Genomic DNA, 56691 nt, shown 5'->3' with positions numbered 1-56691 from the left:
TTGAAGGGCCGCTTCGCAACCCTGCCCAGATGCTTGCAGAGCAGTCCTATGATGGGCACAGCTCCATCCACGACGATGCTGAAGCCGAGAAACTCGGCATCAGAGCCGGGCCTATTGAGGGACCAACGCATTTCAGCCAGTTCTCGCCATTTTTGGTCGACCTGTTTGGCAAAGACTGGTTTGAACGCGGCTGCTTCTCAACCCACTTCCAGAATATAGTTGTTGAGGGAGAGGAAGTTCGCGTTTTCATAGAGCCTAAGACGGACACCTATGCCTATTGCCGCGCGGAAAAGGCTGACGGTACGCCAGTACTTGAAGCGAGTGCCACCCTCGGTCCGGACAATGACGAAACGCTTCTGGCAGCACGGATGGCGAAGCTACGCCCGGCCGGTAACCTTGTTATTCTGGCAGACATGAAAACGGGTATGACAGGCCCGGAGGACGAACTGGTCCGCATGGATCCGGACCAGCATATGGGCGATCTCTATCCATTCTCGTTGAATGAAAAGCTGCAGAAGATAACGGAGCCCATGGACTGGTATCACTATGCGAATGCTTCGCCTTGGGGCAGGGCAATCGTGCCGACCGAGATGGTATCCGTGCTGGGCAATTACACGGGCGGCATGGTGAGTTGGCCGGTAAAGCGGCCCTCCATCGGCCTGTTCGCAGACCTTGAGATAAAGATGATTGAAGGGCCGCTCTTCGTCGGAGAAACCTACCGACTCAAGCGCGAAGTGGTTGCCCTCTCGCAAAGTCGGCGCGTCGAGAACTACTGGGTGCTCACAAGCTTTTACGATGAGGACGGATCAGTCCTGAAAGCGCAGATGCTGCTCAATCATGGTATCATGAAAGCAAGCTACCCTGACTACCCAAAGGATCTATTGGCCTGAACAGAACCTACTCACAAGCTGTATAGTCTGGAACGAAGAAATCGGTCTCTGGGCCGAACATTGTGCTGTGCTTGTATACATTCTTCGCCGGTTCAGCCCATGATTTGATAAACTGCTTTATGTGCGAGTAGCGGATAGTTTCGCGTCCGGAGAAAGAGCCAACTCCCTCCATTTCGACGGAAGCATCGACCAGCATGTCGATCACCGCATCATTTTCGCGAAATGTTGGAGCTTTCACTTTACTTTGTGCGTTGGACAGCAAGCTCGTAGACACTGCACCGCGCAAACCACGAGATTGCACCGATTAAAAAGCCATGGCGGTCAGCATCTTCCTACATGCGATGTGCCCTCGGCCGGGAGAGTTGAACAGATGCGAAGACCGAGAACACGAGCGAGCATGGCTTTCGTTGGTTTGGGGACGGGCTTGGCCGCTTGTGACGCTGCCAGTGTGGGCGAGGCGGGCACGCAGATTGCCGCGCCGAGCGTTTGCGTGGAACTGGCGGAAGGGTCTTACCAATTTGCCGACGGGCTTTTCATTCCGGCGTCAGGTATTCCAATCGAAGCGAGTACGAAGCAAGGATCTGAAGCCTCGCCGTTACAGTGGGCAGGCCGACTGCAGGATCAATTGCGACAGGAAGGGTATGATTGGCTTTCGATCCGCGAGCGTAGCGGTATTGCGCTTATTGAAGGCACCATAACAGATGAGGAGGAGAAGCTTTCTGCGCTGGAAGCTGCGTCAACAGCGATCAGGAACGACGCCATCGCAAACGACGGTGCACGCATCATCGTCGATATGGTCGAGATCGAAGGTGGACCCGACCCCGTGGGCATGCCAGTCGCAAGCCTGCCGACGTCGCCTTCAGTTTCAGCCTGCACCGCGGCGTTTGCGGGTGTGCTTGATGGCCACACGGTGGAGTTCTCGGCCAGCAATACCTCGATTTCCGACGAAACGATGCCGGTCGCAGCCGCACTTGGTGCGACAGCTATTCTCTGCGATCGCTATCAGATTGAAATCGGCGCCCATACTGACGCGCGCGGCGCGGAGTCATTCAATCAACGCCTGTCACAGACGCGCGCAAATACCATCCGCGACTACCTGATTAAGGCTGGCGTCGCGTCGGCTTCGCTCACCGCTGTTGGTTATGGCGAGAGCCAACCCATAGACACCTCGCAGACCACCGCTGCATACGCGCGTAACCGTCGCATTGAGTTCAGCGTCAGTGACGCCGAACCCGTTGCAAGCGAACCAGTAGACTAGAACTTGTAGCGCACGGGAATGGACTTCGGCCCGCCGACGAAGTTCGCGCGAATAAAGCTCGGCTCACCTGCGAGTTCTATCGATTTTACGCGGGAAAAGAGCTCTTCATAGATGGCCTGCATCTCAAGGCGGGCGAGGTGCATGCCTAGGCACATATGCCCGCCATGACCGAATGAGATGATCTTGTTCGGACTGCGATCGACGCGGAATTCGAACGGATCGTCGAATACCTCTTCGTCGCGGTTGCCGGACGGATAGCAGAGCAGAAGGCTCTCGCCTTTGAGGATATTGCGACCGCGAAGTTCGTAGTCGTCCTGCGCGGTGCGCATGAAGTGTTTCACCGGTGTCGTCCAGCGAATGGCTTCATCGACGGCCGTCCGGGACATGCCCTTGGGATCGTCCATCATCTTCTTTAGTTGGGCGGGATTGTTCAGCATGCCGAGCACGCCGCCGCCGGTCGAGGCGCTGGTCGTGTCATGACCTGCCGCAGCAACAATGATGTAATAGCTCATCGCTTCGAGCTGACCGATCGGTTCGCCATCGACGGCGCCGTTGGCGATGACCGTAGAGACATCGTCCTTGGGATTGGCGCGGCGGTCCTGTGTGATGTTCGTGAAGTACATGAAGAACTGGGCGAGGGTTTCCTGAATCGAGGAAAGTCCCTTATCTGCGTCGCCGCCTTCGGAAAGACTTTTGTCGCGCATGAGGTCGGGGTCCTGCGCGCCAAAGATTTCCTGGGTGAGCTTCAGCATCATGGGCTCGTCTTCGACCGGCACGCCGAGGATCTGCATGATCACGCGTAGCGGATAATGAAGGGCGATTTCTTGCTGGAAGTCGCATTCGCCGCCCATATCTTCCATACGGTCGACGAATTCCTTCGCGATCGTGCGTATCGCTTCTTCGCGCGTCTTCACCTTGTGCGGCATGAACCAGTCTTGCGTCAGGTGACGCAGCTTGTAATGCATCGGGTCGTCAAGCTGGACGAGTGTCTTCAGAAGGTGTGGCCCGCCTGTCTGGGCATAGACGCGCTCTTCAGCGCTTTCATAGCTTAGCATTTCGCGCTCGCCATTGGTGAATAGCTTGTTCTGGCGGCTGATCTCCATGATGTCGGCATGCTTGGTCACAGCCCAGAATGGCCGGAAGGCTTCCGGTTCGCACCATGCTACCGGGTCCTCGGCGCGAAGCTTCAAGAACGCAGCATCGAGCTGGTCCATATGGGCATAGACATCAGGGCTCACGATGAGGTCGCTCGTGGCGCGAGCCGCATCGCTCATCCGGCGAGACGGATCTTTCTTGGTCTTCGGCGGCTGGGCAACGGCTGTGTCTGACATGAGGGCCTCCCGATGGTCTTGTATCAACCATCCCAGCAATATCTGACTAGCGGCGCCTGTTAAGGCCTTTCTTAGCGTCAGCCTTCTGCTTCTTTTGGTCAGGCTTGCGACGAGCAGGCTGTTCCGGAAGCATCGGGCCAAGAGCCTCCGTCAGCATCTGGTAAGGTACTTCTTCGACGGCGCCAGGTGCAAGATCACCCAGATCGAACGGTCCATACTCTGTTCGGATAAGCCGGTTCACTTCCAGGCCGACCGACTCAAGCGCACGGCGAACCTCCCGCTTCTTACCCTCGGTCAGCTCTACCTTGATCCAGTTGTTCGTCCCGGTTTCACGTTCCAGCTCTGCAACAATAGGCGCGTAGGTCACTCCGTCGACAGTGACGCCGTCCTTCAGCGCTTCGATCTTGTCGGGAGTAACGCGCCCATGCGCCCTTGCGCGATAGCGTCTGCGGAACGCATTGCGTGGCAGTTCGAGCGTGCGGGCAAGTTCGCCGTCATTCGTAAGAAGGAGCAGCCCCTCCGTCGTGAGGTCGAGCCGGCCGACGGTCACGGTGCGCGGAAGATGCTTGGGCAGTTCTTCAAAAATCGTACGCCGACCGGCAGGATCATGCGTGGTCGTTATTAGGCCTGAGGGTTTGTGATAACGCCAAAGCCGCGTGCTCTCGGGTGCCTTAACCGGTTTGCCATTGACCTTGATAGATTCCTTGCCTGTGACCTTGAAGGCGGGGGAGGTCAGCTTGCGGCCATTGACCGTTACCTTGCCTTCTTCGATCAGCGTCTCGCTCTCGCGCCGCGAAGCCACGCCTGCGCGCGCGAGCCATTTTGCGATACGCTCGCCGCCTGACCAGCCGGGGTCGACATGCGATGAAGTCTGGTTGGGTTTGGTCCGTCTGCCGGGCCGGGGCGTCTCTCGACGATCCGTCATGTGCTGTTCCTCTAGAAAGGCATCAGCCTAGGTGAAGAACCGGAGAAGCAATTGCAAGAGCCAGTGCGAACTCCACAGCAATCCATACAGGGATCAAGCCAGGTGCCCGGTTCTCCTTTGAATCTGCAAGATGGGATATCAGTCGGCCGAGACCGGCGCCGAACCAGCCCGCCGCAACGGGCATGATCGCGAGCAAGGCGAGCGGGTTATTCAAACGCAGAAGTATGACCAGCGCTGTAATATGAAGCATGAAGAGCAAGCCGCCATAGGTTGCGCGGAACTCTGAGAATCCCCCCGGGCGCGCCGGGTCGGGGTCTGGAACCAGCCTTACAACGCCCTGTGCCCATTTCGGAGCGAACAGCGCGCCAAGTCCGATAAGGGCGCAGAAAACAAGTGCGGCTGATGACAGCAGAACGAATGGTGACATGTGATTTCCTTGGCGCCCTGAAAGCGAAGTGAAAGATTTAAAGGCGTGAACTAGCTAGACGCCGGCATTTTTCCAGGCCGACTTTGGCCAGCGCCTGTGCTGCCAGAACCATTGTTCAGGATGAGCGCGTACCTGCGCCTCGATGAAGCTGGTAATCTGTTCAACGCAGTCACGTACAGCGTCGTCACCTTTCAAACCAATGCGGGGCCGAATTGGCTCATGGATTGTGATCTGAAAACGTGCAGGCCCGGTGCGCACCGTTGATACAGGGATGATCGGTACGTCATATTTCAGCGCAAGTCGCGAAGGGCCCGGCGCGGTCATCGCTTCATGGCCGAAGAAGGGCACGCCAAGTCCCTTGTTGAATTTCTGGTCGTTCATCAAAGCAACTGAGCGCCCCGCTGACAACGCCCGCATCAGCTCGCGCGTGCCTAGCCCCTTTGGTGTAAGGACACCAATACCGTAGTCATGGCGAACCTTGTTGATGCGCCGGTCAATATGAGGGTTATTGAGGGCCCTGTAGGTCACGAGACAATCGACTGGGCGGCGGCAGATGACAGCAGCCATGACTTCCCAGTTTGCGAAATGGCCAGATACAAAGACCGCACCTGTTTCGCTGTTCTCAACGGCATCAAGCCGCTCGGGATGAACAACTTCGACCCTGTCCCCCTCATACGGATGTATTTTCGGTAGGTGTGGCAGTTCACCTGCCGTCCGGCCGACGCTCTCCCAGCTTGCCTTCGCAACCTTTTCGACTTTCGCCTCACTCCAGTCTGGAAAGGCCATGCGGAGATTACGCTTGACCGTTTTGTCCTGGCTAAGCAGCGGGGCAATCCGCTTTACCAACCAGCCCGCAAAATCAGAAGCAAGGTCAGGACCAAGCGCCTTCATGGGCCACCAGTACACGACATCCCACGCAATCGCCTCCAGCCGCCAGGCTAGCCGCTGGCGCCAGGTCGACCGGCTATCAATGTCTTTCGGCCGGACGTATTGGGTCTTGCTGTCACTCATCACTAAGCCTGTCTGTAACAGGCTTGAGAAGTTCTACCAGATCGGACGACTGTTGGAGCTGGGCAGCAACGGGGAGTGTGACGATATCCTTGCGCTGTGCGGGGGACAGCCGAACAAAGTCCTTCTCGGTTGTGATCAGCTGTGCGTTGTAGTCGGCCGCGAGCGTTCGAAGATATCTGAGGTCACGGTCACTATAAGTGTGATGGTCGCCGAAAGGTACCGCGTCCAGCGGCGGCGTTCCGCAGGCCTTCAACGTGTCAAAAAATTTCTCTGGCCTCCCGATGCCCGCGAAAGCCACATAGGCGCCGGGGGTGGGAGGCGAAACAGGCTCAATACTGGCGCGCAAAACCGGGCCATTGAAGTCGCACAACTCGTCGGGCGGTTCACCTGCTCCCATCAGAATTACGGCATCGGCCCGGGCGAGCCCCGCCTTTACGGGTTCGCGTAGCGGGCCTTTCGGTATGACATGGCCGTTTCCGAAGCCTGCGGCGGCATCAACGACGATAATGGAAAGCGTTTTCGCAAGGCCGGGGTTCTGGAACCCATCATCCATGATGATGACATCCACCCCATCAGATTCCATCGCCTGACCGGCGGCAGCGCGGTTAGCGCCGATCCACGCTTCGCCGGACTGGCTTAGCATGAGCGCTTCGTCGCCAACTTGCGAGGTGTTGTGTGTTTCAGGATCAACCTGCAGCGGACCTTGCAACTTGCCGCCATATCCGCGCGACAGGCTGGCAGCACGAATGCTTCCACGCAGCCCTGTGAGATGTTGCCTGATCGCAGCAACGACTGGACTTTTCCCACTGCCGCCCGCCGTCAGATTGCCGACACAGATCACCGGAATGGCGATCTCAAGAGGGTCGGCGTGGCGGATGCGCCGCGCAGTGACCTCGGCATAGACCGCAGCAAGCGGTGTCATCAGGAGCCGGGTCAGCGGTGCCCCCTCGCGTGACTTCGGGTCGACGTCACGGTCCCAGAAGCGCGGCGCGCGCATCATGTAGTGGTTTGTCCCAACAATCTGTCCAGCGCTTCGAGCGTCACGCGCATGGGCGTCTCGGCCTGCGCCTCCAGAGACGCTTTAAGCGCATGTGAAGGCGGGGGTAGGGGGAAAGCTTGTCGTAGTGCTTCCTGATCGCGAACGATCTGGAAACTGGTATCGCCTTCCAGCCTGGTAGCAAGGTCGGCAAAATTGTGTATGCGAGGCCCGGTGAAGACCGGCTTGCCGATGCGCAGGATCTCGACCGGGTTGTGCCCACCAACGCCGTGTGCATGGCCACCGCCAAGATAGACGCTGTCGGCAACGCTGGCCAAGAGGGCCACTTCTCCTAGTGTGTCACACAAGAGCACGTCGTCTGCTGTCGTCGGAGTTTCGCCGCGAGACCGTACAGAGAAGGTCAGTCCGCGGTCCTTGAGTAGGCTCTCAATTGCATCGCGGCGTTCTGGATGGCGCGGAATAATGATCAGGGCAGGTCGCGGCTCAATCCCAGCGACGGCATCGAGTATCCATCCCTCCTCACCTTCATGGGTAGAGACCGCGACGAGGCAGCGACGCCCGCCAACGAAGGCGTTGCGAATGGCCTGCGCCTCGGTTTCGTTGATTTCACGAACTGAGATCGAAAGTTTGAGACTGCCGGGGCAGGGCACGTGTGCACAAGCCAATTTTCCAAGTCCTTCGGCTGTCTGCTGGTCCGCAGCGACGATCGTATCGAAGCTCGAAAAAACTTCGCGGGCAAACCCCCTCCACGAAGTCCAGCCCTTCATGGATTTGGCGGTCATGCGCGCATTGATGAGCGCGAGAGGAATTTTCCGACTACTGGCCTCCAGTATGAGGTTCGGCCATATCTCACCTTCGGCAAAGATACAGAGGATGGGCTGCCAGTTATCAAGGAAACGGGCGGCGATGTCCGGCGTATCCAGCGGCGCAACCTGATAGCGGCTTCGCTCACGTAGAGTTTCTGAGCTGGTTATGTGGCGATTGATGAGCTCGGCAGCCGTCTGGGTTTGGCTTGTGAACAGGAAGTGAAGGTTTACGTCTTTCGCGCCAAGCCGTTCAGCGACTTCGAGCAACAGTCTCGTTTCACCAATGCTCGCACCATGCATCCAGACAAGATGGGCAGGCGTAAGGTCCATATCCGGGTGGGCGAACCGCTCTGCTATCCGTTCAGCATTTTCCTTGCCGCGCTTCGCCCTGCGGCGCAGCAGTGACCCGAGAAAAGGCCGCGCTGCGCGCATCGTGGTTTTATAAAGGAAACGGCCCATGCTCATCTGGTGAAGATAATCTGCTCTACAGGCTTCGCCAGACGCTAAACTGCTAGCGCTTTGCAACGATGGCTGCGGCTCGCTCGTGAGCTGCGTTCATCGCCTCTTCTATCTGGCGCAGTCTTTCTTCCTTGCCGACGCTCCTGTTCACGCTGAGGGGCGATCCAAGGATCATGGCCCCTTTTGTGAAGGGGAGAGGAATCATGAATCTGTCCCAGGTGTCCAGCCTAAAGACGGGTCGGCAGTCAAGTGCATAAGGAATGATGAGGGCATCGGTGCGCTGCGCCATGATAAGTGTGCCAGGCTGCACAGCTTCGGCCGGGCCGCGGGGACCATCAGGCGTGAGACAGACGACGCTTCCGGACCGTAGGCGTCTGCTCGTTTCTGCAACAGCTGCTGCGCCGCCCTTATCCTTTTTCTTTCTCTTGTGAGAGGACGAGCCGCGAACGGCCTCCAGCCCAAGATGTTCGATTGCCTTGGCGACTGCTTCGCCGTCCTTGGACAGCGAGATGAGCATGGAAGTCGGATATTCCTTGGCGGGCAGCTTTCGCGCGATCTTGCTCCAGATGACGGGCAATAGCAGCACCCTCGAATGCCATCCTGCTACCAACAGTCCATTCTCCGCCGCCCAAGCCTTTTTGAAGGCATCATCTCCTTCGATCGTCCAACGGATAGTTCGGGCGCACAGGACCATGTAGGCCCAAATGAGATACCCAAGAGTGGCGGATACGAACGGCGAACGCAGGAAAGACTTCATCTGAGAGGTTGTCTCCCGTTCCTGCCGCCTGGAATTGGAATGGTGGGCGATACTGGGTTCGAACCAGTGACCCCTGCCGTGTGAAGGCAGTGCTCTACCACTGAGCTAATCGCCCGAAAACAGGAAGCGCGGTCTTATATCGAGGGGTGTTGTGGGTCAACGCGATAAGACATCAACGCCCAAAGAAGCACGTTTCTCAGAATAATTTCGCAAATCAGGCATGCAGAACTGCAATCAGCTAGCCGCTTCGCGCCGAGGTGCGACACATTGTGATATGATCAGATTCGCGATTGACGAAGGTCAAATATGCCCGCCCGCGCTCTAATATCGCCGACTGGAAGCAATTTAGTTGCATTTGAAAAGGTTCAAGGGGCGCAAAATTGCGAGCTCGCATCGAAGATGAACAGCTGTTCAGTATGAATGGCCGTTCATTTTCGAACCTAAACCTAATTTCATAGTCGGAAAGGGTTGTGAATCGCGGGCGAAGTTGTCATTTAACCGACACGAACGGGGTCTGACATAACGATGTCCCTCGTTGGATAAAACGAGCAACAAAGAAGGACAGACGGGCTGGAGCTAAGCCTCCGAGCCTCAATAATTAGTCTGGAGAGATTGAAATGAAAGATTGGTGCAACAACGAAGGTGCAAAACGTCTTCGTGAGAAAATTCGCGAGTATTGGGCTGAGCGTGGCTATGAGGTTGACGTGGACCTCGTCGATGCTGGCTTTGTTCCTGCTATGCGCAGCGCACGTACTGACCTGCGCAGCAATATGGTGAACGGCATGCCACGCCGTCGCATTGCGAAAACACAGGAAGAAGTTCGCACGAGCTATCGTCCGAACGACGTTGTCGTCGAAGCAGCCTAAGGGCTCGCGACCGACTGGATAGCGTCCATTACTTCAACGTAGGAAGACGCACGACATCGTGTGTCATCCCATTGTTCCGGTGCCGGACCATATCCAAAAGTAACGTACACGAAGGGCAGTCCGGCATTCCGGGCTGCCCTTTCGTCTGTCTGGCTGTCGCCAATCATAATTGCCTTGGCGGGCGAGCCATTAGCGCGATCGACAGTATACAGAATATGTTCCCCTGAAGGTTTTTTCTGAGGAACGCTATCAGCGCCACAAATGCTCGCGAAATGACTCGTCAGGCCAAGCTTCCCAATCAGCGTTTCCGCCAGATGCTGTGTCTTGTTTGTGCAGATCGCCAGCGTCGCGCCCATCTCTGTCAGCGCTTCAAGTGACCTTGTTGCGTCCTTGAAGGGTCTGCTTTTGGAGCAGATGTTTGCTTCATAATAGTCGAGAAATGATTGCCAAAGCGGCTCGACCTCGGTCGTAGCCTGGCTGACACCCTGAAAGGCCAAGCCTTTCTCGATCATCGCTTTCGCCCCTTGGCCGATCATGTGGCGAATGCTCTCAAAGGGCACCGACTCAAATCCAGCTTCGGACAGGCAGTGGTTCAGCGCGATATGAAGATCCGGCGCGGTATCGACCAGCGTGCCATCAAGATCAAAGACGATTGTCCAGCCTGAAAGTGTGTCGGAAGTCATGCTTGCTTGTTCTATCCTCTCGCATCGAGTCGTTTGATGGTTTAGGCGACAAGGCAAAGCAGAACGAGACTTTTAATCATGCAAGACCGGGCGGCGCTCATCCTGGCGGCAGGCCAGGGCACACGAATGAAGTCGGAAATTCCGAAAGTGCTCCATAAGGTTGGCGGCCGCGCAATGCTGGATTGGTCGATAGACCTAGCGCGCAAGTCTGGCTGTCGCCGGATCATCGTTGTCGTGAGTGCCGGCTCCCAGGCGCTTCAGGATCACGTGACTAGGGAACTGGGTGAAGGATCCTTCGTCATTCAGGACCCGCCAATGGGAACGGGGCACGCGGTTCAGGCAGCAGAACAGGGTCTTCAGGACTTCGACGGCGATCTGATCGTACTCTATGGCGATTGCCCACTCATTCCAGAAACCGCAGTGAACGATCTTTTCGGCGAGCTCGCAAACGGCGCCGATCTCGGCGTTCTTGGTTTCGAAGCGGAAGATCCAGGTGCTTACGGGCGTCTGATCCAGACTGCTGATGGCCGGCTGGAGGGCATTGTCGAAGCCAAGGAAGCAAACGCTGAACAGCTTGCGATCAGGCTTTGCAATTCGGGTGTCATGGCCGGGGCGAGAGAATTGATGTTCGACCTTCTGTCGAAGGTCACGAACGACAATGCAAAAGGGGAATACTACCTCACTGATGTCGTCGGGCTTGCGAATGAGGCGGGACGTTTTTGCCGTGCCGTCACCTGCGCTGAACAAGACGTCCTGGGCGTGAACTCACGTGTGGAGCTGGCGCAGGCAGAAGCGGTTTTCCAGGCAAAGCGCCGCGACACCTTTCTGCGTGACGGCGTCACGATGACTGCGCCGGAAACGGTCTTCTTATCTCATGACACGATGATCGGAAACGATGTCGAAATCGAGCCAAACGTCGTTTTTGGAACGGGTGTCAAAGTTGAGTCTGGTGCCCGTATCCGCGCTTTCTCGCACCTGGAGGGAGCTGTCGTGCACACAGGCGCGGAAGTCGGGCCTTATGCCCGTCTCAGGCCGGGTGCTGAGATTGGTGAGAAGGCCAGAATCGGTAACTTTGTCGAGGTTAAGAACACGACCGTCGGCAAAGGCGCCAAAGCCAATCACCTAGCTTACCTTGGCGACGGCTCGGTCGGAGCGGGGGCAAATATCGGTGCCGGAACAATTTTCTGTAACTATGACGGCTTCCTGAAATATCGAACTGAGATTGGTGCAGAGGCTTTCATCGGTTCAAACAGCGCGCTTGTGGCGCCCGTATCGATCGGCGAACGGGCCATAGTCGGCTCAGGCTCTGTAATTACCCAGAATGTGTCGGATGACGCGCTTGCTCTCGGCCGCGGAAAACAGGTCGAAAAGCCGGGCTGGAGCAAAGGCTTCAGAGAGCAGAAGCAGCGCGAGAAATCCTCAAAGCGTTAGGAGACAAGAATTGGCGTTTGAACGCGAAAAGGAAAACGCGGCGACGGCCGCTATCGAGTTTGTCGAAGACGGGATGACACTTGGTCTTGGCACCGGCTCCACCGCGAAATTCTTCGTCGAGGCGCTGGCAGACGAAATTGCGGATGGTCTTGTTGTGCGCGGCGTGCCGACCAGCGAGGAAACGCGCCGTCTGGCTGAATCGCTCGGGGTGCCGTTAGTACCTGTTGAACAAGTTGATCGCATTCATCTCACCGTGGACGGTGCCGATGAGGTTGATGATCAGGCTCAACTCATAAAAGGCGGCGGCGCGGCACTTCTACGAGAAAAAATCATCGCGAATGCCAGCGACCTCATGATCGTGATCGCGGACCCCTCAAAGCAGGTGGAAGTGCTCGGCTCTTTCCCACTTCCCGTGGAGGTCACGCCCTTCGGTTTCACCATCACTGCCAAGAAGGTCTACGACGCGCTCAAGACGTCAGGCGTGTCACGGCCACGTATCGACGTGCGCCGGGGAAGTGGTGACAAACCGCTGGTAACCGATGGCGGCAATTATATTCTCGATTGCGCCTGTTCAGTTATTCCAGATCCGGCCTATGCGGCCGAACTCCTGTCAGTCATCCCCGGCGTGGTGGAGCACGGTCTGTTCATCGGTCTTGCCCGCACAGTAATTATTGGCAGCGATGATGGGGCTTCAATATTTGAATATTGAAGCCAGTGCCGCCACCTAAGCTGGCAGGTTAAAAGTACCGGAAGGAATTTCTCGATGGCTGAAGCTCAATACGACTTCGATCTGTTCGTCATCGGCGCGGGCTCCGGCGGCGTACGTGCCGCGCGGATCGCCGCTCAAAATGGCGCGCGTGTGGCCATTGCGGAAGAGTACCGTATTGGCGGCACCTGCGTTATCCGCGGCTGCGTCCCCAAGAAGTTCATGGTTTATGCGAGCGACTATGGCCGCAAGATCAAGGAAGCCCGTCAGTATGGCTGGCAGGTAGAAGAGAAGGGGTTTGATTTCCCCGCTTTCATGTCGGCCATGCACGCGGAGGTCGATCGGCTATCCGGCATTTATCTGCGCAATCTGGCCAACGCCGGCGTCGACGTGTTCGAAGAACGTGCAGAGTTGAAGGACGCTCACACCGTCGTCCTCAAGGAGAGCGGCAAGACATTTACGGTCGACCGGGTGCTGATCGCGACAGGCGGCACACCATGGCGGCCGTCGGCGGAAGAACTGCCTGGTGTTGAGTACACGATGACCTCAAACGAGGTTTTTCTCCTCGACGAACTCCCGAAACGGGTCGTCATTGCCGGCGGTGGATACATCGCCTGTGAGTTTGCCCATATCTTCGCTGGCCTCGGCGTTGATACATGCCTCGTCTACCGCGGCGACACCGTTCTGAAAGGTTTTGACTGGGACGTCCGCACGGCCGTTCACGAAGGACTAAAGGAAGCTGGCGTCCGGGTCGTCACCTCTGCCGTCTTCGAGGAAATCCGCGAAGTCGAAGGAGAAGAATGTCCTTACTGCATAAAGCTGAGCAACGGCATGGAGATAAACGCCGATAGAATAGTGATGGCAGTCGGCCGCCGGGCGGCGACGGATGGACTCGGCTGCGACGCGGCAGGCGTCAAACTTTCTGACACGGGCGCCGTCATCGTTGACGATAGCTCACGCACCAGCGTCCCGAATATATTTGCCGTAGGCGACGTGACGGATCGCATCCAGCTAACGCCGGTCGCCATTCGTGAGGGTCATGCCTTTGCTGATACGATCTTCGGCGACAAGGAATGGCACTTCGAGCATGACAATGTCGCCTCGGCTGTCTTTACCCAGCCAGAAGTGGGCACGGTCGGCATGACTGAGGCCGAAGCCCGCAAGACGCTCGACAAGGTCGACATCTACAAGACGAAGTTTCGGCCAATGAAGACAATGCTTCTGGATGACCCCGAGCGTGTCATGATCAAACTCGTGGTGAATGGCGAGACCGATCAGGTGGTCGGCGTACACATCGTCAGCCCCGACGCTGGCGAGATGATCCAGATGATCGGCGTTGCAGTAAAGATGGGCGCCACGAAATCTCAGTTCGATGCGACCTGTGCTGTCCACCCGACCATTGCGGAAGAGATCGTCACCTTGCGCCAGAAATGGGTGCCGGAAACCGAGCCAGCTTAATACAACGCGGTTAAATCTTGCGGATGTGGTGCCCGGACCGCTCGCAAACTGCATTGGTCGCGATACAACAGCCTCATTTGTGGTAAAACTTGCCCATTCGAACGGAGGCCGCTAATACGCCCCGCTCTGGAGATATGAATATGACCTGGACGCCAAACAGCTGGAGGGCACGGCCCGCCAATCACATCCCGGATGACTATCCGGACGTAGATGCTCTTGCGAATGTAGAAGGGCGCCTGAAGGCGTTTCCACCGCTCGTCTTTGCCGGCGAAGTCCGCAGGCTGAAGCAACAGCTTGCGACGGTGTCCAGGGGCGAGGCCTTCCTGCTTCAGGGTGGCGATTGCGCTGAAAGCTTCAAGGAATTCAGCGCCGACAATATCCGCGATACGCTGCGCGTGATGCTGCAGATGGCAGTTGTTCTGACGTTCGCTGCGTCCAAACCGGTCGTGAAAGTCGGCCGCCTTGCGGGCCAGTTCGGCAAGCCACGCTCAGCGCCGATCGAAACAATTGATGGCGTTACGCTGCCATCCTATCGAGGCGACAATATCAACGGCATGGACTTCACGCCGGAGTCGCGGATGCCGGATCCGGAACGCCTTATTCAGAGCTATTCGCAATCGGCCTCGACGCTGAACCTCGTTCGCGCCTTCTCGCAGGGCGGTTATGCAGATCTCGCAAACGTTCACCGCTGGATGCTCGGCTTCGTAGACCGCTCGCCTCAGGCTGAGCGCTACAAGGCACTCGCAGAGCGTATCACTGACGCGCTTTCCTTCATGGAAGCGTGTGGCGTCAGCTCCAAGACCGTGCCGCAAATGGCCCAGGTTGACGTCTACACCTCTCACGAAGCGCTTCTGCTCGGCTTTGAAGAGGCAATGACCCGCGTCGATTCAACGTCCGGCGACTGGTACGACACATCTGCGCACATGCTGTGGATCGGTCACCGCACGCGTCAGGTCGATCACGCGCATGTGGAGTTCTGCAAAGGCATCCATAATCCGCTTGGCATCAAGTGTGGCCCGGGCATGGAAACCGATGAGCTACTTCGCCTGATCGAAACGCTGAACCCGAAGGACGAGGCAGGCCGCATCACGCTTATCTCACGCTTCGGCTCGGAGGGCGTGAAGGAAGGTCTTCCACCGCTTGTTCGCGCCATCAAGAAGAGCGGGCGCAACGTCGTCTGGTCCTGTGACCCAATGCATGGGAACACGCTGAAGACCGATAGCGGCTTTAAAACGCGCCCGGTTGACCGCATCCTGTCGGAAGTCAGCCAGTTCATCGACATCGTCTCCAGCGAAGGCTGTTACCCGGGCGGTGTGCACTTTGAGATGACCGGTCAAGACGTCACCGAGTGCATTGGTGGTGCACAGGCGATCTCCGAAGCAGACCTGTCATCGCGATACCACACTCATTGTGATCCTCGCCTGAATGGCGAACAGGCGCTTGAACTTGCCTTCCTGATCGCAGAGAAGCTCCAGCTGATGAAAGAGGCGGTGAACGCCGAAGCTCGCCAGGCGAGCTGACTGGGGAGACAGCGCCATGCGCCGTAGGCGGGTTTGGCCCGCTTGGGCGCGGCCATCTGACATTGCAGACCTTTTGCGGCTTTCAGGGCCGATTGCCGTCTCGCGCGCTGCGATGATGCTGATGGGCCTGACCGACGTCATCGTTCTCGGTCAGAATGCGCCGGAAGAAGTTCCCTTTGTACTCAATTCCTGGCTGCCAATCGGTGTGTCGCTTGGTCTGACCATGGGCCTATTGATGGGCGTTTCCGTCCTAACGGCCGAGCTGGCTGGCATAGGGCAGGGTAAGGATACCGGACGTATCTTCAGGCGGGGCATTCGGTTCTCGCTCTGGTTCGGCGTTATTCTGACCGTCGTAATTTTCCTGACGGCGGGGCCGATGTTTCGGCTCTTCGGGTTTGATGAAAGCGTCGCCTCCGGCACCGCGTCGGTCACGCGTATCCTTGCTCTCGGCCTCATCGGCCATATGCTGACCCATGTCGCAGGGTCCTATCTTGAGGCGCTCAGGCGGCCTCTGATCGTAACGGCGATCATGTATGCTGGCGTACTGGTCAATCTGGTTATTGATCTTGCCGTCGTTGCCGGGTGGTGGGGAATGCCCAAGCTCGGTGCGGACGGTGTTGCAATAGCGACAACGGGCACGCGCTGGTTTCTGGTTGTGCTGTTTCTCGTCGCCGTCTGGAAGATGACACCTGCCTTCAACCCCTCCGGTGAAGCGCCAGCAGATGAAGGGCGCCGCATGTTCTCTGTCGGGTATGGGACAGCCGTTTCGAATGTCGCCGAATGGGGTGGGTTCAATTCGACCTTCATCATTGCGACGCTGATCAGCACCGCCGTGAATACGATCTACGGCATGGCGATCCACGTCATCGGCTTCTGCTTTATGGCGTTCCTGGGCCTGGGAACCGCGACAAGCGTCCGTGTCGCCGAAGCCTATGGGCGCAAGAATGCCGACCAGGTACGTGAAGCGTCCCGGCTTGGGATTATCGCGACCCTGCTCATCGGCGTACTACTTGGCTTGCTTGTTTGGGTATTCAGCAAGCAACTAGCTTCGATCCTGATCCGATCAGATGCTGAGGTCGCGGGCGTTGCGATCCATGCTGCCCTCGTGCCGATTATCGGCTTCACATCGCTAGTGATCGTCTTCGACGGACTTCAGAACGTCGCCTCGATGGCGATGCGCGCGCAAAATGTCATCTGGCCACCGACTTTCATTCATCTCGGTTCCTACTTCCTGCTCATGCTGCCATTGACCTGGTATTTTGGTATGGAGCGCGGTGGCGGTGCCATGGGCATGATGCAGGCGGTTCTCATAGCTTCGCTTGTCGCAGGCATTGCACAGACAGCTCTGCTGGAATCAAAAGCGGCGCGCCAGCTAAAGCCGGCGCGCCGCCCTGAAAAGGTTCCTGATCGGACCTAGATGTCTTTCAGAGCCGAAGCTGGCTTGAAAGCACCGGAGGTCTTCTCAGCGATCTGGATCGTTTCGCCGGTTGCCGGGTTACGGCCTTCGCGTGCGCCACGGGTCTTTGCGTGGAAAGTACCAAAGCCGGCAATAGCGACCTGCTTACGGTCTTTCACTGCGCCTGAAATGGTATCGAAGACTGCGTCCACCGCTTTGCCGGCGTCTGCTTGTGACATGCCAGCAGATTCTGCGACGGCTTTTGTAAGTTCACCCTTATTCATTGGGCACTCCTCTTTGTTAACGGCGATTCTGTGCCGTATGAGTTTTCTACACGATTCGAGTTGGGTAGATATGCTGAAAACCCAATAACCACGGGCTATTTCAGCAGAATCCACCCTTCTTCACCCTCAATCTGTGTAATTTCTTCGCTTGTGAGGGCTTCAGGTGGGCCGAAAAGGGCACCGAGGCGCCCCGCCTCGTCGAGCCTGTAATAGTGACGGGCAAGTGCTTCCACCTGCGCTTGGTCCATCACCTCACCAGGGCGTGGCTTTGCGTCAACGATGGAGGGATACACTTCTGCGAAGACCACATCGGTTCCTTCGAGCGTTTCGGCATCCATGGGTGCCAGACCCGTTTCGAAAGGCCAGATCTTGCCGTTCGGCAGGGAATGGCGAAGCGCCTGAACGGTGGGGATACCCAGGACCGATTGGCTGCCAACCGAGCCTGCGCCATAAAGCTGCCAGCTTGATTTCGGCTTTGCCTTGTAATGCTCACGTACCCAGCGTTCCACGCGGCGGTATTCTTCGAGGCGGATATCGTCGAAATTGCCTTTGGTTGACGCAAGGGTCGTCAACCGGTCGCGCGCTGGCGCGCCCCAGAAAGGGAGCGGGCCCTTGCTCATGGCATAGTTGAGGCTCGCAGCGACCGCGAAACGCGTATTGCTGTTGTCGTCCGTCTCCTTGATCTTCGAGGCGAGATATTCGTGCATGGCTTGCCAAGCAGGCTTGTCTTTCGACACTCCCGCGAGTGCGGCCGTTCCGCTCGGATAACCCAAACTGAAATCAAAGCCGACGAGAACCTTGTCGCCGCGCTTCACAAACCGTTCGACGAGCCCCTGGATAAGCTCCCGAGCCTTTTTGCGGGTCGACGGATTAGCGGCCTGAAACTGAAATTTCAGACGTGCGTCGCGGGCGAGGGCGCCAACCCAGACCGAGTTGGCGCCGAGCGCGGGTTTGCTTGCCGCGCTCCAGTCCACGATGATGTAAGCGTCGAAGAGACGCGCCATGACTTACCTCCATGCGGGGTATGCTCAGGCGAGTTTGACGAGCATCTTCCCTTTGTTGCGACCCTGGAACAGGCCGAGGAACGCTTCTGGCGCCATCTCGATACCTTCCATTACAGTCTCCTCGAATTTCATGTCGCCATTCTGGATCCAGGTGGCCATGTCCTTGAGGAATTGCGGCTGCATATCTGCGTAAGTCGATACGATAAAGCCCTTGAGTGTCAGCTGTTTGCCGACGACCTGAATAATGTTGTTCGGGCCCGGCTGAACGTCGGTTGCATTGTACTGGCTGATCATGCCGCAGATCGCAAAACGTCCCATCGGACGCGCGCATTCGATAGCGGCTTGCAGATGGTCGCCGCCAACATTGTCAAAATAGACGTCGATCCCTTTCGGAGCGGCCTTCTTCAGGGCGCCCAGCAGGGCTTCGTAGCTATCGTGCGCCTTGTAATCGATCACATGATCCGCCCCGAGTTCCTTGACGAGATTGCACTTTTCGCTGCCGCCAGCAGAGCCAATAACCGTGCAGTTCTTGATCTTCGCGATCTGCACAACAGTAGAGCCAACTGCGCCTGCTGCACCGGATACGAATACGGTGTCACCTTCCTTGAGATCTGCGACCCGCAGAATACCCGCATAAGCGGTCAGTCCCGGCATACCTGCGATACCGAGCAAAGCCGATTCAGGCAGGCCAGTCTGTGGGACCTTGTTGACCATGTTTTCCTGCGGTTTGCCGGTCCACACGTCACGCCAGCCTGCCATCGACACGATGAGGTCGCCTTCTGAATAATCGGGGTGAGCCGATGCCTGTACGTGTCCGACGGCGCCGCCCGTGAGCAACTCGCCGATCTGGAAAGGAGGTACATAGCTTTCGCGGTCATACATGCGGCCGCGCATGTATGGGTCGACAGACATCCAGCTATTGCGAACCTGAATTTCACCCTCTTTCGGGGCAGGGGCGGACACATTGACTGTCTTGAAGTCGTCCATCTCGGGCATCCCCACCGGACGTTTCGCCAGGGCCCAGCCCGTTCCATTCATGTCTGACATATCGCGCTTCCTCACATATTTGATAGGTTTCGAGCGGCAACATGGGTCAACATGGCGCCTCTGTGAAGCCAGTGACGAAAGAATTCGCAAGAGTCTTTGACCTTGTGTTCTGTGCCGCCTGCTTGCGTGTCAGCGCGGTGGAGTGCGATGGGGCAGCTAATCTGGAGTAAGTTACATGTCTCTCAAAACAGGCTTGATCGGTGCAGGCGTCTTCGGCGGCTATCATGCGGGCAAGATTGCAGAATCCCAGACAGCGGAATTTATCGGCGTTTTTGATCCGGACGCTGCACGTTCAAGCGAACTGGCAAACAAGCATGGTGTGAAGTCGTTCGCTTCGCAGGCTGATCTCTTCGATTCAGCGGACGCTGTGATCATCGTGTGCCCAGCAACCTATCACGCTGACACTGTCGAGGCGGCGCTCGGTGCCAATTGTCATGTGCTGGTAGAAAAGCCGCTCGCCCTTTCGGGTGAAGCGGCGAAAACGCTGGCGGCGCAGGCAGATGCGGCGGAGCTTGTTTTACAGGTCGGGCATCAGGAACGCCTGGTGCTCAAGGCGATGGGGCTGTTCGACCTACCAGAGACACCAGTTAAAATCGAAGCCTGGCGTGAAAGCCCTCCTGCGCCAACTGGCCGAGCCGGTGATGTGTCAGTGATATTCGATCTCATGATCCATGATCTGGATATGGTCGCGTGCCTGATGGGCCGCGCCAGCAGCGTAGAAGGGCAGGGGGCGGTCATTCACTCCGGCCATATTGATACGGCGACTGCAACCCTTGGGTTCGGCGAAGGTTCACGGGCCATAGTAACGTCCAGCCGTGCTGCTGAAAACCGCCGCCGCGGGATGCGTCTTGCCTTCAAGAGTGGTGAGATTGAGATCGATTTTCTGACTCGTGACGTTCGCAACACGACGCCGTTCGAGGTGCGCGCCGACGTCTCGCGATCCCTGCCAGACCCGCTCGGCGCCGCCGACCACGCCTTCTTTGCGGCCTGCCTTGGCAAGGGCCCTGTCCTTGTGCCCGGGCGCGAAGCAGTTGAAGCTGTGCGCGTGGCTGAAGTTCTCGAAACAACGATAAAAACAAACACTGGAGCCTGACCCATGGCCGCAGCCGAAAAACTCACCCCATCTGGCGACGCGCCGATCCAGTTCTTCGACCTCAAGGCCCAGCAGGCCTCGATCCGTAGTGCACTGGAAGATCGATGGACCACCATTCTAGACCACGGTCGCTATATTGGCGGTCCGGAAGTTGATGAGTGTGAGCACAAACTCTGCGAGTTCACCGGCGCTGCTGATGCCGTCGTGGTCGGGTCGGGGACACAGGCGCTGGTCATGCCGCTCATCGCGCTCGGCTATGGACATGGCGACGCCGTCTTCATTCCGGGTTTTACCTACAACGCGACGGCGAACGCGGTCCTCCTTGCCGGCGCGACACCCGTCCTCGTCGATATTGATCCGGCAACGTTTAATATGGATGCCGCCGACCTTGAGCGGAAAATTGAGCGGGTGAAGGCCAACCGGAATCTTCGTGCCCGCGCCATCATGCCTGTCGACCTGTATGGCCTGCCAGCTGACTACGCAGCCATTCAGGCTGTCGCGGACACGCATAATCTTCGCATCGTGGCCGACGGCGCGCAGGCTTTCGGCGGTCGTCAGGCAGGCAAATGGATCGGCACGCTGGCCGAAATTACGGCCACCAGCTTCTATCCAACCAAGACACTCGGCGGCTACGGCGATGGCGGCGCTATTCTCGTGCGTGACAAGGAAGTCGGCGACCTCCTTCGCTCCATTCGCTGGCATGGCACCGGCGATAACCGCAAGGAGTCAATTCGTGTCGGCATCAATGGCCGTTGCGACTCGATCCAATGTGCCGTTGTCTCGGAAAAGCTCGGGATCTTCGAGGCCGAGCGCCAGCGCCGCATCGCATCCGCGAGAATCTACGATGAGCGCCTTACAGGCAAGGTTGGGGGACAGACGGGCGGCGCAGGCGATGAGTCCGCCTACGGTCTCTACACCGTACGCGTGCCAGATCGTGACGCCATCCGGGCTGCCCTGCAGGAAAAGGGCGTGCCGACCGCGATCTATTACGATACGCCGATCCACCAGATGCCTGCTTTCGAGCAGCTCACACCTCCGGGCGGTCTGCCTGAATGTGAACGTGCCTCGAAAGAGGTGCTGAGCCTGCCAATGCACCCGTATCTGTCTGAAGATCAGGTGCATCGGGTTTGTGACGCACTTCTTGGTGCTTTGCAGGGCTGACAGTTTCTCTTAAGTGGGCGCCATGACAGACGTGCTCAAAATACTGGCGGTCCAGTTCAATCCGGTTGTTGGTGACATCAACGGCAATGCAAAGCTCGCGCGTGAGGCTCTCGAGGCTGGCGCAAGCGAGGGGGCTGATCTCGTTGTCTTCAGTGAGATGTTCATTCTCGGCTACCCGCCGGAAGATCTCGTCCTGAAGCCGAGTGCGGTCGAACTGAGTATGAAAGCGGTCGGCGACCTTTCAAAAGAGTCTGCTGGCCTGCCGCCTTTCATCATCGGTTCGCCCTGGGCCGAAGAGGGCGAGCTCTATAATTCAGAATTGTTCTGCCGCGATGGCGCTATTGAGGCGCGCTATGACAAGCAGGAGCTGCCCAATTACGGTGTTTTCGACGAGCAGCGCCTCTTCACAAGGGGCAAGTCGCCTGCCTGCATCATTGAGGTGAAGGGCGTCAAAATTGGGCTCGCTATCTGCGAAGATGTCTGGTTCGACCGCGTCCCGAATGCTGCGAAGGCGGCCGGGGCTGAACTGCTCGTCATTCCTAACGGGTCACCTTGGCGCCGCAGCATTCATCGCGAACGCGCTGAAGCGTTTGATCACTGGAGCCGACTTGGCCTGCCATACATGTTCGTCAATCAGGTTGGCGGGCAGGACGAACTTGTGTTTGACGGCGCGTCTTATGCGACAAACTCAACGCATTCAGAGCGCTGCGGTCTGGTCGGCCAGTTCGACACTGGAATGGAGATGGTCGAGTTCGACCTTGAAACGCGCAAGCTGATACTTCCCGATGCAGGATGCGAGCTCGACCCAGACGGCTGGCATATGGAGTACCGCGCAGCCACGCTTGCGCTTGGCGACTACGTCAACAAGAATCGCTTTCCCGGCGTGGTTCTCGGGATGTCTGGCGGTATCGACAGCGCGCTGACGGCCGCCATCGCGGTTGATGCGCTCGGGCCCGACCGCGTCTGGTGCGTGATGATGCCGTCGAAATACACCTCGTCAGAGAGCCTCGAAGACGCGAAGAAATGTGCCGAGCTACTTGGCGTTCGCTATGATATTATCAATATCGCACCCGGCGTTGGCGCAATGGATGAGATGCTGGGGGATATCTTCGCGGGGCGGGAAAGCGACACGACCGAAGAAAATATTCAGTCCAGGCTTCGGGGTGTCACTTTGATGGCGCTTTCCAACAAGTTCGGTCACATGGTGGTAACGACTGGAAACAAGTCCGAAATGGCCGTTGGTTACGCCACACTTTATGGCGACATGTGCGGTGGCTACAATGCGCTCAAGGACTTCTACAAGACCGAGGTGTTTGAGCTTTCGCGCTGGCGCAATGCCAACCACCCCAGGGGTGCGCTCGGCCCCTCAGGCCAGGTGATTCCCGAACGAATCATCACCAAGCCGCCATCGGCAGAGCTGCGCGAGGACCAGAAGGATGAGGATTCGCTTCCATCCTATGATGACCTCGACGACATCCTGCGCGGCCTCGTAGACGAAGAGGCGGATATCGATGACATCCTCGCCCGAGGGCATGATGAGGCAACTGTAAGACGTATCGAGCATCTCTTGTACATTGCCGAGTACAAGCGTAGGCAAGCGCCGCCCGGCGTAAAAGTTGGCGGCAAAAATTTCGGCCGCGACCGTCGCTATCCGATTACCAACCGTTTCAGGGATGATTGATGACCTCACCTGTCGTCCGTTTCGCGCCTTCCCCAACTGGCAAGCTTCATGTCGGCAATGTCCGTACAGCCCTCATTAACTGGCTGTATGCGAAAGGGCAGGGCGGTAAATTTCTCCTGCGGATTGATGATACCGATACCGAGCGCTCTACGCAGGCTTATGAAGACGGCCTGAAGGCTGACCTGACCTGGCTTGGCCTTGTCTGGGACGATACTTTCAATCAGTCGAAGCGGTTCGACCAGTATGACGCTGCAGCTGACAAGCTGCGCGGTATGGGTCTGCTCTATGCCTGTTACGAGACCGCTGATGAGCTCGACCGCAAGCGCAAGATCGCGCTCTCGCGCGGCCGCCCGCCCGTGTATGACAGATCAGCGCTGAACCTCACTGATGAGGACAAGGCAAAGCTTGAAGCCGAAGGCCGCAAGCCGCACTGGCGCTTCAAACTTTCTGGTAACCGCGTTGAATGGAATGACCTTGTTCGCGGGCCACAAAGCATCGACACCTCAAGTGTGTCGGACCCGGTCCTGATCCGCGAAGACGGTTCGTATCTTTATACTCTACCGTCTGTGGTCGACGACATCGAAGCAAATATCACCCACGTGGTGCGCGGTGAGGATCACGTCACAAACTCCGGCGCGCAGATCGAAATCTTCAAGGCTCTGGGTGGCCAGGCGCCGGACATGGCGCACACGCCGCTTTTGGTGGATGCTGAAGGCGGTGCCTTCTCCAAACGTCTCGGCTCCCTCAGCATGGATACACTGGAACGGCGCGGCATCCTTCCAATGGCGATCCTGTCATTACTCGCCAAGCTCGGTACCAGCGACAATATCGAAGTGCGCGGCGATCTGGCGACGCTCTCTGATGAGTTTGAGTTCTCGAAAATTGGCCGTGCTCCGGCAAAGTTCGATGACAAGGACCTTCTCAGCCTCAATGCTGTCCTCGTTCACGACCTGCCATTCGAAGTTGTGCGCGAAGACCTTGAGCACATCGCGCCAGATGCGGCGAATGAGGCCTTCTGGCTGGCCGTCCGGGAAAATTGTGAGACCGTCCACGACGCGAAACCGTTTGCGGACATCGCCTATGGCACCATTTCATCCGTCATCGACGACGATGACGCTGACTTCATTGCTGAGGCGCGCAAGCGTCTTCCGGAAGGCGAACTGACCAGCGAAAGCTGGAAGGCCTGGACGACTGAACTGAAAGAAGCCACGGGCCGCAAGGGGAAGGGGCTCTTTATGCCGCTTCGCAAGGCCCTGACAGGTCAGGAGCACGGCCCCGATATGTCCGTGATCTTCCCTCTGATCGGGCGCGAAGCTGCCGAACGCCGGCTGTCTCGCGCCTGAGGCAAGCCCTGATCAGGAAATTGCAACAACCCGGTCGCGCAGTGCGGATATCGCAAGCTCCGGCGTGCTCGCATGCACCAGCGCACTGCGAAAGCTTTCGGGTGTGAACTTGCCATCGATGATGTGGTTCATCAGCTCGAAGAAAGGAGCCCAGAAGCCGTCTTCATCCAGAAATGCCATCGGCTTGGCATGCAGTCCAAGGCGTGCCCAGCTCAGCATTTCGACTGCTTCTTCAAGCGTTCCTATACCGCCTGGCAGGACAATAAAGGCGTCCGACTCGTCGAACATCATCTGCTTGCGGGTGTGCATGTCATCGACAATGCGGTGCTCCACCTCTTCGAAAACGCGCTCTTTCTGGAGCAGGAATTTCGGCATGACGCCTAATACTTCGCCGCCCGCTTCGTGCGCAGCGCGTGCGCACGCGCCCATCAGGCCAACGCCACCACCACCATAGATCAGTTTCAGATCCTGATCGGCGAGGGCGCGACCCAGATTGCGCGCAAGGGTCAGGTAGCCTGGACGTACATCATCAGATGACCCGCAATAGACACAAATTGATTTCAGCTTTGGCATTTCCGTCTCATTCGTTTTCAAAGCGCGTTTAGGCTACTGCGTGGATTCGTTCCAGCCTCGCCCTGTTCGCCGCACACATTTCGTCCCATATAGCGGCGATGACCGCACCTACTTCTTCGCAGCCGGACCGCGACCAGATCGAGAGCGCCGATGGCGGCCTTGGCAGCGCGATCGTGAAAATTCTCAAACTTCTTGCCCGGCCCGAGATGAAGAAATGGCGCCCCATTATGGCGGTTGCCATCATACTTACGCTTGGCGCAGCGGTGCTGGAAGTCATTTCACCCATCATTCTTGGCGATGCAATCAACCGGGTGGCAGGTGAAGACGGCGTTCAGGCCGCGCCGCTTGCAATTGCCGTCGGCTGGATCGCGCTCGCAATCGGGCTACGCTTTCTGGCCGCCGCATTGCCGCAAGTGCGTGATGCGCTCTTCAGCCCTGTCAGCCAGGATGCACAGCGTATCGCCTGTGTCGACGCGTTTGGTCATGCACAATCACTGTCTCTCGGTTTTCATCAAACGCGGCGCTCTGGGGCTCTCAATCGCGTAATCGAGCGCGGTGCGAGTGCCATTGATTATCTGATCCGTTTTCTGGCCTTCAATATTGGCCCGACCTTTGTGCGCCTCGCTCTCGCTTCCATCGCGCTTGGTGCCGCGTATGATTATCGACTGGCCCTGATCGCTGTCGCGACCATCATCCTTTACGTGATCGCCACGGTCATCATTACTGAATGGCGCGTGCGCCAGCGTCGGCGCATGAACAAGGCCGATACAGAGCTTCGCGCTGTCTCGATCGATACACTTACCAATTTCGAGACTGTGAAAGCGTTCGCCGCCGAGAAGCGAGAGACCGGCCGCTATGACACGGCCATGCGTCGCTACAATAAGCGCTATGTCGAGGCGGTGCGCAGCATGTACCTGCTGAACGGAGTGCAAGCCTTAATCATGAATGGCGGGCTTCTCGCGGTTCTGGCGCTGTCTGCGTACAATTACACTCAGGGAACAATGCAGATCGGTGATCTCACCGCCGTCATGCTCGTTCTGCTTAGTCTGTATGCGCCGCTGAATATCCTTGGTTGGGCCTGGCGCGAAATCAAACAGGGCGCTGTCGATCTGGAAAAACTCCACGGCCTGCTTGCCATGGCGCCTGAGGTTCAGGACAAGCCCGGCGCAGTCGAGCTCGACGAGCCGGACGGCGCGGTGTCGTTCGACGGCGTAAGCTTCACGCATGATGCCCGAACGGTCGGTGTGGCTGATATCAGCTTCGATGTCGCGCCCGGCCGAAAGATCGCGTTCGTCGGCACCTCTGGTGCTGGTAAATCGACCCTGCTGAAACTCCTCTTTCGATTCTACGATGTTCAGTCCGGCAGCGTCCACATCGACGGGAGAGACGTGCGCGACATGACTCAGACCTCGCTTCGGCAGGCATTGGGGCTCGTTCCGCAGGACGTCGTCCTGTTCAACGATACGATCGCGGCAAATATCGCTTATGCACATCCTGACGCCTCGATTGAGGCGCTTGAAGATGCCGCCAGACGTGCACAGCTGCTGCCATTCATCGAAGCGTTGCCAGACGGCTGGAACACCGAAGTTGGCGAAAGAGGACTCAAACTCTCAGGTGGCGAGAAGCAACGTGTGGGCATCGCCCGCGTGATCCTGGCTGACCCGGCTGTACTGGTGCTTGATGAAGCGACGTCCGCGCTCGACAGTGCGACCGAGGCTGCCGTTCAAGATGCACTTGATGAGGCCTCGCGCGGGCGGACCACGCTCATGGTCGCGCACCGTCTATCAACCGTGCAGAAAGCAGATGAAATCGTCGTTCTGGAGCAAGGACGAATCGTGGAGCGAGGAACGCACAGCGAACTTTTGCGCTCTGATGGCAAGTATGCACAAATGTGGGCGCATCAGGTTGCACGAGACCGTCTCGCAACCGCGGCCGAATAAGAGGAATTAACATGGCAGACCGTGACGCGTCACTTTCTCACAAGACCTTCCCCTGGTTCAGGAGCGGTTTTGATCTTGAGGGCGTCGTGGGATTTCTCGCCGCCTGGTTGCTGGGCATACTGCTCGCAATGCTTTGGGAGCCGCTTTTCTGGCTTGGCTTCATTCCCGGCGTGATCATTCTGTTTGCGACGCGTACCGCAGAGCGGGTAACGCCCCAGGCAGCTGACCACCTGACGTCACCCTGTGACGGCGTTGTAGTTTCGGTGGAGGAGACTGAAGCGCCTGAAGGCTTGCGGATGGCGGGCCCGGCCGTGCGTATCCGCGTCGCGTCTTCGCCCGTCTCCAACAACAATGTGCACGCGCCCATTTCTGGATCTATCGACCGTATCGAATGCCTCGAGGGTGAGCCCAAAGCGGTTATCGCGATGAAAGCCGAAGCCGAAGGCCTCGCTCGTCTCTCTGCTGTATTCAGTAATGACGCTATCCGGACAGGCTTTGTTTTCGCCTCGGGCGGACTTGGCCCCCGGCTTGTCACGAAATCCGATGCGGGCGACAGGGTCGCAAAGGGCAAGACCGTTGCGACCCGCCGTCTTGGGGGTTGGTGCGATGTGTACATTCCTGCACGCTCGCCGGGCCGCTGTATCGTTCAACCCGGCAGAACGCTCACCGGCGGCGAAACCATTCTCTGGGATCTCTCGCTTTCGAGCGCCGCAACTGATGAGCCATCCGCTTATACGCCTGAGACATCAGTTCGCGATTATTCCGACACTGACGTTTCTGGCCTCGCCAGCATAGCTGCGACGGGGGCCGCCGCGCCTGAAGTCATGCCTGAACAGATTGTTGAATCAGACGAGCCACTGGACGAAGCAACACCCGAAGAAGGCGAAGCCTACGCCGCCCGCACGCAAGCGACCCCGGAGGTCATTCCGGCCCCCGTAGAAGCTGAAGTCGAAGCGGAGGTGGCCGAGCGCCAGCCTGACTGGACCGACGAAACAACGCCTGAAACCCTGCCGCCAGAAGTCGCAGATGAAGTTTCAGAGGCGCCAGACTTCGGGCCTGTTAGCGATGATGATCAGGCCAAAGCGGAGCTACCGCCAGAAGGCAGTGCTGAAACGGAAGATCCGTCTACCATGTTCGAGCGCCTTCGCCAGCAAGCTCGCAGGCTTGCCGGTGAGGATGACGATCAGAAGGATTAGTCCTGGCTTGGCTCTGCGTTGTTCATCCAGCGCAGGACCGGGCGCACAGGCAGGATCCACGCGACGCCTGCGATTACGTAGAATGGCAGCTGCGCCCAGAACGGCCATTCGGTAAGGTGGCTGCCAACCGTACCGACCAGCACGATCCAGATGGCAATGATGGCAAGGATTGCGATGGCGGCGAGCCCTTTGCGCATGACGTGTCCCGATGCTGCTTTGAATTACCTGCGACCGCGTGACGGCTTGCGAAATTGCGGTTTACGCTCAGATAGGTCGTCATGACACAGATGGCAAAGTCCCCGCTAGCAGACAAATGGATCCGGCGCTGGCTCGTTCTGATCGCTTTGCTCGTATACGCGATGATCCTGATCGGCGGTATGACCCGCCTCACTGACTCTGGCCTTTCCATTACCGAATGGGACGTCATCAGCGGAACCCTTCCGCCCTTGAATGCGCAGCACTGGGCCGAGGAGTTTGCGAAATACAAGCAGACGGCGGAATTCCAGCAGCAGAATTACAATATGACGTTTGCCGAGTTCCAGTACATCTACTGGTGGGAATGGGGCCATCGCCTGTTTGGCCGTTTGATCGGATTGATCGCCGTGGGCGGGCTGGTCTTTTTTCTGGCGCGTAACTGGATTGGACGAGCGCTCACGACACGGCTCGTTATTCTCATCGCGCTTGGCGGTCTACAGGGTGCGATTGGCTGGTGGATGGTTTCCAGTGGTATAGGTGATACTGACAGGCTAGACGTCGCTCCTTACCGGCTGATGACGCACTTCATGCTCGCGCTCATCATTATCGGCTATACAGTCTGGCTTTGGCTGGACCTTGGCGGCGCACGCCGGCTGGAAACCTCCCGGCTTCTTTCCGTCCTGTCGATTGCGCTGCTGGCCCTAGTATCGGTCCAGATGGCCTCCGGCGCCCTCGTGGCAGGCCTCGATGCTGGTAGGACCTACACTGACTGGCCCTTGATGGACGGGGCCTTCCTGCCTGCTTCCTACATACAGGGTGACCTCGGCGCGCGCAGCCTCTTTGAAGGGCTAGCTGCGACCCAGTTCAATCACCGTGTCCTTGCCTACGTTCTCTGGGCCGCAGCGCTCGGCGGGGCAGTGCTCGCCTGGGGCAAGCCTGCCGCCAAACCGTTTGCTTTGCTGGCGACCCTGGTCACAGCGCAGGCCGCATGGGGGATCTACACTCTTGTAAGCGGCGCACCGTTGGAGCTTGCGATCGTCCATCAGGCGCTCGGCGTGATTGTCTTTATCGCCGCCGTGCGCCTTGTCTGGATCACTCGGTCGCCGTCGGGACTTCAATCGGCGACATCGTAATACGGCTTGGATCGATCATGACGACCCGATGATCGTCACCGCTTACCGTGCCACCGACGATAATGACTCCCCCGGGATAACCGCCGCCGCGCGCATCGCCTGTTGCGGCCAAAGACGTGAACATGCTCGGCACTTCGACGGTTATGCCCTCGCGAATGTCAAAGCTGGCCGGTTCACTTTCGCCTACGGCCAGTTTGAGGCGACCATTTCCTTCAGACAGGATCAACGTTTCGCGTCCAAGGCGGCGGAGGCTTGCTGCGGCATCGACCGGGTCAGTGAATGCGGTGGCCGCATCACCACTTATAATACAGGCCGTGATCGGTCCGTCCGCCGACTGCTCATCCTCAACCTCGAAGACGAGCTCACCGCCTGCTTCACGGACCGCGCCATTATAGAGTGTAGCTGGCTCGGTTTCAGTCCAGTATGCGATCCGATGGATCGAATCGGCGTCGTCAGCGGGCGGCGCAGCACAGAGACCTGCTGCGGGGCCGGTCTGGTCTCCCTGGAGATCATACTGGATCGGCGCGGCGACGCCTCCGCCATAGATCCAGACTTTCAGGCTGCCTTCGGCATCGATACCTGGGAAGATCGTGACCGGCGTGCCGGCAAGCATCGCATAGCGTCCTTCCGCGAGCGCGCGCGTGCCTTCACCCGTCGTTTCCGTAATGCGCTCGCCATCGAAGTCGAAGATCTGCACGCTTCCATCGTCATAGGCGACCGCGAAAGTCGATCCGGCACCACCTGCAACGCCAATACTGGCGACCGGCGAATCGAGCTGTCGGGTCGACCAGACGGCAGGCAACATATTTACGTTAGCGGCATCTGCGCTTTCAGGGACTGCGTCTTGCTCCTGGACAGCTGCTTCTCCTTGTTCCGCTGGCTCTTGCGGCCCAGAACACGATGCAGCATAGAATAGCAGGAAACCGGCGATCCCTGCGTTGACAGGGAAGGACTGCGCGCTTAAACGCGGGCGCTTGAACATATTCCAACACTCCGAATGAGAGGCTCCCGAGGAGCAATGAAGACTTATAACGCACCAGCTGACGTGGAGAACAAGTGGATCGTTATCGACGCAACTGATGTTGTGGTCGGTCGCCTTGCTTCATATGTCGCCAAACGCCTGCGCGGCAAGCACCGCGCTGACTACACACCACACATCGATACGGGCGACCATATTGTTGTGATCAATGCGGAAAAGGCTCGGTTCACCGGCAATAAGCTGCGTGACAAGACCTATTACCGTCACACAGGATACCCGGGCGGCATCAAGCAAACCACCGCAGAAAAGATCCTTGGTGGACGCTTTCCAGAGCGCGCCATTGAGCTTGCTGTTAAGCGCATGATGCCGGGCGAAAGCTCGCTCGCCCGCCAGCAATTCTCCAAGCTTCGTGTCTATGCCGGGTCTGAGCACCCGCATGAGGCCCAGAAGCCGGAAACCGTCGATTTCGCATCGATGAACGTCAAGAATCAGAGAGACGACTGATCATATGTCCGATACCGCCAATTCTCTTGAAGACCTGAAAACCGTAACGAGCGGCGAAGCCGCGACAGAGACGGTTGTCACTGCAGAGCCGAAGATCGACGAGTTCGGCCGTTCCTACGGCACTGGCCGCCGCAAATCGGCGACGGCTCGCGTATGGATCAAGCCGGGCACGGGCAAGATCACTGTCAACGGCAAGGACCAGGAGCAGTACTTCGCTCGCCCGGTTCTGCGCATGGTGATCGAACAGCCGCTGATCGAAACCGATCGCCGCACTGAATTCGACGTGATCTGCACAGTAAAAGGCTCTGGCCTGTCCGGTCAGGCTGGCGCTGTCCGTCACGGCATCGCCCGCGCGCTCGTCAACTATGAGCCAGGTCTTCGTCCGGTTCTGAAGCCATTCGGCTTCCTGACCCGCGACCCGCGTACGGTTGAGCGTAAGAAGTATGGCCGTGCAAAAGCGCGCCGCAGCTTCCAGTTCTCGAAGCGCTAGGTTCGCATTCAGAATCTTTTCTCGAAAGGGCGCTTCGAAACCGGAGCGCCCTTTTTCTTTGCCTGCTGACATGACAAAGAGGCCGCATGACCGATCAACCGTTGAAAGCCGCCATTCTGGGTGCGTCGGGCTACACCGGCGCCGAGACAGTCCGCATTCTCCGCAACCATCCGAATGTCACGCCAGTAGCCGCGACGGGTAATGCTCTCGCTGGAAAGAAGTTGTCAGGCATCTTCCCGCACCTGCGCGGCAAGCACGATCTTGATGTCATCAAAGCAGAGGATGTCGACTGGAACGGCGTCGATGTTGTGTTTGGCTGTCTGCCGCATGGCACAAGCCAGGATCTCATTGAGACGCTTCCAGCACATGTGAAAGTCGTCGACCTCTCTTCGGATTATCGTTTCCGCGATGCCGACCTTTATTCACAGGCTTACGGCCGCGAGCATATTGCGCCAGAGCGGACTGCCAAGGCGATATACGGCCTTAGCGAACATAACGGCGAACAAATGATGGGCTCAAATCTTGTCGCCTGTCCGGGCTGCTATCCGACGGCGATTCTCATGGTTCTTCTGCCGCTGATGAAACCCATGATTATTGACCGCGATGCGATCATCATCGACGCGAAATCTGGTGCGACCGGGGCAGGCCGGGGTCTCAAGGAAGGCAATCTCTTCAGCGAGGTCACCGAAGGCCTGCACGCTTATGGTGTAGGGACCCATCGGCATACGCCTGAAATCGAGCAGGAGCTTAATCTGCGCGCAGGGCTCAATGATATCGAGGTGACGTTCACACCTCATTTAATCCCGATGGCACGGGGCGAGCACGTTACCTGCCATCTGCGTGGAGACGTCGATTCGATTCATGCGGCTCTTTCGGCCGCCTATGCAGATCAGCCCTTCGTCAGCGTATTGCCGCTCGGCTCGCCGCCGCCGGATACTCGACACGTGCGCGGGACGAATGATTGCCGGATTGCCGTTTTCAAAGACCGCGCAAAAGGTCGTGTGATTGTGATCGCTGTTATCGACAACCTCGTCAAAGGTTCGAGCGGTCAGGCTATTCAGAACCTCAACCTGATGATGGGTTGGGATCAGGCCTTGGGGCTCGACGCACTTTTGCCGCTCTTCCCCTGAGCCGCATTTTTCTTCGCCGGCTTTTTTGCGGGCGACTTCGACTTTGATGAAGACGCAGCGCCGCCCTTTGCCTTGATCGCGGTGGACTTGGGCTTTGCCGACGACGCCTTCTTGGCCGCCGGTTTCGGCTTGGGTGTCGAGCGGGCAGGTTTGGAAGGCGTCGAATACGCTGTCGAAGGCATCTTACCCTGCGCAATGTCCGAGAGGCGCATCTTCACATAAGTACCAGGCGCGTCGCCTAGCTCTTTGTCCTCAAGCGGTTCGGTAGGTTTCAGGTCACCGGATTTCGGCGCTAACCAGTCCCACCAGGTCGGCCACCAGGAGCCCTTGGTTTCTTCTGCGCCGGACAACCAGGCTTCCGGCGTTTTCTCTAGACCGGAATTCGTCCAGTGCTGGTATTTCTCGGCGCTCGGGTGATTGATTACGCCTGCGATGTGGCCAGACCCCGCCAGGATAAAATTGACGTCGCCGCCATAATTCTGGGCACCGCGATAGATGGAGTGCCACGGGCAGATATGGTCCTCCCGACTCGCCTGGATTGTCACGGGAATACTTATGTCGCCCATGGAAACCGGTTCACCAAAGACTTTGAAACGTCCTTCAGCTAGCTCGTTCCTTCCATACAGGTTTTTTAGATAGGTACGATGCGTCTCGCCCGGAATGTTCGTTTGATCCGCATTCCAGAAGAGAAGGTCAAAGGGGCGTGGCTTCTTGCCCATCATGTAATTGTCGACCACGTAGCGCCAGACCAGGTCCACGGGGCGCAGCCAGTTGAACGTCTGGCCCATCATCTCGCCCGGCATGATGCCATCATTCTCATCAATGACGCTATCAATGCTGTCGAGAGAGTCCGGGTCGGTGAAGACCATGAGATCGCCTGCATCGGAAAAATCCGATTGCGATGCAAAGAAAGTCGCTGAGGAAACGCGATTATCACCGGTCTTTGCCATATGAGCCAGTGCACCGGTCAGGAGTGATCCGCCGATGCAGTAGCCGATGGCGTTCAGCTTTTCGGCGCCAGTCTGGGCAAGGGCCTCATTCATGGCTGCGAATGCGCCATGCTCGATATAGTCGTCCCAGGTGAAATCGCGTGTTACCGCGTCGGCCGACCGCCACGATACCACGAATACCGTCAGACCCTTGTCGACGAGCCAGCGGATCAGCGAGTTCTCCTCGCGAAGGTCCATAATGTAGTACTTGTTGATCCAGGGCGGAAAGATCAGCAGCGGACGCTCGTACACTTGTTCAGTAGAAGGGGCGAACTGCAGGAGCTCAATCAGCTTGTTGCGGAAAACGACCTTGCCGGGGGCTGTGGCGACATTCTCGCCAATCTCGAACGGCGTTTCATCCGATTGGCTGATCGAGAGGCGGCCGCCTCCTTTAGCTATATCCGCGCGCGCGTTGCGTAGCCCGTCGACAAGGCTCTGACCGCCCGTTTTCAACATGGCGCGCAAGGCAGCCGGGTTCGTCGCGAAGAAATTGGTGGGCGACAGAGCGTCAATGGTCTGGCGCGTATAGAATTGCGCCTTTCGCTTCTCACTCGGCGACAGGTCCGGCGCCGCGTCGAGAAGAGACATCATCCAGGACGAATTCAGCTCATATGCCTTGCGCATGAACTCGAATGCCGGGTTGGAAGACCATTCCGGGTCGGAAAACCGTTTGTCCTGCACGCCGCTGATCTGGCCGAGCGTGAAGTCCTTCCAGAGACTGATCCAGCCAGTCCATAGCTCGAGATTGGCGTTGAGCAGGGCGTGCGGATTGCTCGCGAGCGACTGGCCGAGCCGGCCATAGGTGCCGCCAACGCCAAACGGGTCCGGATTGGACGACAGTCCACCCCCCGGATTTGCCGTTGCCAGAACTTCGTTGAGAAGCGCTTGCGATTCAATTGCGGCTTCAGCGAGCGCTTTTCCGATCGCCTGCAATTGCTCAGGTGATTGATCTGCAAGAATGGCATTCAGTGTGCGGTTTTCGGGTTCGCTCATATCGCTCGTGCTTTTCATCACCCTCTATCGCTATTCTACACAAACAGGGGTAGGGGATAAATGTTTCAGGATGAATGAAGAGTGCCGAAGTTTATGACGAAAGTCTGGTTGATCCCCGTTTTCATGCTCGCTCTGGTCGGCTGCGCGTCGACCGCAACCTCAGGCAGTGCTGTACAGCCGCCCGAATGGTACGAAAAGCGGCAGGCGGAGCTGACGGAGCGTGGGTTTCCGCGGATCGCTGATATGCCGACTTTGCCAGAGCGGCAAACTGCTCAGGACGAAAATGTAGATCCGGACTCGAAGCGCGCCAAGGATCTTGCCGCCCGGCGGCGTACAGCATTGTGGCAGGCCATGATAAAAGATCCGCGCTCCGCTCCGACCTATCTCACGCCGCAGGAAATTGCGGCCTGGGGTGATGAACAGCTGAGCAGGCTTGAAGGCCAGCCAGGTCCAGCCGACTTCCTGACCGATCAGGAAGTCGCTTCCCTGCGGGCAAGGTTTGACAGACGCCGCGCCCGGCGCTGACACTTCCCTTCCATTACTAAAGCCTATTTGCCCTGCGGAGTTCGGTCATGGCCGGAGAATTTTATAAGATCAGGCGTCTGCCGCCCTATGTGTTCGAACAGGTGAACCGTCGGAAGGCGGCACTTCGAGCGAATGGCGCAGACATTATTGATCTTGGCATGGGTAATCCGGACCTGCCGACGCCCAAACATATCGTCGACAAGCTTTGCGAGACAGCGCAGAAGCCGGACGTAAACGGTTACTCGGCCTCTCGCGGGATCAATGGCCTACGCCGCTCGCTCGTCAATTATTACAAGCGCCGCTTCGACGTGACGCTGGACAAGGACCGCGAAGTCATTGTCACGCTGGGCTCCAAGGAAGGCTTCGCGAACCTCGCGCAGGCGATTTCGGCCCCGGGCGACGTTATCCTTGCGCCGGACCCTTCCTACCCGCTGCATTCCTTCGGCTTTATTATCGCGGGCGCTTCGATCCGCGGCGTGCCTGCGCAGACGCCTGAGCAGTATCTCTCTAATCTCGACCATGCGATCCGCTATAGCGTGCCGCCACCAACTGCGATGGTTCTCTGCTATCCGTCCAATCCGACCGGCGCTGTGGCCGACCTCGATTTCTACCGCGAAGCGGTGAAGATCGCCCGCCAGCATGATCTCTGGATCCTCTCCGACCTCGCCTACAATGAGATCTATTTCGACGACCCGCCGCCATCGATTCTTCAGATAGACGGTGCGCGCGAAATTGCTGTGGAAACAACGACATTGTCGAAAACCTATTCCATGGCCGGCTGGCGCATTGGCTTTGCCGCAGGGAATGAGCGCCTGATCGGTGCGCTGGGCCGGGTGAAGTCCTATCTTGACTATGGCGCCTACACGCCGATCCAGGTTGCCGCCTGCGCAGCGCTCGATGGTCCTCAGGATTGCGTGACCGAGGCCCGCGAAATCTATCGCGCCCGCCGCGATACGCTCGTCGATAGCTTCCGCCGTGCCGGTTGGAACGTGCCGAAACCATCTGCTTCCATGTTCTGCTGGGCTCCGGTGCCTGAACAGTGCAAATCGATGAGCAGCCTCGAATTCTCGCTCGCGCTCATAAATGAGGCAGGCGTGGCTGTGGCGCCCGGTTCCGGGTTCGGAGAGCGCGGCGAAGGCTATGTTCGCATTGCGCTGGTTGAAAACGAGCAGCGCATCCGGCAGGCCGCACGTAACATCAAGAAATTCCTTCAAGCCCGCAGCCAGACAGCTGCGATCGATGAAGGCCCAGTATTAGAAGGAAAGGAGCTGTCGTGAAGACATTGAAGCTCGGTATCGCAGGGCTTGGCCATGTTGGCTGTGGTCTCGTTGACCTCGTGCAGCGCCAGGAAAACCTGCGCCTCCCAGGTCAGGTCGAGATCACGGGCGTCACGGCGCGCAACCGCAGCCGGAACCGACCTGTCGAGACAGACTCCTATCGCTGGTTCGATGATGCAGCGAAACTGGCCGCTGACGAGTCGGTCGATGTCTTTGTGGAACTGATTGGCGGTTCGGATGGACCCGCCAAGGTTGCCGTCGAAACCGCAATCAAGTCGGGCAAGTCCGTTGTCACGGCTAACAAGGCACTGATCGCTATGCATGGCCAGGCGCTAGCCGAACTGGCGCGCGAAAATGGCGTTGACCTTCTGTTTGAGGCGGCGGTCGCCGGCGGTGTTCCGATCGTACGCGTGCTTCGCGATTCGCTCGCTGGCGTCGAAATCAACCGTGTCACCGGCATCCTGAACGGCACCTGCAACTTCCTGCTGAGTGAGATGCTCGACACTGGTAAGTCATATGACACGGTTCTGGCCGAAGCTCAGCGGCTTGGCTTCGCCGAAGCCGACCCGACGCTGGATGTCTCCGGCATGGATGCTGCGCACAAGGCGGCCATTCTTGCCGCGATTGCGTTCTCGGCTGATCTCGACTTTTCCAAAGTCTCAGTCTCCGGCGTTGATGGTGTGGAACTACTAGACCTCGACCTTGCCGACCGACTTGGTCTGCGAATTAAACTGATTGCGGAGGGCAAGATTGCTGGCGACGGCGTGGTCTGCCGGGTCGAGCCGTTTGCCCTTCCAAAGAATCACCCGCTCGCGCGGATCAATGGCAGCCTGAACACGGTGCGAGTGGAAGGCGATCCGCTTGGTGCCGTTACGCTGACTGGGCCTGGCGCAGGCCCAGGGCCGACAGCAAGCGCGGTGATGGGCGACGTCGCTAAGCTGTTTAATCCGATTGCGCGGCCCGCCTTCGGTCATGCCGAACATCATGCGAGGCGAAAGTTCGTTGTCGCGGAAGCCGATGAAACGTCTGCCTATTTCGTCCGCGTAAAACTGATGGACAAGGCAGGTTCGCTGGCAGAACTTACTGAGGCGCTCGCTGAAGCGGGCGTGTCGATCGACAAACTGCTGCAGGATTCGTCTGATGAAGATGGTGCCGCACCAATTGCGATTGTGACGCATCTTTGTTCGCGGACAGCTATATCCAGTGCGCGCGAGCGCTTGCAGTCACTGGCCTCGAATGTAGGAACGCCGCAAATAATGGCGATAGAGGCGTCATCAGAGTAGGGGGGAGCGGCCGGTTAGGCTGCGAGGATTGATATGACGAAGAGCATTCTCGTCCCGCATCTTGCTGATGCGATGGTGCGCGTGACAGAAGTCGCGGCGATTGCGGCGCAAAAACTGGCTGGCCTTGGCGACGAAAAAGCCGCCGACCAGGCCGCTGTTGATGCGATGCGCACAGCCTTCAACTCGGTTGAGTTCAAGGGCCGTATCGTCATCGGTGAAGGCGAGCGCGATGAGGCGCCGATGCTCTATATCGGCGAAGAAGTCGGCACGGGAAATGGCCCGGAGATCGATATCGCGCTGGATCCGCTTGAAGGCACGACACTCACCGCCAAGGCTATGGCAAACGCGCTTGCTGTCGTGGCGATTGCGCCGCGCGGCGGCCTGCTCCATGCGCCCGATACCTATATGGACAAGATTGCCATCGGGCCGGGCTATGAAAAAGGTGTGATTGATCTCGACGCGACACCAGCCGAGAACATCAAATCCATCGCGAAGGCGTCCGGACGCTCAATCGAATCGATAACAGTTTGCGTTCTTGATCGTCCTCGTCATGCAGAAATTATCGAGAGCATTCGTAGCGTCGGTGCACGTATTAGCCTGATTTCCGATGGCGATATCGCTGGCGTCATCAATACGACCAATCCGGACACGGGCATTGATCTGTACATCGGGCAAGGCGGTGCACCGGAAGGCGTTCTGGCGGCTGCCGCGCTCAAATGCGTCGGAGGGCAGATGCAGGGGCGGCTTTTCTTCCGGAATGATTCCGAGCGTGCACGCGCCAAGCGTGTTGGCGTGACAGACCTGGATCGCAAGTATGAGCTTGATGAGCTGGCGAGCGGCGAAACGGTTTTTTGTGCGACGGGTGTCACCAAGGGCGGCCTTGTCGACGGCGTCGTCGTGCATCCGGATGTCACGACGACCGATACGCTCGTGATGAGTTCTGCCGACGGCATGGTGCGCAAGATCCAGTCGCGCTACCGCACCGTTTAGGCGATGCCGGACGGTGGCTACCTCTTCAATGTTGGTCAGTCTCTCGGCGACCGTTATTGGTCGCTCGCAGAGGTGGACGACAACAAGGTACGCCAGCTGAGTCTGTCGCTCGGCACGCCAGACTTCATATCAAGGCTGCTCTTCCTGCGTGGTGTGGAAACAAGTGCAGCGCCGGGTTTTCTGGCGCCAAAGCTTCGAGACACGTTTCCCGATCCTTCGACCTTCAAGGATATGGATAAGGCAGCCAGTCTGATTCTCGACGCGATAGCTGATGGCCGGAACGTCACTGTATTTGCTGATTATGACGTCGATGGTGGCACGTCGTCGGCTCTGCTCGCCCGGTATTTTCGCGCATGGGGCCGCGAACTTGGGCTCTACGTGCCAGATCGTCTGACTGAAGGCTATGGCCCTTCGCCCGCGGCCTTCCGCTATTTGAAAGACCAAGGGGCTGATCTCGTTATTACTGTCGACTGCGGTGCCGCTGCGACTGAGGCGCTTGAAGAAGCCAGCCGCATTGGCCTTCCCGTCATCGTCATCGACCACCACCTGATGGGGGAGGAGTGGCCGGAAGTAGCGGCGCTGGTCAATCCGAATCGGCCAGATGACACATCCGGCTATGGCCACCTCGCAGCGGCCGGCGTCGTTTATGTGATGCTTGCAGCCCTGAACGCCGAAGCCCGCAGGCGGAATATCGCCCCAGCCGTCGGCCTGCCCAACATGCTCGACTGGCTGGACCTCTGCGCCCTCGGCACGCTTTGCGATATGTCGCCCTTGCAGGACGCTAACCGCGCCTTCGTGCACCAAGGGCTGAAAATCATGGCGCGCGATGGCAATCCCGGCCTTCGTGCTCTGGCTGATGTGGCCGGTATCGGGCGGATCGAAAGCGTCTACCATGCGACCTTCGTCCTCGGGCCGCGCCTGAACGCTGGCGGTCGGGTGGGGGATCCATGGCTCGCGGCAAAGCTACTCGCGACAGATGACCGTCAGGAAGCCATCGAGCTCGCAGAACGTCTTCACGGCCTGAATGATGAGCGAAAGGCTGTAGAGGCCCACATACTTGAAATCGCGACCGCACAAGCTGAGCGCCAGCTAGAGCTGGATCCGGACCGCCATGCCCTCGTTGTCTCCGGCGAAGACTGGCACCCCGGCGTCATCGGAATTGTTGCCGGTCGGATCAAGGACCGCTTTCATCGGCCGACCATCGTCATCGGCTGGGGCAGGGAGCTTGGCCCGGTTGCAAAGGGGTCCGCACGCTCTGTGCGCGGCGTGAACATCGGCGACGCAATCGCCCAGGCAGCGCGTGAAGGGCACATCCTTTCAGGGGGTGGGCACGCGATGGCCGGCGGGCTCAGCCTTGAGCCCGATCAGATCGAACACTTCTCCGAGTGGCTTAACACTCACCTCAGCGCGTTTTCCGATGAGCGTCATGCGGCACGTGAACTGAAAGTCGACGCACTGCTCGATGCAGGCGCTATATCACCTGACACGTTTGATCTGATCGCGCAGCTTGGCCCATTCGGCCAGGGCGCACCTGAGCCATACTTCGCGCTGACTGACATGGAGATTACACACGCGCGCCCCATCGGTGTGAACCATCTTCGTCTGACGGCCGAAAGCACGAGCGGCCGTGTAGAAGTGCTAAGCTGGCGCAGCGCGGGGACGCCGCTTGGTGACGCCTTGCAGGCCCGTGGACGCTTTCACCTGGTCGGCCGGCTGAAATGTGATGAGTGGAATGGCCGCCGGCGCGCGCAACTGGAACTCGTGGACGCCGCGCCTTCACACATCTGAATCCCTGAAATTGCGTGTATGGCCGGGGCTCCAGCGATGTCGATATGCCCGGTAAAAAGCGACCAACTGCAAAAAACTGATTTGTCCGCATAGAGCCGCTTGCAAGCTGTGCGACTGGCAGCTATATCGCGCGTTCCAAACAGAGCGCTCCCTTCGTCTATCGGTTAGGACGCCAGGTTTTCAACCTGGAAAGAGGGGTTCGATTCCCCTAGGGAGTGCCAGTTTTTGGACAATTTCTCGTAAAACACGATTTGTTTTGCCCTGCGGGGATGACAATCTGATTCGGCTTTTCTACTATTCCTGTCGGGAATGGTGGGTTGATGAGCGCGTTGAAACCAGAAATCCAGAATTTAGAGCCCTCAACCTCAGTGAGGGTGATCGGCGCCATCAAATGGTTCGACCCCGCAAAGGGCTATGGTTTCGTCATTCCTGATTCTGTGACCTCATCCGAGCTCTCTGGTGATGTGATGATCCATATCTCTGCGCTACGCGCTTATGGTGAGTCGGACGCGGATGAGGGGGCGCGGATCGTGTGCGATGCGGTAGCAGGCGAGCGTGGCTGGCAGGTCGACCATATCATCGAGATGGACCGCCCCCGCGAAGTGATCGCTAAGGAAAAGGGCAACGCGCCTGATCCAGAAGATGTCGTCGTCAAATGGTTCAGCTCTGAGCGGGGCTTTGGCTTTGTGAACCGGGTTGAGGAGGAAGGTGATGTCTTCATCCATATTTCCGTCTTGCGTCGCGGCGGCATTTCATCCGCCGAACCTGGCGAACAGTTCACTGTAACGATCGCTGACGGCACGCGCGGCGCCTATGTCAGCGCTGTCCTTACAGAATAGATACATCGCATGCCCCCAAGACGTGTTGTGCGTGCGAAAGGTGCGGGCTAAACCCGCTTCCATGAAAACACTTCTTGCCGTCGCGGCCCTGAGCTTCAGCACACTGTTGCTGCCATCCTCCACCGCTTTTGCGCAGATTGAGGCGCCGTCCGATCCCCTTGAGGAATCGACTGTGACCATCGAGTCGGCAAATGGCACTCACCAGTTCGACATCGAGATCGCTGATGAAAGCGACGAAATCTCCTACGGGCTGATGAATCGCGATTCGCTTTCACCGGAGGCGGGGATGCTATTTGATTTCGGCAATCCGCGTGAGCCAGCGATGTACATGAAGAATACGTTGATCCCTCTCGACATGCTGTTCATCTCCTCGACCGGTTCTGTCGTGATGATCGCCCGGAATGCTATTCCAGGTTCGCTGCGCACGATCTCGCCCGGCACACCGGTGAAAGGCGTACTTGAGATCAATGGCGGCAGGGCAGCCGAGCTCGGTATTGAGCCGGGTGACACTGTGCGCCACGCAATCTTCGGCAATGATGCCGCAGAATAACGAAGTTCACCGCGACCCGCCTGCGGGCTTCGAAGTATCTTCTTCTCGCGGCCCGTTCACGATGCGCAATGGCCCTGTCTGCCGTGCGACGGGAAAAGGCGACATGCGAAGCGGTATCTGGGTGCTGGATCGTCACTGTAACAGTATGGGCTTCATGCATGGCGGCATGGTGAGCTCTTTTGCGGACGGCGCGCTTGCCTGGGCCGTCTGGTACGAAACCCGGAAAATGTCAGTCACTCTGAAGCTTACGACCAGCTTCTACGGAACTATCCGTCCCGGCGACTGGCTGGAGGCGCGCCCACGCGTGATTTCCTCCGATAATGGCGTTGTCCACGTCACGACAGACATGCTCGTGGGCGCCGCTCTGACCGCGCGGGCTGACGCAGTTTTCCGCGTGCTGCGTCGAACACTGAAATAGGGCTTGCAGGCAAAGGCCTGTCTGCATAAAAGGGCCTCCGATGTCGGAGCGTGGCGCAGCCTGGTAGCGCATCTGGTTTGGGACCAGAGGGTCGGAGGTTCGAATCCTCTCGCTCCGACCATCGATTTTCTGGAGGCGACCATGGACGCGCGTATCTACAGACCCAGAAAGACTGCCATGCAGTCTGGCCGGGGAAAGACGCGTGAATGGGTTCTTGAGTTTCGTGCTGATCACGACGCCCGATTCGCCGATCCACTGATGGGCTGGACCAGCATCAACGACACAACGGGCCAGGTGCGGATGCACTTTGAAACGCGTGAGCAAGCGATCGAGTTTGCCAAGCGCGAGAAACTGGCCTTCACCGTCGATGAGCCGCGTGAGCCAAAGCGTCTGGTGAAATCCTATTCCCAGAACTTCGCTGCCGATCGCAAGCAGCCCTGGACGCATTAGTCCAGCGCACTTTTCCGGCCCCTTAGCTCAACTGGATAGAGCACCGGACTTCTAATCCGACGGTTACAGGTTCAAGTCCTGTAGGGGTCGCCATGTTTTCAATGACTTAGCGGAATTGCTCACGCCCGCGCGAGGCTGTCGGTAGCACATCGGTAGCAAGCTGCAGTGATATTCGCTCTCAAAAGCCGGCGAATCGAAAAGCTGTGGAAAACCCGCCTCACTAAAGCGAAGCGGGTTTTCATGGTTCGTCGCGAAGCCGCTGAGCCGCGTTCAGTTGAGCGGTTCAGGTATCTTGTAAAGTTCATCTACGAAGACCGTGATGCTCCCATCGTCCGGATAATCGACGTAGGTGGCCTCGACTCTTTCTCGACCGTTTAGCGGGCTCAGGAGATCAGACTTGACTGCCAACGTGTACCAGGCTCCGTCGTCCTCGATATATTGAAGTACCTTTTGGCCGATTGCTGGTCGAAAGTTTGATGCGGTGGTCATACCAATTTCTCCTAGTATTCTTCCGCAGTCATGATTGTCATGACGCGGGTTGTCTGCTTGGCATCTGAGGGATCGGCACTACCGGCCTGAATGGCCCGATCGTAATAGTCGATTTTCCAAAAGACTTTCGCGCCATCAAACTCGATCGCACCAAAGTCATGCTCTGAGTGCGGGTCATTGGCCTCATCGAACCGATCGAATGTTTTGACCGCCTCAAGAATCTCACCGAGGCCAATATTGTAGGCAATGACGGCGACGCCTTCGGTCACGACAATCTTGCCGTCTTTCGGATCTTCTCGAAATCGATCGTTTAGCTGTCGCGTTCTCTCGGTTCTTTTTTCACACGCTTCTGTCATGATTTAGCTCCTCTCATGAAAAGAGCCCTGCGCGTGTGAAACGCAGGGCTCAAAAAAAGTCTGTTCTGTTTGCCGGGCTCTACAATCGAGCGACCAGCCGTCGTTGGGTCTGACGATCGCCCTCGATGTAACGCTCGGTCATCCGAAGTGAGGCATGACCAGCCAACTCCTGAACATCGCGCAAGCTGCCTCCGCATCGGCTTATTTCGCGGGCCGCTTTTGTAATGAAAGTTCTTCGACCTGAATGGCTGGAGCAGCCAGCGAACCCATGTGTGCGGTAAAAGTCCGCAAACCAATTCACGACCGAAGCGCTATTAAGCGAAGCGCCTCGCTCACTTCGCAGCACTGTGTCGTGCGTATGAGGGCGATCATAAGCTTTCAGCTCGCGCAATGCCTTCCTCAAATCCCGGTGCATTGGGATGCGGCGCCCACGATGATTCTTTGCGATATGGTCTTCCACCTCGAGACAGTGACTCAGTTGGTCATCTGCTCGTTGAACCATTGCCCAGGTCAAACCGGCCATCTCATTAGCGCGTAAGCCCGCTTTAAAACTTAGCAGGAGCATCACTCGATTGCGCTCGGGGTATCGGCTGCTGGTGAGGAGGCGGAGGGCTCGGTCAAACATTGCGTCACTCAGCAATTTCGCCTGCCTGCCGGCCATTAATTTGACACCTGCCAGTTTGTTACGTTAGCTATACGCATAACAGGAACAAAACAAGAACGCAATACCATGCCCGGCCGTAGGTGGAAAGCAGCATTGAGGGCGATCGTCGATGACAACCTCGACCCGAATTATCTCTCGGGTTTATCTGACGGCTGGCAAAACTTCGAACGCTGGTCGTGGGCTGATTTTTGCGCCCACATTTTCGCAGTCTGCAACTTTCAGGGGGTCAGTGATCAAGCCGCGGCTGTGTGGATGGGGCAACACGGCAGCCCTGATTTCGAGCGCTTGGAAACACTCGTTCCGCAAGCTGCATGTGAATGGTCGCGCGGTGTGTCAGCATTACAAAATTGCGGATTTCGCAAAACGGCGAATACCTGTTCGAACCCAACGGGTTTGAGTGAGTGTGTGGTTGGAAAGGTGCCAGCGCGAAATGGCTTACTCGCGAGGTTGGCGATTGGTTTAACTTACTGGTCGCTCGAAAAGCCGCACAGGACACCCTGGGCGTGGCTGGAGAGCCAACGCGTGCAATTTGTTGGCTCGCCTGCCGAATTCGCCGAATCGCTCGTGACGAGCTTCTCTAGGCTTTGTGGCGTGTCCAACAAGGTTGGAAGCATGCTCGTCAGCGACATCTTGCTCGGTGTGGGGTCGAACTCAGCATTCTACGTCGAAGCAGGAACATCACTTCTGGTCATCGATAGGCTCGTGCACAATCTGCTTATTCGGTGCGGCGCAGTTGAAGCTGCGGGCTCGGCGCACGCTTTCGGTGCGGGTTGCTATCAGCATGGTGGATGTCGTGGATTGCTGCTGACTGCGTTCGACGGAGTAGATGCATCCAGAACCAATGACGCCTGGCCGAGTGCGGTGCCTCGGATCTTTCAGCACGCACTTTGGCGACGCTGTGCGGGAAGCGAAGGTAACGTCTGCAATGCCAACCAAATACGTGGCGATCAGCGTTGCGCTCAACGCTGTCCGGCGAAAGGCAATTGCGCGCGCCTACCACTGAGTATTGGCTGACATTGGGCGTGCCTCGATCAGGTTCAGCCGATAGATAACCGGAAGCACGCGCAGAGGTACTACGAATTCGTTCGCCGCAGTCCCGGCCTCATTTTGCCTGACCTAAGTGTTTTGACGCGTTCATGAACTATGATGCCCGCGTTAGATTGGTTCATCTGAGCATACTTTCACATTACCGAAATCCTTCAGGCAGACATGAGCCAGATTTGGAGCGCAGCGCATCCAGCGAAAAAAGGATGGAAGCTCTCCAAAGATTCTCCACCGCTTATTGTTATTGTGGATTTGCCATCCCTGGTCAGTGCGCGGTAGACCTCAGGTGTAGAGGTAGATTGCGCTGGGGTAGCACAATGATCGACGTGGTCGGCAAAGGCTTGATTTGGGTTTTTACAAGCGTGCCCGGCATCGGCGACGCGATGGCTCTTGTCGCTGCCATAGTTCTCATCGCCTGGGCCGTGGCTATCTCGACAAAGTACTGGGTTTTCATCCATTCACCACTTTCCCGCGCTCTTGCAATGCGAAACGAGGTGTTGGCGGAAATTGAGACGGCCGACTCGCTTGATGTGGTTCGCGCAAATTTTGCGAGACGGTTTTCGGACATTGATGCAGTAATGATCCAATCTGGGCGGGGCCTAGTGCCTATGTTGCGTCGTAGCTGGGAGGAGTACCGCGAGACGATCGTCGACGTTTCGGCGGAAGACTGCTTGCAGAACACAGCTCGGCCCGAACATTTTTTTTTGGATTTAGTGGACGAGGCCAAAACGCTTGGCTGGCTTGCCAATATTTTCATAGCAATTGGTCTGCTCGTTACTTTTCTGGGCATTATTGCTGCACTGACGGCGGCGACGGCGAGCATGCAAGGAACCGACGCTGATGGCATGCGAGCCGGGCTCCAACAGCTTCTCGCAATTACCGCTGCAAAGTTTTGGGCTTCGGTAGGCGGTCTGTTCGGTTCGATCCTGCTTCGGTATGTCGATCATCGATCGAAGCAGAAGCTCAGCCGCCAGCTGTCGGATTTATGCGACTACTTGGAGCACGGCATGGCTTACCTGCCGCCGCAGCGTATTGCCATTGAGCAGCTCATCCAGGCGAAGGAACAGACGCCTGCCGTGAAGGATCTTGCGACAAAGCTTGCCCTGACGATTGATGAGTCGTTCCAGCGCCAGGTTGCACCGATGGTTAGCGCGCTTGACGATATATCCCGCGGTATTGCCCAGATTAACGGTGAGGGTGCGAGCGGGATTGCAGAGGCGATGCGCGAGCACGCCGGAGCTGAAATGGCAGAACTTGCGACTGCTATGACCACCTTCAGTGGTACGTTGACAACGTTGTCGCAGAGTATGGGAGCCCAACGTGATGCGATGGACAGCCATCTGCAGATGCTCGAGGCAGCAGGGTCAAATTCTGTGAAGGCGGCAGAAGCCTTTGAACGGGCAGCAAGTGATGTGCATGTGGCCGTCGATCCACTACAAAAAGTTGCGCAGACGATCGAGGGGGCTCTTGAGGCTACGAGAAGTTTTGTGGCCGAACAGGCTGCATCTGCTGAAACGGCTCGGGGGGACATGCGTGACTTGTCTAGGCAGCTCGCGGCCACAGGGGCGGCCGCGGAAGCTGCTTGGTCGGATTATCAGGGTCGGTTTGAGGCAGTGGACGAGGCGCTTGCCGCGGCGCTTGCGAGCCTTTCGAAAGCTTCCCGTGATCATGCAGATCACGTGGTCCAGCATGTTGGGGAAATCGATGCCAAACTTGGCGAGGGTATCCAACGGCTCGGCGCTGCGCTCGAACCTCTGAAAGAGTTTTCTGATCAGGCCGAAGACTTTCTCGGTCGGCTGCAGCAACGCGAGAAAAGCACTGAAACATGATTGAGTCGAGTAGACGCAAAAGGCCGTCAGAGGAAGCCGAAAGCTATTTCGTCTCGATGACGGACATGATGGTCGGCCTACTTTTTATTTTCATCATTATGCTAGTCTATTTTGCGATAGACTATCAGGAGATGACCGCTGAGCTGAGTGAGTCTCAGCTTGAGTATCAGGAAACCGTCGCTGCCTTAAGCAGCGCACAATCTACCCGGACGGCACTTCTCCAGGCTCTTGAGCAGACCCTTAGAGAACGCGGTGTTCAAGTAACGATTGATACCCAAACAGGCGTGCTGCGGCTGCCGGAAGAAGTACTTTTCGCCAAAGGGGCTTGGGAACTCGCGCCGACAAACCTTCAGAAGATTGAGACCGTCGCCGCGACTATGGCGGAAATTCTGCCCTGCTACACGTATGGGGCCAGCTGTGCACCGCAGAACCGTGCACGGCACAGAGTCGATGCAATTTTCATTGAGGGCCATACCGACAGCGACCCGATGCGGGGACAAATGGACAATTATGATTTATCTATGCGGCGAGCTGTTAACACGTTTCGGGCGTTAAGAGTGTCGGCACCGCTGCTTGAGACGCTTCGCAATGGTCCTGACGCGGAAGCACAATCAATTCTTGGCGTGAGCGGTTATGGCCCGGATCGTCCGATAGACATCGGCGACACTGAGGACGCGAAAAGCCGCAACCGAAGGATTGATTTGAGATTTCTGATGCAAACACCGGGCGGGAATCCGGAGAACCCTTCCAGCTTACTTGAAGACTTGCCATGAACGGGTTGAAGAGCGTTGCTGGCGATATTCGGAGCCGCACCCAACATGGCTTCCCGGTTCGGCTGTCGGAATGCACCGCTGTAGAGGCAGCACTGGTCCATCTACCTGATCCGCTTGTCGGGAAACTCGTGGATACCGAAGAACTAATCACTTTTCTTCAACGGATGTCCTCAGAGGCCCTTTCAAGAGCCAAGAGCAGGGATCTCAATTTGCTACTATCCCAAGTATGGCAGTATCCGGACTATCATGGGCTGGGGCTTAAGGCGCTCGTAGAAGCCCGCCGCCGAGAGAAACGAAGCCATTTTCGCTCGACCATTGCTGGATATTTACAACATTTTCCTGTTGATCACCCTGTTTGCACAAGTTTGGCGAACGCTGCGAAGGAAGCTGCTACGTATTTGGGCGAGCCTTGGGCCGGCCGGGGCGAAACCTGGCGTCTATGGCATCTCGAAGATGGGCCTTCCACGGTAGGAAAGGCACTGGTAGAATTCGGTGGTCCGCGGCCGCATACGTTGCTTGAAAAATTAGGCTTTGGATCACGGATATTTTCGACCCGATTCGGCGATGTTGCATTCGATGAGGCGTGCAGGGCTGTAGCATTGATGCGCGATGAAGCGGCTGTCGATGGGCAAAGGCGACTGCTGGAGATGTTCGCGCAGGCCAAGGAGGGTGCCGTCTGCACTCCTATTCTAGCATTCGCATTACTGAGGCCTTGGTTAAATCAGAACCCCGGCGATGATCACCGCAAACATGTCACAAATTTCCTGGTCGAAAGTGTCGGAGATCCCCGTATTGCCGTAACCCGCTGGGCCAATTTAGAGCGTGTGATTGCTGACAAGGAAGGTCCAGAGGCGGCGTATTCGCTAGTGTCTGTCTTGCGTCGCTGGTTAACCGACGCGGCAATGCGAACGTTTTTTCGCGCTATTGCGAGTACAACGGAGCGCAGGGATCAGTGGGACGAACGCGAGCGCTTCTGGCTGGGCTACCTAGAAGCAGGACACATTTCGGACGCCTGGTTTGCACTTGGCCCACGTGCGAAAGAAGATATTCGCAAGATCATCGCGGCATCCGGTGAAAGGGTGGATTTCGCCACGCTTAATACAGGCGGTGGAAGCGATGCGAGCCATTCTTCACTTTTGATGAAACTGGGAGATCTCGTGATCGCCGAGTGGAGCCATAATGGTGCTTGTCGATTTTGGGGAAGCGAGCATCCCCAAGCGCCGAAGTTCTTTGGCAAAACCTACGAAACTCGGCGTCTCAAAGCCATGGCGGACGGGGGAAGTTTTTTCCATATTTCTCACATGAGTAATTGGCAGGCACGTTTCGCTGGGCAGATTTATCGGGCGACGAATCTCCGTCATCCGGTATTTGGGCGAGGATATTAATGACGAAAGTCGACATCCGATTTTGCGCTATGTTGCGACCTGACGGGCGAGAACGCATCGAGCTGCGGGAAACGCGCGCCCCATCGCTGCCGCTAATGAAACCAAAGTTGAACACCATCCCAATCGCAGAGTGGCCTAGCAAGCTTTCTTATTCGCAAGGCAGGGCGCTCGCGAAAGCTCGGGTGCAAGGTGAAGATGACACGGCTCAGCTGATTAAGGAGGACGGTGACGGGTTGTTACTGCCCGCTCATCTCGTCGCGGATCTGGAAGAGGCTGACGCCCGGGAGCTGGGGCTGCCGCCAGTGACGCCACTCACGCTGCAGCTGAACGGCAGGGGTCTAGTTCACGAGGCGACATTTAATGTGGAGGCGCGCTGGCTTAGTCGAGGTGGGCAGGCCGAACGTTGTGACGTGGCGGGCGCGCGCATTCGAACGCGCGGCGAAAGCTTCCGGCTGCCGCGGCGACTATTCCAGGCTTGGCAATTAGTTCGAGAGCTCAATAGCAAGAGCGAACTTTCAGCTAGACAGGCCGTGCTGGTGAAGTTGAAAGAGGTACTCGGCAATCAAATTGGGGGGCAAATCGAGCCGGACGGACAAATCAGCCGTTTAAAAATTGCTCATGCCGCCGCGTTTTCACTCGATCTGAAGCTTGCAGACGGTGAGTTCGATTTCGACCCGGTACTATTTGCTCAGCGAACCAACGAAACTTCGCAGGAGCTTGGAAGCTTGCCGGATGCGACCTCAGAGGGGCTGTTACCGCCAAATGGAGCGCGCGCTTTTGCGCAGAAATTTAGGCAGGCGAGTACTGTTCGTAATGGGTACCTTATGCCGGATGGAACGTTTGTGTTCCTCGATGAGGGGCTGAGGCGTGGGCTCGAACTAGTTCATCGGAAACAACGAGCATCGAATGAGGAGAAGCGGGAATTCGCCAGAAACCCTACGCTTGCTATGCGCGAATATTTGGCTGCAGGGTCTGCGGAAGACGATGATGGCGAGATTTGTCTATTTGTCGAAACAGAGCAGTTCTCGACCCGTGTTCGCGATATCGAGGTCTGGAAGCCGGTAGTTGTCCCGTGGCTAAAATCAAAACCAAACTCATGGCTTCCTGAAATTTTTGGGGTTCGCATTGGCGACCCGCCTCATGACAGGCAGATCAGCCTCGTACCCGAACGGTTGCCTGAACTAAAGGCGGCAGCAGCGCAGGCCTTGCAAGACGAGAAAGAAGATTTCGCGTTTGAGGGCGAACGCTACCCAGCCACGCCGGAGTTCGTTGCCGCGATTGAAAACCTTTCAACTCTTCATGATGAAGCAACTAAGGCACAGACAGCGGGAAATCAGGACCAAGCTGAACCTCCTCGAGATACCTATTTTCTTCAGGTCGATGACAATCTTGAAGAGCTAAAATTTGCACCCCTGGCAGCAGGAGAGGGCGGGCCGGCATTCGAGCAGCCAAACCTGCCACAGTCAGTGATATCCACCCCGAAGCCCCATCAGAAAATCGGGATCGCCTGGCTTTCTCATGGCTGGCAACGCGGCACACCTGGTTTATTGCTGGCCGACGATATGGGACTAGGCAAAACGTTTCAGGCCCTGGCATTCTTTGCGTGGCTCAAGGGCCAGAACCCAAGTTTGGCACCCATTTTGATCGTCGCACCTAGCGGCCTACTCAAAAACTGGGAACAGGAGATTGAACTACACATTCGCCCGGGTGCGCTAGGTCGGCTCGAACGAGTTTATGGTGGCGACCTTAACCGACTGCGAACAGCGAAGGGTACTGACATCCGAGGTGGTAGCTCACGCTTAGACGTTTCGGAACTGCGGGACGCGGGGGTGGTGCTAACGACCTTCGAAACGATGCGCGACTATCATATGAGCTTCGCCAAGATCCGCTTTTCGGTTGTCGTCTACGATGAAATCCAGAAGCTAAAAAACCCAGTCAGCCAGATGACCCGGGCGGCAAAAACGCTCAACGGTCAATTGCAAATAGGCATGACAGGCACACCCGTTGAAAACAGGCTACAAGACTTGTGGTCGATCAGTGACGTTATTTTCCCCGGGTTTCTCGGGACGAGCAAGGACTTCGAGACGAAGTACACGCCGGACGACCGCGTGGCTATGGAAAGCCTTCACTCGAAGATTACCGAACAGGCCGACAATACACCGGCCTTCATGCTGCGACGAATGAAATCTGACATTCTCGAAGGTCTCCCTGAGAAGAAGATGGTCATTCATGAAGCGGCGATGCCGCCCAGGCAGAGAGCTGCTTATGACAAGGTTCTTTTGCGGGCGCAGGCCATGCGCCAGGAGGGTAGCCGTGGTTCGATGCTTGAAATCATCCAGCAGATGCGGGGAACTTCACTCCATCCGGCCAGCCCGCATGCAGTCAGCGATGACAGGGCATATATCGAAGAATCAGCCCGGCTCCAAAAGACGTTCGAGATCCTTCAGTCGATTCGAGAGGAAGGGGAGAAAGCGCTGATCTTCTGCGAAAGCCATGCGATGCAAGACTTCTTGTCTGGAGCTTTGCAGCGTTGGTTCGACCTACCGCACCCGGTACCTCGAATAAATGGCAGTATACGAAGCGCCGAACGCCAAAATATCGTCAACCGTTTCCAGGCGGCCCCAAAAGGATTTGACCTGCTGATCCTTTCCCCCAAGGCGGGAGGGGTCGGATTGAATATTACTTCGGCAAATCATGTCATCCATCTCTCCCGCTGGTGGAACCCGGCAGTCGAGGACCAAGCGACAGACCGAGTCTATCGGATAGGGCAAGATAAGCCGGTTACAGTGCACCTCCCTCTGGCAATCCATCCGGATCCAAGTGTCGCTGAACATAGCTTTGACAGGCGGCTCGACGCCTTGATGCGGCGCAAGCGCCAGCTGAGCTCGACCCTGCTTGTGCCGCCTGAGAGTGATAGCGATGCTGAATATCTTCTCGCAGAAACATTAGACTGGGCTACTGCGCGAACGGGTGAAGAAGGTAAGCTGGCGCTTGAGGCTGAAGACCCCCTTGTGCCACTGCCGACAGAAAGAGAACCGGAAAAAGCTCCTAAAGTACGGCGGCTGTTGACCGCAAAAGACGCGATTCCGGGCTGGGAAGAACAGCCACCTGCAGCGCTGATTTCGCGCCTTGTTTTCAAGCAGGGCGAAGCACGAGATTGGCGAATTTTCTCGCAGTACCTGGACGGTGCAGATATTAGCACTCTGAAGATCGTAGACCCCTATACATGCGCCCACAGAAAGCAACGCCAGCAGGTAGTTGCTTTTGTACAAAAACTAAGACGGATGACTGCAAATATTACGGAGGTTGAACTGACTGCGTATGATGCCGAATCAACAAACTCGGATCACCGAGAGAGCGACGATGATCAGGTGGAGCATCTTTCCAGAAGCTGGAGATCGGGGCTCTCGGATGTCCCATTAACGCTCGAAATAAAGTCCAAGCGTGCTGGTGATGATCTTCATGACCGGAGCGTGGAGGCAGTCGCTCGAACGGGTGACCGTTTCATCTGGGATCTCGGCCGGGGCATTCAGGGTGTGATGAGTGCAGAAAAAGACTGCACAGTCGTCGCCACTCATGAGCCGATATCTTCTACGCAGCAGTCTCAACCAAAGATGAGTGGGGTTCATTAGCTACCCGATACGCTCATCGGTAATGCCTCGTTAGATGTCGAACTACTGCGCTTGCAGTGGATCAAGAGATATCGGTCAGGCTTAGTCGAATTTTCAGTGTGATCGAGTTTGCCAGCATGCAGCGGCGTCGGCCGCCCGTTCTCCGCCAGCGCGCAAGACCTCGGTGGTACGCCTCGTTAGCGTGTTCGTGCTACGCAAAGGGCTTAGCGAGCCTACGTATCAAGTGGGTTCGCGGGTCGAACCTACTTATTGAACTAGGAAGGCTTTCAGATGACGATAAAGAGGGTAGGGGCGTTTGGCATGCTCGGATTCGTAATAGCCGGGTGTAGCGTCGGGTCGACAGCAGCCGAACCCGCTATTGAAGAGTTGGCTGGAGTTGCGTCGGTCATTGATGGCGACACGATCGAAATTCATGGGAAGCGAGTTCGACTAAGCGGGTATGACACCCCTGAACGGGGGGCGCGCTGCGGCGATGTGAACGTGTATCAGCAAGCAGCCCTGGCGTTGTCTGATTTTATCGGAAGCCGGACTGTCACCTGCGATGTCAGCGGTGAGGACCGTTGGGATCGCGCAATTGCGGTGTGTGACGTTGCCGGCGTCGATATCGGTGAATTCATGGTATCGACGGGGTGGGGCCGCGATTGGCCACGCTACAGCGATGGCCGATATGCGGATGAGGAGGCTCGCGCTCGTGAGGCGGGCGCAAATGTTTGGTCGCCAACTTGCCCGGCCGACCTTTGGGGTGATCGGTCCTACGATTAGGACGTCTAGGGCTGAGAGGACAGGCGCTTAGCAACGTGCCCCAATGCCCCACATGCCCCACTACTTAGCGCACCCCTAGCGCCTTGCCGCGCCCCACGCTTACTGAGGCGCCCCGCCTATACAGTGTTACCCAACAGGTATGCTCAACATGGCCACTAGATGCTTCTACACCCACTGTAGGTACCGAAGATTGGGTATTTCGACCCGAAAAAAGTGAACAGCCCCACAAGTTCACTCATTTGAACTCATGTGATTATTGTCGAAATACCATGAGTGCGGATGAACGAGACAAAGCCAAACGCTATCCAATAAGAAATCGAAGCGCTTTGGCCTTTACGTATCTCACTCTCCAAAGAGGCAGCAGGTAGTTCGGCAGTCACGACCAGGCAAATATATTTCGCACAGCCTGCCGCGAATAACGCCATTGGTTGGCATCTATGTTTCGGGCACTTCCTCTATCTCTGGACCATGTATCCTAGAGAGACGCCAGCCGACGATGTCCGAATTAGCCGTTTAGGCTTGGTGTCTCGACTGATTTCTGCCGCCATCTAAGAAAGAAGATGAACGGGCCCGCAGAATTATGGCATTAAGTTTAGATGGAAATCAGTAGTGGTAGAATCGGAAGCCTTTTGGGCGGAGTCCGGCAGACAACAGTAAGCCTAGAATTGGGATCCATCCGTTTCGCTACTCGTGGTGAGGCGCCTCGAACTATTGCGTATCAAGACGTCGTGGATGTCCAACTGGTACCGAAGCTCATCGGCTGGGCGGATATTTCTGTTCGAGCCCACGATATGAGCTTAGAGGCAAAGCGTTTGCCGATCGGTGAAGCCCGAAGTTTCGAGAAGAAACTTGTTGCACGTGTCCAGAACGGCGTTGCGGCAGCCCTATCGAATGAGGGCACGTCGATTGTGCATCTTTCAACCGCTATCGAAGCTCTCCTCGCTAAACCAATGTACATCGCAAACCGAGACCGCCAGAAATGGATCGAGAGCTATTTAAGCGAAGCATCGTTGGGTTATGGGAGAGTGTTGCGTTTTCTCATGCACCCCATGTTCCAATTGGATTTGGTAGATCCAGCCGTTCGCGACAAGCTAGCTACGATAAGCGAGATAGCATCGGACCAGTCTGAGACCATCAAATCGCGAAACCGCAAATTCGTTGAAGGCGAATTGCTCAGATACAAATCTTTTTTCGAACAGGTCGAAAGTCGTCCGCTCACCAATGAGCAACGCCAGGCTGCCGTAACTATGGAGGACCGCAACCTACTTGTAGCGCCTGCTGGTTCCGGAAAGACCTCCGCGCTAGTCGGAAGAATCGGGTACATTTTGATGAATAAACTCTGCGAGCCTGCAGAGATCTTAGTGGTCGCGTTCAATAACTCGGCTCGCGAAGAGCTGCGCGAACGTATTACGTCACGCCTTTCTGCGTTCAAAGGAATTGATGGGCTTCAGGTCCATACATTTCACTCGTTGGGGCAAAAAATAATTGCTGAGAACACGGCGAAGAAGCCAAGCCTTGCGAAAACTGCGGAAGACGATTTCGCTCGCGGGAAATTACTTCAAAAGATTGTTGATACAGAGTTGGCTAACAACTCGAGCTTCAAGCTGAATTATATCTATTTCCGCGCCCTATACGCGGTCGCAGTGCCGGACCCTTCTAGTTTCCGAAGTAAAGCAGAATGGCACGCGTATGTTCAATCAGCTGGTGAGACTGACCCAGCCCCGTGATCCGGGCCGTTCATTCGGAGAGTCTGTTCGCCTTTCTTTCTGTTGGTTGGTTTGAGGTCAAGGCCCGGCGAGCGGAGCCACCGCGACGCTCAAGCGAGCCGGGCCGGTGTCTGCGGTGCTGAGCGGCATAGGTCAACGGAGCAAGTCCGCCGAGTGCGGTGTGCGGCCGTGTCGTGTTGTAATCGATCCGCCAGGCTTCGATGATGCGCCGGGCGTCACCGAGACTGTCGAAGAGATGCTCGTTCAGGCACTCGTCGCGCAGCCGGCCGTTGAAGCTTTCGACGAAGGCATTCTGTGTCGGCTTTCCCGGCGCGATGTAATGCCACTCGATGCCGACCTCGCGGACCCATTTCAGGATCGCATGACTGGTGAGCTCAGTGCCATTGTCGGAGACGATCATCTTCGGAGCGCCCCGCTGGGCGATGAGGCGGGACAGCTCCCTCGCGACCCGCACGCCGGACAAGGAGACATCGACGACCACAGCCAGGGCTTCCCGGGAGAAGTCGTCGACAACACAGAGCGTGCGGAACCGGCGGCCATCGCTGAGGGCATCCGACACGAAGTCCAGGCTCCATCGCTCATTCGCCTGTTCCGGCAGGAGCATGGGCGAACGCGTGCCTGTCGCCCGCTTTCGCCCGCGTCGTCGTTTCACGGCCAACCCCTCCTCGGCATAGATGCGGTAGATCTTCTTGTGATTGGCACTGAGGCCCTCGCGGTCCAGCAGGATGCCGAGCCTGCGATAGCCGAACCGGCGGCGTTCACCAGCCAGCTCCCGTAGCCTCTGGCGCAGCTTCTCGTCACCGCCATCGCGTTTCTCATACTGGAAGGTGGACCGATCGAGATCGGCCAGCAGGCAGGCCCGACGCTCCGACAGGCCATGCGTTTCCATCACGTGGTGCACGGCCTTCCGCTTCGCATCGGGCGTCAGAAGTTTTTTGTCGCCAGGTCCTTCAGGGCGGCATTGTCCAGCATGGCATCGGCCAGGAGGCGCTTCAGCTTCGAGTTCTCCTCCTCCAGCGTCTTCAACCGCCGGGCGTCCGACACCGTCATGCCGCCGAACTTCGCCTTGTACTTGTAGAAGGTCGCATCCGAGATGCCGTACTTGCGGCAGATATCGGCCGTCTTCACACCAGCTTCGTGCTCCCGGATCATCCCAATGATCTGTTCTTCGGAAAATCGTGATTTGCGCATCTGTCATCCTCTTCGTGTCGAGGACTCTGCAAATTCATGGCCGGAAATTACGGGGCTGGGTCA

54 protein-coding genes and 4 tRNA genes (1 of these 58 only partly in view) are annotated in these 56691 nt (G+C 57.3%); 37 read left to right on the top strand and 21 right to left on the bottom strand.

What is annotated here, in order from left to right; all coding sequences use genetic code 11:
* A protein-coding gene (locus D1224_RS11150) for a hypothetical protein (protein WP_119380036.1) crosses the window boundary here: on the top strand, positions 1 to 890 show its 3' portion. The gene continues 13 nt to the left of window position 1, outside the view; 890 of the gene's 903 nt are visible here — the last part of the coding sequence; its start codon lies beyond the left edge, outside the window; the stop codon is at positions 888 to 890.
* Between the two features lie 7 nt (positions 891 to 897).
* On the opposite strand, the gene D1224_RS11145 is transcribed toward D1224_RS11150, so the two are convergent.
* Complete coding sequence (locus tag D1224_RS11145; RefSeq protein WP_147372376.1) at positions 898 to 1152, bottom strand: hypothetical protein; 255 nt, start codon at positions 1150 to 1152, stop codon at positions 898 to 900.
* Positions 1153 to 1287: 135 nt separating this feature from the next.
* Here D1224_RS11145 and D1224_RS11140 point away from each other — a divergent pair, with 135 nt between their 5' ends.
* The gene (locus tag D1224_RS11140) at positions 1288 to 2148 is read left to right on the top strand and encodes an OmpA family protein (protein WP_182482261.1); all 861 of its coding nucleotides are present in this window, start codon (positions 1288 to 1290) and stop codon (positions 2146 to 2148) included.
* Here D1224_RS11140 and D1224_RS11135 read toward each other — a convergent pair.
* From D1224_RS11135 to D1224_RS11100, 8 genes are all read right to left on the bottom strand, one after another.
* Complete coding sequence (locus tag D1224_RS11135; RefSeq protein WP_119380033.1) at positions 2145 to 3479, bottom strand: cytochrome P450; 1335 nt, start codon at positions 3477 to 3479, stop codon at positions 2145 to 2147. The genes D1224_RS11140 and D1224_RS11135 overlap by 4 nt on opposite strands.
* Positions 3480 to 3525: 46 nt before the next feature.
* Positions 3526 to 4404, bottom strand: coding sequence for a pseudouridine synthase (locus tag D1224_RS11130; protein ID WP_119380032.1), 879 nt, complete (start codon positions 4402 to 4404; stop codon positions 3526 to 3528).
* A 22-nt stretch (positions 4405 to 4426) separates the two neighbouring features.
* On the bottom strand, positions 4427 to 4831 hold the full coding sequence (locus tag D1224_RS11125) for a DUF4345 family protein (RefSeq protein ID WP_119380031.1): 405 nt from the start codon (positions 4829 to 4831) through the stop codon (positions 4427 to 4429).
* A 54-nt stretch (positions 4832 to 4885) separates the two neighbouring features.
* A complete protein-coding gene (locus D1224_RS11120; protein WP_119380030.1) occupies positions 4886 to 5842 on the bottom strand; it encodes a lysophospholipid acyltransferase family protein in 957 nt (318 codons plus the stop codon).
* Positions 5835 to 6842, bottom strand: coding sequence for a tetraacyldisaccharide 4'-kinase (gene lpxK, locus D1224_RS11115; RefSeq protein WP_119380029.1), 1008 nt, complete (start codon positions 6840 to 6842; stop codon positions 5835 to 5837). The genes D1224_RS11120 and lpxK overlap by 8 nt, the downstream gene beginning before the upstream one ends.
* Positions 6839 to 8110, bottom strand: coding sequence for a 3-deoxy-D-manno-octulosonic acid transferase (locus tag D1224_RS11110; RefSeq protein WP_119380028.1), 1272 nt, complete (start codon positions 8108 to 8110; stop codon positions 6839 to 6841). Before D1224_RS11110 ends, lpxK begins: the two co-directional genes overlap by 4 nt.
* Before the next feature lie 46 nt (positions 8111 to 8156).
* A complete protein-coding gene (locus D1224_RS11105; protein ID WP_182482260.1) occupies positions 8157 to 8690 on the bottom strand; it encodes a lysophospholipid acyltransferase family protein in 534 nt (177 codons plus the stop codon).
* Positions 8691 to 8901: 211 nt separating this feature from the next.
* A tRNA-Val gene (locus D1224_RS11100) sits at positions 8902 to 8976 on the bottom strand.
* Between the two features lie 502 nt (positions 8977 to 9478).
* On the opposite strand from D1224_RS11100, the gene D1224_RS11095 reads away from it, so the two are divergent.
* A complete protein-coding gene (locus D1224_RS11095; protein WP_119380026.1) occupies positions 9479 to 9727 on the top strand; it encodes a hypothetical protein in 249 nt (82 codons plus the stop codon).
* On the opposite strand, the gene D1224_RS11090 is transcribed toward D1224_RS11095, so the two are convergent.
* Positions 9724 to 10410 carry an HAD hydrolase-like protein gene (locus D1224_RS11090; protein ID WP_119380025.1) on the bottom strand — a complete coding sequence of 229 codons (687 nt, stop codon included), beginning with the start codon at positions 10408 to 10410 and terminating at the stop codon, positions 9724 to 9726. The genes D1224_RS11095 and D1224_RS11090 overlap by 4 nt on opposite strands.
* A gap of 78 nt (positions 10411 to 10488) precedes the next feature.
* Between D1224_RS11090 and glmU the strand changes: the two genes are divergently transcribed.
* The 5 genes from glmU (at position 10489) to D1224_RS11065 (ending at position 16942) form a co-directional block, all read left to right on the top strand.
* Entirely contained in the window at positions 10489 to 11841 is a 1353-nt protein-coding gene (gene glmU / locus D1224_RS11085) for a bifunctional UDP-N-acetylglucosamine diphosphorylase/glucosamine-1-phosphate N-acetyltransferase GlmU (RefSeq protein WP_119380024.1), read from the top strand.
* A 10-nt stretch (positions 11842 to 11851) separates the two neighbouring features.
* Positions 11852 to 12550: a ribose-5-phosphate isomerase RpiA gene (gene rpiA / locus D1224_RS11080; protein ID WP_119380023.1), complete on the top strand. Its 699-nt coding sequence runs from the start codon at positions 11852 to 11854 to the stop codon at positions 12548 to 12550.
* 54 nt (positions 12551 to 12604) lie between these two features.
* On the top strand, positions 12605 to 14005 hold the full coding sequence (gene gor / locus D1224_RS11075) for a glutathione-disulfide reductase (RefSeq protein ID WP_119380022.1): 1401 nt from the start codon (positions 12605 to 12607) through the stop codon (positions 14003 to 14005).
* 134 nt (positions 14006 to 14139) lie between these two features.
* Entirely contained in the window at positions 14140 to 15525 is a 1386-nt protein-coding gene (locus tag D1224_RS11070; protein WP_407647461.1) for a class II 3-deoxy-7-phosphoheptulonate synthase, read from the top strand.
* 16 nt (positions 15526 to 15541) lie between these two features.
* Positions 15542 to 16942, top strand: a complete 1401-nt coding sequence (locus D1224_RS11065; protein ID WP_119380021.1) for an MATE family efflux transporter — start codon at positions 15542 to 15544, stop codon at positions 16940 to 16942.
* On the opposite strand, the gene D1224_RS11060 is transcribed toward D1224_RS11065, so the two are convergent.
* The 3 genes from D1224_RS11060 to D1224_RS11050 form a co-directional block, all read right to left on the bottom strand.
* Positions 16939 to 17205: an HU family DNA-binding protein gene (locus tag D1224_RS11060; protein ID WP_018147124.1), complete on the bottom strand. Its 267-nt coding sequence runs from the start codon at positions 17203 to 17205 to the stop codon at positions 16939 to 16941. The genes D1224_RS11065 and D1224_RS11060 overlap by 4 nt on opposite strands.
* Positions 17206 to 17300: 95 nt before the next feature.
* Positions 17301 to 18209, bottom strand: a complete 909-nt coding sequence (locus tag D1224_RS11055) for a hypothetical protein (RefSeq protein WP_119380020.1) — start codon at positions 18207 to 18209, stop codon at positions 17301 to 17303.
* Positions 18210 to 18233: 24 nt separating this feature from the next.
* Entirely contained in the window at positions 18234 to 19256 is a 1023-nt protein-coding gene (locus D1224_RS11050; RefSeq protein WP_119380019.1) for an NADP-dependent oxidoreductase, read from the bottom strand.
* A 175-nt stretch (positions 19257 to 19431) separates the two neighbouring features.
* Between D1224_RS11050 and D1224_RS11045 the strand changes: the two genes are divergently transcribed.
* From D1224_RS11045 to gltX, 4 genes are read left to right on the top strand one after another with little or no spacing between them, the layout of a single operon-like run.
* Entirely contained in the window at positions 19432 to 20349 is a 918-nt protein-coding gene (locus D1224_RS11045) for a Gfo/Idh/MocA family protein (RefSeq protein WP_119380018.1), read from the top strand.
* Between the two features lie 3 nt (positions 20350 to 20352).
* Positions 20353 to 21510 (top strand): DegT/DnrJ/EryC1/StrS family aminotransferase, encoded by a 1158-nt coding sequence (locus D1224_RS11040; RefSeq protein WP_119380017.1) that lies wholly within the window; start codon positions 20353 to 20355, stop codon positions 21508 to 21510.
* Positions 21511 to 21532: 22 nt separating this feature from the next.
* Positions 21533 to 23191: an NAD+ synthase gene (locus tag D1224_RS11035; protein ID WP_119380016.1), complete on the top strand. Its 1659-nt coding sequence runs from the start codon at positions 21533 to 21535 to the stop codon at positions 23189 to 23191.
* A complete protein-coding gene (gene gltX, locus D1224_RS11030) occupies positions 23191 to 24534 on the top strand; it encodes a glutamate--tRNA ligase (protein ID WP_119380015.1) in 1344 nt (447 codons plus the stop codon). Before D1224_RS11035 ends, gltX begins: the two co-directional genes overlap by 1 nt.
* 12 nt (positions 24535 to 24546) lie before the next feature.
* Here the strand turns inward: gltX and D1224_RS11025 are convergent, their stop codons facing one another.
* The gene (locus D1224_RS11025; protein WP_119380014.1) at positions 24547 to 25107 is read right to left on the bottom strand and encodes an LOG family protein; all 561 of its coding nucleotides are present in this window, start codon (positions 25105 to 25107) and stop codon (positions 24547 to 24549) included.
* Positions 25108 to 25205: 98 nt separating this feature from the next.
* On the opposite strand from D1224_RS11025, the gene D1224_RS11020 reads away from it, so the two are divergent.
* Positions 25206 to 27047 carry an ABCB family ABC transporter ATP-binding protein/permease gene (locus tag D1224_RS11020; RefSeq protein WP_182482259.1) on the top strand — a complete coding sequence of 614 codons (1842 nt, stop codon included), beginning with the start codon at positions 25206 to 25208 and terminating at the stop codon, positions 27045 to 27047.
* A gap of 11 nt (positions 27048 to 27058) precedes the next feature.
* Positions 27059 to 28243 (top strand): phosphatidylserine decarboxylase, encoded by a 1185-nt coding sequence (locus D1224_RS11015; protein WP_119380012.1) that lies wholly within the window; start codon positions 27059 to 27061, stop codon positions 28241 to 28243.
* Here D1224_RS11015 and D1224_RS11010 read toward each other — a convergent pair.
* On the bottom strand, positions 28240 to 28440 hold the full coding sequence (locus D1224_RS11010; protein ID WP_119380011.1) for a DUF2842 domain-containing protein: 201 nt from the start codon (positions 28438 to 28440) through the stop codon (positions 28240 to 28242). The genes D1224_RS11015 and D1224_RS11010 overlap by 4 nt on opposite strands.
* An 81-nt stretch (positions 28441 to 28521) precedes the next feature.
* On the opposite strand from D1224_RS11010, the gene D1224_RS11005 reads away from it, so the two are divergent.
* A complete protein-coding gene (locus D1224_RS11005; protein ID WP_233350516.1) occupies positions 28522 to 29571 on the top strand; it encodes a COX15/CtaA family protein in 1050 nt (349 codons plus the stop codon).
* On the opposite strand, the gene D1224_RS11000 is transcribed toward D1224_RS11005, so the two are convergent.
* Positions 29531 to 30376, bottom strand: a complete 846-nt coding sequence (locus D1224_RS11000) for a hypothetical protein (protein ID WP_119380010.1) — start codon at positions 30374 to 30376, stop codon at positions 29531 to 29533. The two genes, D1224_RS11005 and D1224_RS11000, sit on opposite strands and share 41 nt — an antisense overlap.
* A gap of 213 nt (positions 30377 to 30589) precedes the next feature.
* On the opposite strand from D1224_RS11000, the gene rplM reads away from it, so the two are divergent.
* The 3 genes from rplM to argC all read left to right on the top strand — a co-directional run bounded on the left by rplM (position 30590) and on the right by argC (position 32674).
* A complete protein-coding gene (gene rplM / locus D1224_RS10995; RefSeq protein ID WP_119380009.1) occupies positions 30590 to 31054 on the top strand; it encodes a 50S ribosomal protein L13 in 465 nt (154 codons plus the stop codon).
* A 4-nt stretch (positions 31055 to 31058) separates the two neighbouring features.
* Positions 31059 to 31544, top strand: coding sequence for a 30S ribosomal protein S9 (gene rpsI / locus D1224_RS10990; RefSeq protein ID WP_119380008.1), 486 nt, complete (start codon positions 31059 to 31061; stop codon positions 31542 to 31544).
* 86 nt (positions 31545 to 31630) lie between these two features.
* Positions 31631 to 32674 carry an N-acetyl-gamma-glutamyl-phosphate reductase gene (argC, locus tag D1224_RS10985; RefSeq protein WP_119380007.1) on the top strand — a complete coding sequence of 348 codons (1044 nt, stop codon included), beginning with the start codon at positions 31631 to 31633 and terminating at the stop codon, positions 32672 to 32674.
* Here argC and D1224_RS10980 read toward each other — a convergent pair.
* Entirely contained in the window at positions 32632 to 34656 is a 2025-nt protein-coding gene (locus D1224_RS10980) for a PHA/PHB synthase family protein (RefSeq protein ID WP_233350515.1), read from the bottom strand. The genes argC and D1224_RS10980 overlap by 43 nt on opposite strands.
* A gap of 81 nt (positions 34657 to 34737) precedes the next feature.
* Here D1224_RS10980 and D1224_RS10975 point away from each other — a divergent pair, with 81 nt between their 5' ends.
* From D1224_RS10975 to D1224_RS10920, 12 genes are all read left to right on the top strand, one after another.
* Entirely contained in the window at positions 34738 to 35181 is a 444-nt protein-coding gene (locus D1224_RS10975; protein WP_147372375.1) for a hypothetical protein, read from the top strand.
* Between the two features lie 47 nt (positions 35182 to 35228).
* On the top strand, positions 35229 to 36458 hold the full coding sequence (locus D1224_RS10970) for an LL-diaminopimelate aminotransferase (RefSeq protein WP_119380004.1): 1230 nt from the start codon (positions 35229 to 35231) through the stop codon (positions 36456 to 36458).
* Positions 36455 to 37741 carry a homoserine dehydrogenase gene (locus D1224_RS10965; RefSeq protein ID WP_119380003.1) on the top strand — a complete coding sequence of 429 codons (1287 nt, stop codon included), beginning with the start codon at positions 36455 to 36457 and terminating at the stop codon, positions 37739 to 37741. The genes D1224_RS10970 and D1224_RS10965 overlap by 4 nt, the downstream gene beginning before the upstream one ends.
* 33 nt (positions 37742 to 37774) lie before the next feature.
* A complete protein-coding gene (glpX, locus tag D1224_RS10960) occupies positions 37775 to 38731 on the top strand; it encodes a class II fructose-bisphosphatase (protein ID WP_119380002.1) in 957 nt (318 codons plus the stop codon).
* A gap of 3 nt (positions 38732 to 38734) precedes the next feature.
* Positions 38735 to 40519, top strand: coding sequence for a single-stranded-DNA-specific exonuclease RecJ (recJ, locus tag D1224_RS10955; RefSeq protein WP_119380001.1), 1785 nt, complete (start codon positions 38735 to 38737; stop codon positions 40517 to 40519).
* Positions 40520 to 40665: 146 nt separating this feature from the next.
* Positions 40666 to 40740, top strand: a tRNA-Glu gene (locus tag D1224_RS10950).
* 99 nt (positions 40741 to 40839) lie between these two features.
* Positions 40840 to 41358 (top strand): cold-shock protein, encoded by a 519-nt coding sequence (locus tag D1224_RS10945; protein ID WP_233350514.1) that lies wholly within the window; start codon positions 40840 to 40842, stop codon positions 41356 to 41358.
* A gap of 61 nt (positions 41359 to 41419) precedes the next feature.
* Positions 41420 to 41908, top strand: coding sequence for a DUF192 domain-containing protein (locus D1224_RS10940; RefSeq protein WP_119379999.1), 489 nt, complete (start codon positions 41420 to 41422; stop codon positions 41906 to 41908).
* Entirely contained in the window at positions 41892 to 42326 is a 435-nt protein-coding gene (locus tag D1224_RS10935) for a PaaI family thioesterase (protein WP_233350513.1), read from the top strand. Before D1224_RS10940 ends, D1224_RS10935 begins: the two co-directional genes overlap by 17 nt.
* 44 nt (positions 42327 to 42370) lie before the next feature.
* Positions 42371 to 42447, top strand: a tRNA-Pro gene (locus D1224_RS10930).
* A gap of 20 nt (positions 42448 to 42467) precedes the next feature.
* A complete protein-coding gene (locus D1224_RS10925) occupies positions 42468 to 42776 on the top strand; it encodes an ETC complex I subunit (RefSeq protein ID WP_119379998.1) in 309 nt (102 codons plus the stop codon).
* Positions 42777 to 42792: 16 nt separating this feature from the next.
* Positions 42793 to 42869: transfer RNA gene (locus D1224_RS10920), tRNA-Arg, on the top strand.
* Positions 42870 to 43046: 177 nt separating this feature from the next.
* On the opposite strand, the gene D1224_RS16495 is transcribed toward D1224_RS10920, so the two are convergent.
* The 3 genes from D1224_RS16495 to D1224_RS16865 form a co-directional block, all read right to left on the bottom strand.
* Positions 43047 to 43265, bottom strand: a complete 219-nt coding sequence (locus D1224_RS16495; RefSeq protein WP_119379997.1) for a hypothetical protein — start codon at positions 43263 to 43265, stop codon at positions 43047 to 43049.
* Positions 43266 to 43276: 11 nt separating this feature from the next.
* Entirely contained in the window at positions 43277 to 43621 is a 345-nt protein-coding gene (locus tag D1224_RS10910; protein WP_119379996.1) for a DUF3768 domain-containing protein, read from the bottom strand.
* 79 nt (positions 43622 to 43700) lie between these two features.
* Positions 43701 to 44246 carry a tyrosine-type recombinase/integrase gene (locus tag D1224_RS16865; protein ID WP_407647462.1) on the bottom strand — a complete coding sequence of 182 codons (546 nt, stop codon included), beginning with the start codon at positions 44244 to 44246 and terminating at the stop codon, positions 43701 to 43703.
* Positions 44247 to 44378: 132 nt separating this feature from the next.
* On the opposite strand from D1224_RS16865, the gene D1224_RS16325 reads away from it, so the two are divergent.
* From D1224_RS16325 to D1224_RS10870, 7 genes are all read left to right on the top strand, one after another.
* On the top strand, positions 44379 to 45299 hold the full coding sequence (locus tag D1224_RS16325; RefSeq protein WP_147372374.1) for a hypothetical protein: 921 nt from the start codon (positions 44379 to 44381) through the stop codon (positions 45297 to 45299).
* 347 nt (positions 45300 to 45646) lie between these two features.
* On the top strand, positions 45647 to 47158 hold the full coding sequence (locus tag D1224_RS10895) for a hypothetical protein (RefSeq protein WP_119379993.1): 1512 nt from the start codon (positions 45647 to 45649) through the stop codon (positions 47156 to 47158).
* Between the two features lie 56 nt (positions 47159 to 47214).
* Entirely contained in the window at positions 47215 to 47931 is a 717-nt protein-coding gene (locus D1224_RS10890) for an OmpA/MotB family protein (protein WP_233350512.1), read from the top strand.
* Complete coding sequence (locus D1224_RS10885) at positions 47928 to 49316, top strand: EH signature domain-containing protein (RefSeq protein ID WP_119379992.1); 1389 nt, start codon at positions 47928 to 47930, stop codon at positions 49314 to 49316. Before D1224_RS10890 ends, D1224_RS10885 begins: the two co-directional genes overlap by 4 nt.
* A complete protein-coding gene (locus D1224_RS10880) occupies positions 49316 to 52948 on the top strand; it encodes a DEAD/DEAH box helicase (protein ID WP_119379991.1) in 3633 nt (1210 codons plus the stop codon). The genes D1224_RS10885 and D1224_RS10880 overlap by 1 nt, the downstream gene beginning before the upstream one ends.
* Positions 52949 to 53248: 300 nt before the next feature.
* Positions 53249 to 53710, top strand: coding sequence for a thermonuclease family protein (locus tag D1224_RS10875; protein ID WP_182482258.1), 462 nt, complete (start codon positions 53249 to 53251; stop codon positions 53708 to 53710).
* 596 nt (positions 53711 to 54306) lie between these two features.
* On the top strand, positions 54307 to 55437 hold the full coding sequence (locus D1224_RS10870) for a UvrD-helicase domain-containing protein (RefSeq protein WP_119379989.1): 1131 nt from the start codon (positions 54307 to 54309) through the stop codon (positions 55435 to 55437).
* 10 nt (positions 55438 to 55447) lie between these two features.
* On the opposite strand, the gene D1224_RS10865 is transcribed toward D1224_RS10870, so the two are convergent.
* Positions 55448 to 56628, bottom strand: a protein-coding gene (locus D1224_RS10865; protein WP_119377970.1) for an IS3 family transposase whose coding sequence is annotated in 2 segments (ribosomal slippage) — positions 55448 to 56379 and positions 56379 to 56628 — 1182 coding nt in all. Because the reading frame shifts where the segments join, the coding sequence is not laid out codon by codon here.
* Positions 56629 to 56691 lie beyond the last annotated feature (63 nt).

The sequence above is a fragment of the Henriciella barbarensis genome (assembly GCF_003576345.1).
In the GTDB taxonomy this organism is placed as follows: domain Bacteria; phylum Pseudomonadota; class Alphaproteobacteria; order Caulobacterales; family Hyphomonadaceae; genus Henriciella; species Henriciella barbarensis.
This window is presented reverse-complemented; position numbering and strand designations above follow the sequence as displayed.

Excerpts from the sequence above, each read along its gene's own strand:
- D1224_RS11140 (WP_182482261.1), top strand. The coding sequence starts at position 1,288 with ATGGCTTTCGTTGGTTTGGGGACGGGCTTGGCCGCTTGTGACGCTGCC.
- D1224_RS11135 (WP_119380033.1), bottom strand. The coding sequence starts at position 3,479 with ATGTCAGACACAGCCGTTGCCCAGCCGCCGAAGACCAAGAAAGATCCG.
- D1224_RS11130 (WP_119380032.1), bottom strand. The coding sequence starts at position 4,404 with ATGACGGATCGTCGAGAGACGCCCCGGCCCGGCAGACGGACCAAACCC.
- D1224_RS11125 (WP_119380031.1), bottom strand. The coding sequence starts at position 4,831 with ATGTCACCATTCGTTCTGCTGTCATCAGCCGCACTTGTTTTCTGCGCC.
- D1224_RS11120 (WP_119380030.1), bottom strand. The coding sequence starts at position 5,842 with ATGAGTGACAGCAAGACCCAATACGTCCGGCCGAAAGACATTGATAGC.
- lpxK (WP_119380029.1), bottom strand. The coding sequence starts at position 6,842 with ATGATGCGCGCGCCGCGCTTCTGGGACCGTGACGTCGACCCGAAGTCA.
- D1224_RS11110 (WP_119380028.1), bottom strand. The coding sequence starts at position 8,110 with ATGAGCATGGGCCGTTTCCTTTATAAAACCACGATGCGCGCAGCGCGG.
- D1224_RS11095 (WP_119380026.1), top strand. The coding sequence starts at position 9,479 with ATGAAAGATTGGTGCAACAACGAAGGTGCAAAACGTCTTCGTGAGAAA.
- D1224_RS11090 (WP_119380025.1), bottom strand. The coding sequence starts at position 10,410 with ATGACTTCCGACACACTTTCAGGCTGGACAATCGTCTTTGATCTTGAT.
- glmU (WP_119380024.1), top strand. The coding sequence starts at position 10,489 with ATGCAAGACCGGGCGGCGCTCATCCTGGCGGCAGGCCAGGGCACACGA.
- gor (WP_119380022.1), top strand. The coding sequence starts at position 12,605 with ATGGCTGAAGCTCAATACGACTTCGATCTGTTCGTCATCGGCGCGGGC.
- D1224_RS11070 (WP_407647461.1), top strand. The coding sequence starts at position 14,140 with ATGAATATGACCTGGACGCCAAACAGCTGGAGGGCACGGCCCGCCAAT.
- D1224_RS11065 (WP_119380021.1), top strand. The coding sequence starts at position 15,542 with ATGCGCCGTAGGCGGGTTTGGCCCGCTTGGGCGCGGCCATCTGACATT.
- D1224_RS11060 (WP_018147124.1), bottom strand. The coding sequence starts at position 17,205 with ATGAATAAGGGTGAACTTACAAAAGCCGTCGCAGAATCTGCTGGCATG.
- D1224_RS11055 (WP_119380020.1), bottom strand. The coding sequence starts at position 18,209 with ATGGCGCGTCTCTTCGACGCTTACATCATCGTGGACTGGAGCGCGGCA.
- D1224_RS11050 (WP_119380019.1), bottom strand. The coding sequence starts at position 19,256 with ATGTCAGACATGAATGGAACGGGCTGGGCCCTGGCGAAACGTCCGGTG.
- D1224_RS11045 (WP_119380018.1), top strand. The coding sequence starts at position 19,432 with ATGTCTCTCAAAACAGGCTTGATCGGTGCAGGCGTCTTCGGCGGCTAT.
- D1224_RS11040 (WP_119380017.1), top strand. The coding sequence starts at position 20,353 with ATGGCCGCAGCCGAAAAACTCACCCCATCTGGCGACGCGCCGATCCAG.
- D1224_RS11035 (WP_119380016.1), top strand. The coding sequence starts at position 21,533 with ATGACAGACGTGCTCAAAATACTGGCGGTCCAGTTCAATCCGGTTGTT.
- gltX (WP_119380015.1), top strand. The coding sequence starts at position 23,191 with ATGACCTCACCTGTCGTCCGTTTCGCGCCTTCCCCAACTGGCAAGCTT.
- D1224_RS11025 (WP_119380014.1), bottom strand. The coding sequence starts at position 25,107 with ATGCCAAAGCTGAAATCAATTTGTGTCTATTGCGGGTCATCTGATGAT.
- D1224_RS11020 (WP_182482259.1), top strand. The coding sequence starts at position 25,206 with ATGACCGCACCTACTTCTTCGCAGCCGGACCGCGACCAGATCGAGAGC.
- D1224_RS11015 (WP_119380012.1), top strand. The coding sequence starts at position 27,059 with ATGGCAGACCGTGACGCGTCACTTTCTCACAAGACCTTCCCCTGGTTC.
- D1224_RS11010 (WP_119380011.1), bottom strand. The coding sequence starts at position 28,440 with ATGCGCAAAGGGCTCGCCGCCATCGCAATCCTTGCCATCATTGCCATC.
- D1224_RS11005 (WP_233350516.1), top strand. The coding sequence starts at position 28,522 with ATGACACAGATGGCAAAGTCCCCGCTAGCAGACAAATGGATCCGGCGC.
- D1224_RS11000 (WP_119380010.1), bottom strand. The coding sequence starts at position 30,376 with ATGTTGCCTGCCGTCTGGTCGACCCGACAGCTCGATTCGCCGGTCGCC.
- rplM (WP_119380009.1), top strand. The coding sequence starts at position 30,590 with ATGAAGACTTATAACGCACCAGCTGACGTGGAGAACAAGTGGATCGTT.
- rpsI (WP_119380008.1), top strand. The coding sequence starts at position 31,059 with ATGTCCGATACCGCCAATTCTCTTGAAGACCTGAAAACCGTAACGAGC.
- argC (WP_119380007.1), top strand. The coding sequence starts at position 31,631 with ATGACCGATCAACCGTTGAAAGCCGCCATTCTGGGTGCGTCGGGCTAC.
- D1224_RS10980 (WP_233350515.1), bottom strand. The coding sequence starts at position 34,656 with ATGAGCGAACCCGAAAACCGCACACTGAATGCCATTCTTGCAGATCAA.
- D1224_RS10970 (WP_119380004.1), top strand. The coding sequence starts at position 35,229 with ATGGCCGGAGAATTTTATAAGATCAGGCGTCTGCCGCCCTATGTGTTC.
- glpX (WP_119380002.1), top strand. The coding sequence starts at position 37,775 with ATGACGAAGAGCATTCTCGTCCCGCATCTTGCTGATGCGATGGTGCGC.
- recJ (WP_119380001.1), top strand. The coding sequence starts at position 38,735 with ATGCCGGACGGTGGCTACCTCTTCAATGTTGGTCAGTCTCTCGGCGAC.
- D1224_RS10945 (WP_233350514.1), top strand. The coding sequence starts at position 40,840 with ATGAGCGCGTTGAAACCAGAAATCCAGAATTTAGAGCCCTCAACCTCA.
- D1224_RS10940 (WP_119379999.1), top strand. The coding sequence starts at position 41,420 with ATGAAAACACTTCTTGCCGTCGCGGCCCTGAGCTTCAGCACACTGTTG.
- D1224_RS10935 (WP_233350513.1), top strand. The coding sequence starts at position 41,892 with ATGATGCCGCAGAATAACGAAGTTCACCGCGACCCGCCTGCGGGCTTC.
- D1224_RS10925 (WP_119379998.1), top strand. The coding sequence starts at position 42,468 with ATGGACGCGCGTATCTACAGACCCAGAAAGACTGCCATGCAGTCTGGC.
- D1224_RS16495 (WP_119379997.1), bottom strand. The coding sequence starts at position 43,265 with ATGACCACCGCATCAAACTTTCGACCAGCAATCGGCCAAAAGGTACTT.
- D1224_RS10910 (WP_119379996.1), bottom strand. The coding sequence starts at position 43,621 with ATGACAGAAGCGTGTGAAAAAAGAACCGAGAGAACGCGACAGCTAAAC.
- D1224_RS16865 (WP_407647462.1), bottom strand. The coding sequence starts at position 44,246 with ATGTTTGACCGAGCCCTCCGCCTCCTCACCAGCAGCCGATACCCCGAG.
- D1224_RS10895 (WP_119379993.1), top strand. The coding sequence starts at position 45,647 with ATGATCGACGTGGTCGGCAAAGGCTTGATTTGGGTTTTTACAAGCGTG.
- D1224_RS10890 (WP_233350512.1), top strand. The coding sequence starts at position 47,215 with ATGACGGACATGATGGTCGGCCTACTTTTTATTTTCATCATTATGCTA.
- D1224_RS10885 (WP_119379992.1), top strand. The coding sequence starts at position 47,928 with ATGAACGGGTTGAAGAGCGTTGCTGGCGATATTCGGAGCCGCACCCAA.
- D1224_RS10880 (WP_119379991.1), top strand. The coding sequence starts at position 49,316 with ATGACGAAAGTCGACATCCGATTTTGCGCTATGTTGCGACCTGACGGG.
- D1224_RS10875 (WP_182482258.1), top strand. The coding sequence starts at position 53,249 with ATGCTCGGATTCGTAATAGCCGGGTGTAGCGTCGGGTCGACAGCAGCC.
- D1224_RS10870 (WP_119379989.1), top strand. The coding sequence starts at position 54,307 with ATGGAAATCAGTAGTGGTAGAATCGGAAGCCTTTTGGGCGGAGTCCGG.